Below are 57,671 nucleotides of genomic sequence, written 5' to 3' on the forward strand. Positions count from 1 at the left end.
GCGGACTGCGCGGCGGCCCGGAACGCGTCGCCGCGGCCCCGGGCGCCCCGGCGCTGCTGCTCGCCCTGCTCGCGGCGCACGGCGGCGACGTGCTCATGCCGCGCCCCTGCCCGGCCGCCTGGATCCCGCAGGCCCGGCTGCTGGGCAGGCCCGCCTACCACGTGCCGACCCCGGCGGAGTGCGGCGGCGTGCCCGACCCGTACGCACTGCTGGAGACCGTGCGCAGGGTGCGCGCCGAGGGCGGCAGGCCCCGGCTGCTGCTGATCTCCGTCGTCGACGACCCGACCGCCACCGTCGCCCCGCCGGAGCTGGTCCGCGAGGCGTGCGAGGCGGCGGTCGCCGAGGGCCTGCACGTCGTCAGCGACGAGACCTGGCGCGACACCCTGCACCGGCCGCGCGAGACGGTCCTGCTCAGCCCGGCCGAGATGTGCCCCGACGACGTCACGGTCGTCTGCGACCTGGCCGGTGCGCTGACCCCGTCCGGCTGGCCGGTCGCGGTCGCGCGGTTCCCGGACACCGGACGGGCCGCGGTGCGCCATGCCCGTACGCTCGACGTCCTCACCGCGCTCGGCGCGCTCGTCGCGGGGCCGGTCGCCGAGGCCGCCGCCCACGCGCTGCGCGAACCGGAGGCCGTCACGGACCGGATCCGCCGGGCCGCCGCCCTCCAGGCGCGGATCGCCGCGGCGGCCCACCGGGCGGTCCTCTCGTCGGGCGCGCTGGCCAGGCCCCCGCAGGCGGGCCGCCACCTCTACGCGGACCTCGGGCCGCTCAGGTCCCGGCTGGCCGACCGCGGCGTCACCGACTCGCTGGAGCTGGAGGAGTACCTGACGGAACGCCTCGGCACGCCGACGCCGGGCGGGCACCGGTTCGGCGACGAGCTGGGGGCGCTGCGCGTGCGGCTGGGGACCGGGACGCTGCTGGGCGCGACGCCGGAACAGCAGACGGAGTCCCTCACCGCTGTGGCGCCCCTGGAATTGCCGCACGTGGCCCGAGCCCTGAGCATTTTCGCAGCGGCCCTCGACGAACTGCGATGAACGCACTGCGAAGACGGGAGTCCCTCGATGGCGGAACAGACCGGGCACCCCCGCCCCGGAACCGGACGCCCGCAGCCGGTGCGCGGCGAGATCGTCGGACCGCGCCCGCTCGGTGAGATACGGGACTGGCCCAGAAGCTTCGCCGACCGGCTCACCGCACCCCTCCCCGGTGTCGTGGGCGTGTCCCGACTGGCACGCGAACGGGCCCTGCGGCCCAACGCGGAGGGACTGCGCGGCGTCCAGCGGCTCCCGTACGCCCCCGAGCCCCTGCCACCCGTCCCGCCGGGGACCACGTCCGTCACCTGGGCCGGGCACGCCAGCTGGGTCGTCCGCACCGGCGGCCTCACCGTGCTCACCGACCCCGTCTGGTCCCGGCGCATCCTCGGCACCCCGGCCAGGATCACCCCGGTCGGCATCCGCTGGGACGACCTGCCGCCCGTGGACGCCGTCGTCATCAGCCACAACCACTACGACCACCTCGACGCCCCCACCCTGCGCAGGCTTCCCAGGGACACCCCGCTGTTCGTCCCCGCCGGGCTCGGCCGCTGGTGCCGCCGTCGCCACTTCACCTGCGTCACCGAACTCGACTGGTGGGAATCGGCCGAGCTGGACGGCGTCCGCCTCTCCTTCGTCCCCGCCCACCACTGGTCCAAGCGCACCCTCACCGACACCTGCCGCTCCCTGTGGGGCGGCTGGATCATCGACGCCCCCGGGCCCGACGGGCGACGGATCCACTTCGCCGGGGACACCGGTTACGGGCACTGGTTCGGCGAGATCGGCAGCCGTTACCCCGGCATCGACCTGACCCTGCTGCCGATCGGGGCGTACGAACCGCGCTGGTGGCTCGGCGACGTGCACACCGACCCGGAGGAGGCCGTCCAGGCGTACGAGGACCTCGGTGCCCGCGCGATGGCGCCGATGCACTGGGCCACCTTCCTGCTCTCCGCGGAACCCGTGCTCGAACCGCTGACCCGGCTGCGCACCGCCTGGCAACGGGCCGGACACCCCCGGGACCGGCTCTGGGACCTGCCGGTCGGCGGCTCCCGGCTGCTGGAACCGGTGCCCCGCACCGTCAGTGGCTGAACCGGGCCCGCGTCCTGCGCCACACCACGGGCACCCCGCTGACCAGCAGCGTCAGCCCCACCGCCGCGGCCACCCCCTGCCACGGCTCGGGGAAGATCCAACCGCCCAGGACCCCGATCAGCTGGTACGTCGCCGCCCACGCCAGGCACGCCGGCACGTCGCCGCGCGCGAACCGGCGCAGCGGCATCCGCCCCAGCAGACAGGCCAGCATCACCGGAATCCGCCCCGCCGGCACCAGTCGGGACAGCACCAGCACCACCCCGCCGTGCTCGTCCAGCTTCTGCCGCGCCTGTGCCAGCCGCTCCGGGGCGGCCCGGTCGCTGAGCGTCCGGAGCCACTTCGAACCGTTCCGCGACCGCACCCCGCGCTGCCCGAGCCAGTACAGGCAGATGTCGCCGAGGAACGCCGCGGCCGACGCCACCGCGAAGACGATCAGCAACGAGAACGGCGACGAATGGTGCAGCGCCACCACCGCGGCCGAACTCACCAGCGCGCCCGTCGGCACCACCGGCACCAGCGAACCCACCGCCACCAGCAGGAACAGGGACGGATAGCCGACCGCCTGCTGCGTCGACTCCGGGGGCAGCTGCCCCACCACCTCGTGGATCACCCGGCGGCCTCCGGCCGCACCCGCTCGCCGTGGGACAGCCGGTGCACCGCCACCTCCGGCGCCAGCAGCGCCGCCTTGCGGACGAACTCGTCGCCCGGTGCGTGGAACTCGTGCGGCCGGACCCCGTCCATGCCGATCGGCCAGTACGTGCCGTAGTGCACCGGCACGGCCGAGCGCGGCGCCAGCCGGGTCAGCGCCTGTGCGGCCCGGCCCGCGTCCAGATGGCCGTGGCCCAGGTACGGGCCCCAGCCGCCCACCGGCAGCAGCGCGACGTCCACCGGACCGACCGCCTCCGCCATGTCCTCGAAGAGCCCCGTGTCACCCGCGAAGTACGTACGGGCCACGCCCTCGACCACATAGCCCAGCGCGGGGGAGCGGTGCGGCCCCATGGGCAGTCGCCTGCCGTCGTGCAGGGCCGGGACAGCCCGCACCCGCACCGCGCCGACACGGACCTCGTCGCCCGCCGCCACCTCGGTGATCAGCAGCCCGCGCTCCGAGCGCAGCCCCCGCAGCCCCGGCACGGAACGCGCCGCGCCCACCGGCACCACCAGCCGGGTGCCGGGGGCGAGCCGGGACAGGGACGGCAGGTGCAGGTGGTCGGAGTGCAGGTGCGAGACGAGCACGACATCGGCGACCGCGGCCTCGGGGCCGGGCAGCTCGCCGCGCCGACGGCGCAGATGCGCGAAGCGCCGTACGAAGAGGGGATCGGTCAGCACCCGGACCCCGGAGTCCTCGATCGTGCAGGTGGCATGACCCCACCAGGTGACTTCCACCGGCACGCGCCGCCTCCTCGTTCCCGGGCTTCTCGTTCCGGCCCCGCGTCGAGCCTAAGGGCTCCCCGCCCCCACCGGGACGGTCCAGCGGGGAGGGGCGCACATGTGTTCCGGGATTCCGCCCCGCTCACTCCCCCGTGCGCGGTGTGCGCCTTCTTGTACGCGGGCACGGAGGGTAAGGTCGCCGGTACGCCCAGGCAGCGCCCGGTCAACGAGCCCGGTGCGCGGGCGGTCGGCGGCAGGTGCCGGACACGGCCTACGGGGGATCGGTCATGGGGGACGTGAAGGACGTACGGGTGGCGGCCATCGCCAGTCTCACACCGCTCGAGGAGCTCGACGAGGACCCGTTCCTCGTGGACACCCGCAGCCAGCAGGACATGTGCGCCCGCTGGGCCGCGGACAAGGGATACGTCGTCACCCGGCAGCTGCGCCTCTACGGGCTGCGCCCCGACCACCACGCCCTGTGGACCGACGTCGACAACGGCGACGTCGAGGTGTTCGTCGCCGCCAACGACCGGGTGCTGGCCCGTGCCCTCACCTCCGTGCCCGAGTTCGCCGCCGAGTGCGAGCGGCGCGGCGTGCGCCTGGAGGTCGCGGACCTCGCCGAGCCGCTGTACACCCCCCGCACGAAGGCGGGCGTGCACCGAAGACTCTCCATGCCGACCGCCGGCTACGACGGCTGCTGACCGGCCGCCCGCGGTCCCGCTGTGAAAGGCTGGGGGACCGAGGCCCGGAACGGCGGGGGCCGGACGTGAGGTGGAACGGCGTGGGCGACGGGCGATGGCGAACGGTCGGCAGCGCCCTGTTGCGAGTGGTGCTGGTGTGGGCGGTGTCGACGTTCACGATGCTGGTGCTCGCCGGGATCCTGCCGGACTTCCAGCTCCAGTCGGACGACGGCGACAGCATCACCAAGATCGCGTTCACCGCGGCCTGGGGCGCCGGCGCGTTCGGTCTGCTCTCCGCCCTGGTCTGGCCGGTCCTGGTCCGGGCGCTGCTCATCGTGCCCGCGCTCGTCCTCGGACTGCTCGTCTTCTTCCTGAACGGTTCGCTGCTGCTGCTCGCCCTGCGGCTCATCCCGGACGGGCGCGGAGCGGTGGCACCTCAGACGGCGGTCGTCGTCGCGGCCGTGATGTCCGCCGTCGCCTCGGCGACCTCCACCGCGCTCGCCGTCCGCGACGACAACGCCTACCGGCGCCGGCTCTCCCGGCTCGCCGACCGCCGCCGACGGCGCAGCGGCGCGGACGCCGGGCGCAGCGGCCCCCCGGGCACCGTCTTCATCCAGCTCGACGGCGTCGGCCACGACGTGCTCGCCCGCGCCGCCGACCAGGGCCTGATGCCGACCGTCGCGGGCTGGCTGGCGGACGAGGAGGGGCACCGGCTCACCCCGTGGCGCACCGACTGGTCCAGCCAGACCGGGGCCAGCCAGCTCGGCATCCTGCACGGCAGCAACCACGACGTCCCCGCCTTCCGCTGGTACGAGAAGGAGACCGGCGACGTCATGGTCTCCAGCAGACCCGCGAGCGCCCTCGAACTCCAGCGCAGGGCCATCGCACGCACCCGCGACGGCGGACTGCTCACGGTGGACGGGGCCAGCCGCGGCAACCTCTTCAGCGGAGGCGCGGAACAACTGGCCCTGGTCCTGTCCATGGCGGCCCGGCTCGGCAAGGGCCGCCGCTCCAGGGCCGGGTACTTCGCCTACTTCTCCGATCCGGCCAACGCCGTGCGCACCGCGCTGTCCTTCGTCGCCGAGGTCTGCCGCGAGATCGGGCAGTCGATCGCGGCCCGGATCCGGAAGGACGCCCCCCGGATCAAGCGCGGCGGGCTCTACCCCTTCATCCGGGCCTTCGCGACCGTCGTCGAACGCGACGTGGTGGTCTCCGCCGTCATCGGCGACATGTTCGCCGGACGCACCGCCGTCTACGCCGACCTGGTCGCCTACGACGAGGTGGCGCACCACTCCGGACCCGACAGCCGTGACGCGGACAAGGTCCTCGCCCGCCTGGACCGCTCGCTCGCCCTGATCGCCAAGGTCGCCGAGCACACCCCGCGCACCTACCGGATCGTGCTCCTCTCCGACCACGGACAGAGCCCCGGGGAGACCTTCGCCGGGGCGTACGGGCTGACGCTCAAGGACCTGGTGCGGGCGGGCTGCGGACTGCCCGTCTCCCGCCGGGCGCAGCGCACCCGCAGCGGCTCGGAGGCCCGCGACGCGGTACGGATCGCCCTGCACCGGCGGCCCGCCGAGGAGAGCGAGGCCGAGCACCTCACGAAACCGTCCGACCCGGTCGTCCTCGCCTCCGGCAACCTCGGGCTCGTCTCCTTCCCCGACATCGAGGGGCGGGCCTCGCGCGAGCGGCTCGACCGGGAACGGCCCGCCCTGCTGGGCACCCTCGCCAACCACCCGGGCATCGGTTTCCTGCTGGTGCGCAGCGAGCGCCACGGATCGGTGGTGCTGGGCCGGGGCGGGGAGGAGGTCCCGGTGGCGGAACTGGAGGACGGGAAGGGGCCGCTGGCGCCGTTCGGCCCCGGCGCGGCGGACGCGGTGCGCCGCACCGACACCTTCCCGCACGTCGCCGACATCATGGTCAACTCGATGTACGACGACGCCACGGGGCGGGTGCACGCCTTCGAGGAACAGATCGGCTCGCACGGCGGACTGGGCGGCCGGCAGTCCCGGCCCTTCCTGCTGTGGCCCGCGGACCTGTCCGCCCCGGTCGCGACGGGCTCGGAACTGGTGGGGGCCGAGCAGGTGCACGAGGTGCTGCGGCGCTGGCTGCGGGAGTGCTCCGGGCCACAGGTCCCGATCGGGCGACCGGGCACGGAGGACGGGACGGACGGGGCCGACGGCACGGTCGAGGCGGCCGGCTGACGCCCGCGCAGGCCGCCCACCGCCCCGGCCCCCGGGCCGCGGGACGGCGTTGTCAGTGGTGGACGGCAGGATGGGGGCCATGACGAACTCAGCTGTTGTGCTCGCCGATGCCGCCGCCTATGCCGCCGCGGTCGAAGAGGCCTCGCAGGCCGCCGCCGCGTACTACGCCACGGGCGAGAGCACGCTCGACGACGACGCCTACGACCGGCTGGTGCGGGGGATCGACGCGTACGAGCAGGAGCACCCGCAGGAGGTGCTGGCGGACTCGCCGACCGGCAAGGTGGCGGGCGGCGCGGCGACCGGGGACGTGCCGCACACGGTGCCGATGCTGTCCCTGGACAACGTCTTCTCCGCCGAACAGTTCGTCACATGGACGGCGTCGCTGGAGCGCCGGATAGGCCGCCCCGTCGCCGCCTGGAGCGTGGAGCCGAAGCTCGACGGACTGGCCGTCGCGGCGCGCTACCGGGCGGGCCGCCTGGAGCAGCTGATCACCCGGGGCGACGGCACCGCGGGCGAGGACGTCTCGCACGCGATCGGCACCGTGGTCGGTCTCCCCGGGGAGCTCGCCGAGCCGGTGACGATCGAGATGCGCGGCGAGATCCTCATGACGAACGAGCAGTTCGAGCAGGCCAACGCCGTGCGCACCGAGCACGGCGGCGCCCCCTTCGCCAACCCCAGGAACGGCGCGGCGGGCACCCTGCGGGCCAAGGACCGCGCGTACACGGTGGAGATGACGTTCTTCGCCTACGGGGCCCTGCCGCTGCCCGACTCCGGCGAGCTGACCGACACCCTCGCCGAACTCCCGCACAGCGAGGTCCTGGCGTACGTCGCCGGGCTCGGCGTGCACACCGCCGCGGACACGGACGTGGCGCCGCGCACGGTGACCACCGTCGAGGAGGTGCAGAGCCGGGTCGAGGAAGTCGCCGCCCTGCGCGCCTCGTTGCCGTTCGGCATCGACGGCATCGTGATCAAGGCCGACCTCGCCGCCGACCAGCGCGAGGCCGGTTCCGGGACCAGGGCGCCGCGCTGGGCCATCGCCTACAAGCTGCCCGCCGTCGAGAAGGTCACCCGGCTGCTCGGCGTCGAGTGGAACGTGGGCCGGACCGGCATCATCGCCCCGCGCGCCGTGCTGGAGCCGGTCGAGATCGACGGCTCGACCGTCAGCTACGCCACGCTGCACAACCCCGCCGACATCACCCGCCGCGACCTGCGCCTGGGCGACCGGGTGATGGTCTACAAGGCGGGCGACATCATCCCCCGGATCGAGGCGCCGGTCGCCCATCTGCGGACCGGCGACGAGAAGCCCATCGAGTTCCCCGAGGCCTGCCCGCAGTGCGGCTCCGAGATCGACACCAGCGAGCAGCGCTGGCGCTGTGTGCGGGGCCGCAGCTGCCGCCTGGTCGCCTCCGTCTCGTATGCGGCGGGCCGCGACCAGCTCGACATCGAGGGCCTCGGCGCGACCCGGGTCGTCCAGCTCGTCGACGCCGGTCTGGTGGCCGACTTCGCCGACCTCTTCACCCTCGACCGCGAACAGCTGCTCGGTCTGGAGCGGATGGGCGAGACCAGCACCGACAACCTCCTGGCCGCCATCGAGACGGCCCGGACCCAGCCGCTCTCCCGGGTCTTCTGCGCGCTGGGCGTACGCGGCACCGGCCGCTCCATGTCCCGGCGGATCGCCCGGTACTTCGCGGACATGGACCGGATCAGGGCCGCGGACGAGGAGGAGCTCCAGCGGGTCGACGGGATCGGCAAGGAGAAGGCCGCCGGCGTCGTCGCCGAGCTGGTGGAGCTGGCCCCGCTGATCGAGAAGCTGGTGGCCGCCGGGGTCAACATGACGGAACCCGGTGCGACGCCCCCGCCCGCGCCGGGCGAGGAGGGCGAGCAGACGGCGGACGCCGCCGCGGACGGGGCGGGCGGCCTGCCGCTGGACGGGATGACCGTGGTGGTCACCGGGGCCATGACCGGCGCGCTGGAGAAGCTCTCCCGCAACGAGATGAACGAGCTGATCGAGCGGGCGGGCGGCAAGTCCTCCTCCAGCGTCTCCAAGCGCACCACGCTCCTGGTCGCCGGGGAGAAGGCCGGGTCCAAGCGCACCAAGGCCGAGGACCTCGGCATCCGGATCGCCGCACCGGACGAGTTCGCCGAACTGCTCGCCGGATTCCTGCCGTCGGAGGTGTGACGCACGGCCCGGACCCGGTGTGACACACGGCCCGGACCCGGTGTGCCGCACGGGGAGCCGCGGTGCGGCGCACGGCGGGGGCGTGGTGTGCCGCACGGCGGGGGTGTGGTGCGGCGCCCCGGAGCCGTGCTGCCCGAGCCCTTTGATTTTGCCCGGGAGTGGCTTTCTTTGCCTCCCTATTGCATAGTGAGGGCTCGGCCATGCCTCGCTATCAGCGGGTCCATGGGTGGGTGAACGGCTGTGGTGACGGGCCGGAGGAGGGACGATGCGTTCTCTGCACTACGGACGCCGGCCCGACCGGCCGGCCGGCCCCGGGTACCGGGGCATCACCCGCGGCCTCGCCATCGATCTCGGCAGTTCCCGCACCCGGGCCTGGATGCCCGGACACGGCGTCATCACCGACGCCCGCAGCGACTTCGGCACCGGCGCCGGGCACGGCCACCCGGTCCGGCGCGGACGCATCGTCGACTTCGAGTCCTGCGGCCGGATGCTCGGCCGCATCGCCGACATGGCCCTGGGCGAGGACCGCACGGGCACCGTGATCGTCCTCAGCCATCCCGTCCTCGCCGGGGCCGGGCACCGCGCCGCGGCGAAGGAACTGGTCGCGGCGCTCGGGCCGGTGGACGTCATCGCGCTGGACAGCGCGCGGGCCGCCGCCGCGTACGCCGGACCGGGGGACGGCGGCCCGCTGCTCGTCGTCGACATCGGCGCCGAACTCACCGAGGCGACCCTGCTCGTCGACGGCCGGGTCCGCGACGCCCGCCAGGCCGAATCGGGGCTGAGCGACCTCGCCCCGTCCCAGCCCGCGGCCCCCGTCGTCCGCACCGTCCTGGACATGGTCACGGAGATGTGGAAGCAGGACCGGCACGGCGCCGTCCTGGGCGCCCTGCGCAGGGGCCCGTTGCTCACCGGCGGCGGCGCGGCCCGACACGACGTCACCGACGCGATAGCGGCCCGCCTCGGGGTACCGGTGCGCCCCGCCGACGACCCGGCGACCACGGTCGTACGGGGCGCGGGAATGGTCCTCAGCTCCGTGCTCCGCCACGCGGGCGCGGTACCCGCCCTGCCCGGCCGACCGAGGTGACCCCCCTCCCGGGGCCGCCCCCGGGAAACGCGCACCCGGGGCCGCGTCCGGCGCACGCCGCAGCCCATCCGCAGGACGACACGCGCGACGCACGGCGCGCACGGCCGCACGACGGTGCGCCGTCCCCGTACCCGGCGCACCGGGACGGCACCGCCGGTTCGCGTGCCGGGCGCCGCACCCCGGACAGCACGCGCCGCGCACCGGACGACACGCGCCGGACCCGGCCGGGCGCCCCGGCCGGAGGCGCCGCACGGGCCGCCCGGCAGACGCTGGTCGCCCTGCTCCTCGCCGTCCTCGCGGTGGTCGGCGGCGCCCCCGCGTCCGCGTTCCCCGCCCGGCCGTCCGCCGGGGTGCCGCCCTCCGAGGCGCACTCGCCGGGCGGCCACCGCCCCACCCCGCACACCGACCGGACCACCCGCACGGGCATCGTCGGCGACACCCGCCGCACCCGCGCGGGCACCGCCCCCGAAACCCGCCGGGGCCGTACCGCCACGGCGACCGACCACCACCGGCCCGCACCGGTGACCGGGCCGGAGCCCCGGCCCCGGGCAGGCGCCGACCAGGCCCGCCTCCCGCACCATCTCCCGCCGCCGGGCTCCCACTTCACGCTGCCCGGCACCTTCGGCGTCCGCGCGCCCGACCGGGCCGGCCCGCGGGCCCCCGAAACCGCTTCCCCCACCGTCGACCGCTTCCGCGCCGCGCTTCCGGGCGTGCGCGGACCTCCGAGGACGGCCGTGCACCGGCCACCGGTCCTGCCACCGGTCCCGTTCCACGCAACCGCCGTACCGTCCTCGCCGAGGTGAGGACGCCCGGCGTCCCCTCGGAGGAAACCCATGACTCGCGCCACCACGGTGCGAGCGGTTCTGGCTGCGGCCGTGCTGCTCGTCTCCGTGTTCATCACGCTGACCATGTCACCCAGACTCGGCCTCGACCTTCAGGGCGGCACCAGAATGGTGCTCCAGGCCAAGGACTCGGACACCGCGAAGGCGGACCGGGAGAGCACCGAGCACACCCTCGAAGTACTGCGCCGGCGCATCGACTCGCTCGGCGTCACCGAACCCACCCTGACCCGTTCCGGCGAGGACCGGATCATCGTCGAACTCCCCGACGTCCAGGACCCGCGCAAGGCCGCCGAGGTCATCGGGAAGACCGCACAGCTCAGCTTCCACGCCGTCCAGGGACCGGGCACCCCGGACGAACCGAAGCCCGGCGACAAGGACGCGCAGGACGGGAAGAAGCCCGGCGACAAGGGCACGCAGGGAGAGAAGAAGCCCGGCGACAAGAGCACGCAGGACGGGAAGAAGTCCGACGGCGGGCTGACGCTTCCCGACGAGCAGGGCCGCCCCCTCGCCCTCGGCCCGTCCAGGCTCTCCGGCGCGGGCGTCAAGGACGCCACCGCCGCGTTCGACGGCCAGCAGGGCGCCGGGTGGACCGTGTCCCTCGACTTCCACAAGAAGGCGGGCAGGGACTGGACCGAGCTGACGGGCGAAGCAGCCTGCAACCCGGCCCAGGACGACCGCCGCCGGGTCGCCATCGTCCTCGACGACCGGATCATCTCCTCCCCGCAGGTCTCCCCGTCGGTCGGCTGCGGCGTCGGCCTGCCGTCCGGATCCACCCAGATCACCGGCTCCTTCAGCGCGGACGAGGCCAGGGAACTGGCCCTGCTCATCAAGGGCGGGGCCCTGCCGCTGCCCGTCGAGATCGTCGAGCAGCGGACCGTGGGACCGACGCTCGGCGCCGCCGCCATCGACGCCAGCGCCCGCGCCGCCCTCATCGGAGCCGCGGCCACCGCGCTCTTCATCACCATCGTCTACCGGCTCTTCGGCGCGCTCGCGGCCGCCGCGCTCGCCGCCTACGGGCTGATCTCCTACGCGGCCCTGGTCGGCCTCGGAGTCACCCTCACCCTGCCCGGCCTCGCCGGATTCGTCCTGGCCATCGGGATGGCGGTCGACGCCAACGTGCTGGTCTTCGAACGGGCCAGGGAGGAACACGCACAACATCCCGGCCGGTCCCTGCGTTCCTCGCTGACCGCCGGATTCCGCAACGCCTGGAGCGCCGTCGCGGACTCCAACGTGACGACGCTGATCGCGGCCGGACTGCTGTTCTTCCTCGGTTCGGGACCGGTGAAGGGCTTCGGGGTCACGCTCGCCATCGGGGTGATCGCCTCGATGTTCTCCGCGCTCGTCATCGCCCGCGCGCTCACCGAGATCGCCGCGCGCTCCCGCTTCGTCAGCAACTATCGGGGCGTCAACGGCATCGCCACCCCCGGCCGGGTGCGCACCTGGCTGAGCCGTCGCGACCCCCGGCCGATGCGGCACCCGCGCCGCTGGCTCCTGATCTCCACCGCACTGGTCGTCGTCGCCGTCCTCGGCATCGTCGTGCGCGGCGTCAACCTGGGCGTCGAGTTCACCGGTGGCCGGCTCGTCGAGTACTCGACCAGCCAACCCGTCGACGTGGAGCGGGCCCGTACCGTCCTGGCCGACGCGGGCTTCGGCGACGCCGAGGTCACCACGGCGGGCGCGGGCGACCTCTCCGTACGGACCGGAAAGATCGACAACGACCAGGAACACGCACTGCGTTCCGCGCTCGCGGCGGAGGGCGGCGAGACCACCAAGGTCCGCGACGAACTCATCGGACCCAGCCTCGGCGACGAACTGCGGCGCAACGCCCTGATCGCGCTCGGCATCGCCGTCCTGGTGCAACTGGCGTACCTGGCGGTCCGGTTCCGCTGGACGTTCGCGGTGGGCTCGGTGGTGGCGCTCGTCCACGACGTCATCATCCTGGTCGGCGCCTTCGCCTGGCTCGGCCGCACCGTCGACGGCATCTTCCTGGCCGCGCTCCTCACCGTCATCGGGTACTCCGTCAACGACTCGGTGGTGGTCTTCGACCGGGTCCGGGAACTGTGGGCGAAGGCCCGGCGGGTGCCCATCGCCACGATCGCCGACCGGGCCGTCCTCCAGACCGTCCCCAGAACGGTCAACACCGGAATGGGCGCGCTCTTCATCCTCGCCGCGCTCGCCGTCCTCGGCGGCGACTCCCTCGCGGACTTCGCGCTCGCCCTGCTGATCGGCATCTGCGTCGGTACGTACTCCTCGGTGCTGACCGCCGTACCGGCCGCGCTCGTCCTGGAGCGGAGCAGCAAGGCCCCGCCGCCCGCCCGGAAGCGGTCGCCCGGCCGCAAGTCCGGCACGGGCCGGGCCCGCCGGGACCCGCTGGACAACGGAGCACAGGTGTAGGGCCTCCGCCCGGACCGGGCCGGTCCGGGCGGAAGGTGCCGGTGACCGGCACCGATGGGCGTGTGCCCGGCCGTCGTCCCCCGGCCGGGCACACGTACACGTACCGGCTCGCCGCCGGGACCCGCGGAAAGGGCCCCGGCGGCGAGCCGCACGTTCATGTCCCGGCCGTTCCTGCGGCGGGCCCCTCGATTCCGCCCCGCTGCCGACCCGGGAACCCGAATGCGGTCCCCTACGCGACCCAGCAGTAGACGCCCCGGCCCCGGCTCCGGGCGTCGCCGACGAGGGCGGCCAGGTCGCCCAGGATCGCCTCGGCGACCTCCACGTCGACGGCCTCGCCGTCCTCCGCGCGCCGCGCGACCCACGCGGCGGCGACGGCCCGCAGCCCGGACGGTCCGGCCCCGGCGAGCGCGGCGGACAGCCGGGGCGAGAGCGCGAGGACGACGCACCCGTCGTCGTCCCGGCCGGCGACGAGACGGGGCTCGCCGGCCTCGACGAGCTCCTCGAAGCTCCCACCGGCGAGCAGGCACTCCCACTCGATCACGGCCTCCTCGGGATCGAAGTTGCCGAAGGAGAGCGACTCGAACGCGCGTCGCGGCCCGGTCGGGAGGACCAGGGCCGCCGACGCGTCGTCCGGGGCCGCGAAGAACTCGACGAGGATGCTCATCCGGGCATCATGCCCGACCGCCCACGAGCGTGATCGCCGAGGTGGGAGCCCGATCCCGTGGCGCCTTCCGCCGGCCGATCGGCGTCTTCCGCCGGCCGGCCGGTGAACGGGTGCCGCGGAGCCGTGGAGATCTGGTGCGCGGGTCCCTCCTCGACGAGGGCGCCCGCCTCCAGCACGGCGACGCGGGTGGCGGACGCCGCCACGGCCGGGTCGTGGGTGATCAGGACCAGGGACAGATCCCCCCGGTCGCGCACCAGCCCGGTGAGCGTGTCGAGGATGTCCCGCCGGGTGACCGTGTCGAGGCCGGAGGTGATCTCGTCGCAGATCAGCACCCGGGGCCGGGCCAGCAGGGCACGGGCCAGCGCGGCGCGCTGGAGTTCGCCGCCGGAGAGCCCGCCGGGGCGGCGGCGCACGAGGTCCTCGTCCAGGCCGAGGCCGCTGAGGGCGGTGAGCGCTTCGGCCAGGGCGTCCGGCCCGGCCGCCCCGCGCAGCCGTACCGCCGTCCGGGCGACCTGCTGGAGGACCGGGCGGTATTCGTCGAACGCGGCCCCGGCGTCCTGGAAGACGTACTGGACGGCGGCGAGTTGCCGACGCGTGCGGTCCCGCAGGCTGCGCGGGAGAGGGACGCCGTCGAGGAGGATGTCGGCGTCGTGGTTCCGGTGCAGTCCGGCCAGGCAGCGGGCCAGGGTGGTCTTCCCGCTGCCCGAGCGGCCGACGACGGCCAGGCATTCGCCGGCGCGGAGGGCGAGTCCGGGCACGCGGAGCACCGCCGTCCGGCCGTGCCGGGCGGTGAGGGGCCCCGTCCGGAGGACCACCTCGCCCCCGGACGCCGGCCCGACGCGGACGGTGCCGGCTCCGGACGACAGGAGTTCGGCCGTCCAGGGGTGTCGCGGCGCGCGCCACAGGCGCTCGGCCGGTGCGGACTCCACCACGCGCCCGTCACGCATGACCACGACCTCGTCGGCGAGCGCGCGCACGACGTCCAGGTCGTGGCTGAGCAGGACGACGCCGATCCCCTCCCGGGCCACGGCGGCGAGCCGGTCGACGACGCCCCGCTTCGTCAGCGGGTCCTGGCCCGTGGTCGGCTCGTCGGCCACCACCACCTCGGCCCCGAGCAGCAACGCCTGTGCGAGGACGACGCGTTGCTGCTGCCCGCCCGACAGCTGATGGGGGTGGCGCCGCAGCAGCGCCCCGGGTTCGGGAAGCCGGACCGACGACAGGGCCCGCAGCACACGCTCGTGGACGGCGGCCCGGCGGGCCCGGTACGGCAGGTGCCGCACCCGGGCACGGGCGATGTCCCGCAGCAGGGCCCCGACGCGGCGCGCGGGATTGAGCACGGCCCCCGGGTGCTGGGGGACGTACCCGATCGGCCCGTCGGGCACGCGGACGTCGCCGGACACGCGGGCACCGGCCGGGTACTCGCCGAGCAGCGCGCGGCCCGTGGTCGTCTTGCCGCTGCCGGACGCGCCCACGACGGCCGTGATCCTGCCGGGGAGCACCCGGAGCGCGACCCCGTCGACGATCACCCGGCCGCCGACCTCCACGCGCAGGTTCCTGATCTCCGCGACCGGGCTCACGGCGTCCACGGCGTTCACGTCCGTTTCCTCTTCTCCAGTCCGGCGTCCACGAGCAGATTGGTGCCCATGGTCAGGGCGACGACGAGCAGGGCGGGCACGACCACGGCCCAGGGCTGCACGAACAGTCCGGTGCGGTTGCGGTCCACCATCACCGCCCAGTCGGCGGCGTCCGGCTCGACACCCACGCCGAGGAACGCCGCGGTGGCGACGAGGTACAGCACCCCGGTCAGCCGCACGCCCGCGTCGGCGGCGAGCGTGCGCGCCACGGACCGGCCGACGTGGCCGACGGCCGTGCGCCACCAGGTCTCGCCCTGCATCCGCAGCGCCTCGACCGCCGGGCGCGCCGCGGCCCCGGCCGCCGCGGCCCGGACGATGCGGGCGGCGTCCGGGATGTTGACGAGGGCCACCAGCAGGGCGAGGCCGACAGGGCCCGGGGCGAGGACGGCGGCGACGAGCAGGACCATCAGCAGCGACGGCACGGCGAGCAGCACGTCCAACGGCCGCATCAACAGCTCTTCGAGCCAGGCACGGTGGGTGAGGGCGCAGGCGACCCCGACGGGGAACGCGACCAGACAGGTCACGGCGGTCGCGGCCAGTGCCACCAGCACCACCGAGCGGCCGCCCAGCAGGACCTGGTGCCAGACGTCCCGGCCGACGAAGTCGGTGCCGAGCCAGTGCCCGCCGCCGAGCGCGAACGAGGCGGCGCGGGGCCCGGGTTCGCCGACGAACAGCGGTCCCGCGAGGGCCAGGGCGAGGGGGACGCCCACGACGACGGCGCCGAGCACGGAACGGGACCTCACGCCGCCACCTCCGACCGCGGTGCGAAACGGCGCGCGACCAGGTCGGCGCCGAGGTTGAGCACGACGGCGGTGACGCCGAAGACGACGGCGAGGCCCTGGACCACGGGCACGTCCCGTTCGGCGACGGCGTTCATCAGGACGGTGCCGAGGCCCGGGATCACGTACAGCGCTTCCACGACGATGACGCCGCACAGCAGCCAGTCGACGGTGCGGGCCAGCTGCTGGGCGGCCGGCGCCACGGCGTTGGGGAGGGCGTGCCCGTACCGGACGCGGACGCCCGGGACGCCGCAACGGCGGGCGTGCGCCGCGTACGGGGCGGCCAGCGCGTCGATCATGCCGGCGCGCACCAGCCGGGCGAGGGAACACACCGGGCGGGAGAGCAGGACGAGGACGGGGAGCACCAGGGCGGCGGGATGGGCCAGGAGGTCGGTGCCGTGGCCGACGGCGGTCGGCGGGAACCAGCCCAGACGCAGTGCGAAGACGGTGACCAGCAGCACGCCGAGGGCGAACTCGGGCACGGCGTACGCGCCGAGCGTCACCGAGCTGACCAGCCGGTCCACGAACCGGCCCTCGTGGCGGGCGGCGAGGACACCGAGGCCGACACCGAACGGGACGAGGAGAACGACCGTCAGGGCGGCGAGCAGCAGCGTCGGTCCGTAGCCGTCGGCGAGATACGTGCCGACGGGCCGGCCGGAGACCAGGGACGTGCCGAGGTCCCCGTGCGCCAGCCCGGACACCCAGTCCGCCAGGCGTTCGTGCGCGGGCCGGTCCAGGCCCGTCGCCTCGCGGATGGCGGCGATGCGCTCCGGGTCGGGCCGGTCGCCGGCGAGCGCGACGGCGGCGTCGCCCGGCAGCGCCTCGGTGAGGGCGAAGACGAGCAGCACGACGGCCGCCGTCTGCACCGCACCGAGCAGCAGCCGCCGGGCGATCCAGGGACGCGATCCCGATCCGCTCACGCGAACCACACCTTGTCGAAGCGCGCCCAGTCGAGGGAGTTGGCCGGTGCCTCCGCCGCCACGCCGCGGACGTTGCGGGCGGTGCCGATGATCCAGTCGGCGAAGCCCCAGACCAGGAAACCGCCCTCGGCGTGCAGACGCCGCTGCATCCGGTGGTAGACGGCGGTCCGGGCGGCCCTGTCCTCGGTGGACTGCGCCTGCCGGTAGAGGGCGTCGAAGTCCTTGTGGTGCCACTTGGTGGCGTTGGTGGTGGAAGCGGTGAGCAGGCGCTGGGAGATGTGGGTTTCGATGGGCATGGCGCCGGAGCGGTAGGAGCAGAGGGTGCCGGAGTCGAGGATGTCCTTCCAGTAGCTGTCCTTGCTGCCGGTCCTGACGGTGACGGTGACGCCCGCCCTCGCGGCCTGGTCCCGGAAGATGATGGCGGCCTCGGTGAATCCGGCGGCCACGGGCGAGGTGTCGAGGGTGACCTCCAGCCCCTCGGCGCCCGCCCGCCGGAGGAGCGCCCCGGCCCGGTCGAGGTCCTGTTCCCGCTGGGGCAGGCCCGCGGCGTAGTACTCGTAGCCCCGGCCGAACAGGTCGTTGCCCACCTCGCCGGCACCGGACAGGGCGCCGTCCACCAGTTCCTCGCGGTCGGCGATCAGGAAGAACGCCTCCCGTACGCGCCTGTCGTCGAAGGGCGGCCGGTCGGTCTTCATCGCGAAGGACTGCATGGCGCTGTTGCGGAGCCGGACGATCTCGATCCGGTCCCCGCCCTCGTGGGCGCGGGCGGTGGTGGGGTCGAGCTCGTGGGCGTACTCGATCTGGCCGCCGAGCAGGGCGTTGACGCGGGCGGACTCCTCGTTGGCGACGATGAACTCCAGTTCGTCCAGGTACGGGGCGCCGTCCCAGTAGTCCTCGTTGCGCCGGAGGACGGCGGACTTCCCGGGGGCGAAGGAGACGAAGCGGAACGGGCCGCTGCCGACCGGCCCGTGGTCGAAGTCCTGCTCGCCCTCGGGCACGACGTACGCGCCGAAGGAGGCGAGCACGTTGGGGAACTCGGCGGTGGGGCGCTTGAGGACGAACTCGACGGTCCTTGCGTCCAGTGCGCGGCTGGCCCCGAGGTCGATGGGTTCCAGGGACGCCCCGGCGCGGAACGCCCGCTTCGGATCGGCGATGCGCCGGTAGCTGTACAGGACGTCGTCGGCGGTCACCGGTCTGCCGTCGTGGAAGACGGCCTCGCGCAGGGTGACCCGCCAGCGGTCCAGTCCGGCGGCGGACTCCCACCGTGCGGCGAGGCGCGGCCGGGCGGACAGATCGGGGCCGTGGTCGGCGAGCTTGTCGAAGAGGGCCTTGGCGCGGGCCACGTCCGCGAAGAGGTTGGCGAGGTGCGGGTCGAGCGTCTCGCTCGCCCCGCCGCCGGCGAACGCGGCGCGCAGGCGCCCGCCGCGCCGGGGCCTTCCACCGGCCTTCGCGGTACCGGCGGCCGGTCCGGGACCGGCACAGCCGGTGAGGCCGAGGGCGCCGAGGCCGACGGCGCCCGTGGCGACGGAGAGGAGGCCCCGGCGGTGGATACCGGGCGGGCGCGGGCCGGGCGCGGGGGCGTCGCCCACCGGGGCGCCGGGCAGGGGTATGTCGTTCATGACGGTGTTCCTTGCTGCTGTACGGGCGGACGGGGCGCGGGGTTCAGGGACGGGTCGCGGCGGCGAGGCGGGCCACCAGGTGCAGCCGGTCGCCGTCGGCGGTCGCGGCGGGCAGGTCGCCCTCCTGCCACGCAGGCTCGGTGCGCGGGCCCGGCCCGTCGTGCAGGGCGAGCACCTCGAAGCCGTGGAACGCGAGCAGATGGCGCAGTTCCTGGGGGAGGAGCAGGCGCCACGCGGAGCGCTGCTCGACCGGCGGTGAACCGTCGTCGGCGGTCCACACCCGGACCCGGCGCAGCAACTGGGCGGCCCTGTCCACGAACAGGGTGGTGGTGGAGCGGTAGCCGGTGCCCTGCCAGGTGAAACCGTTGACGGACGGGGAGCCGAGGAGTTCCGTGCGGCCGAGGAAGAACGCGCCGTTGCGCATCTCCGCGACGAGCAGACCGCCGGGCGCCAGCGCACGGCGGCAGGACGCCAGGAACCCGTCGAGCTGATCGTTGGTGTGGCAGTACAACAGGGCGCTGTCCAGGCACACGACGGCGTCGAAGGCCCGTGCCCCGAGATCGAAACCGTGCAGGTCGGCCCGGACGTACACGGGGCCGGGGTGCTGGTCGCCGGCGTACGTCAGCATCGCGGCGGACAGATCGGCGCCGGTGACCGTGCGACCGGCGCGGTGCAGGTGGGCGGCGTCGCGGCCGGTGCCGCAGCCGATGTCCAGGACGCGGGGGCCGGGCGCCCCGTACCGGCGCAGGCAGTCCTCGGCCCAGCGTCCGGCGATCCGTCCGGGGTCGGGGAAACGCGCCTCGTACAGCGCCGGGTTGTCGGTGAGCAGGTTCGCGGTGGTGGACATGGGGGTGTGCTCCTCACGCGGTCGCGGGGTGGGCGGGCAGGATCCGGTGGCGGTGCAGCAGGGCGACGGCGACGGCGGAGCCGAGTCCGAGGACCAGGCAGCACACCCACGGCAGCCATGGCGCGTCCGTGCGGTCACCGGTGTCCATGGCCCAGCCGACGAGCGTGTTGCCGAGGGCGGCGGCGAGGCCGGAGACCATGTGGAACAGGCCGAAACAGGTGCCGGTGAGTTCGGGCCGGCCGAAGCCGGAGACCAGCTCCATCACGAACGGCTGGGCCAGCATCAGTCCCAGATGGAGCAGCAGGGAGCCGGCCAGGACGGGCAGCGCGCGCAGCGCCGCGTCCGCGGGGCCGTCGGGGGCCGTGCCGTGTCCCGACACCGCCATCGGCGGCACGAAGGACAGCCCCATCAGCGCGAGCCCGGCGCCGACCCAGTGCGCCCTGCTCGCCCGCTCCTTCAGCGCGGCGGTGACGCGCATCTGGAGGCAGAGGTTGGCGAGGGCGCCGACCAGGAGGACGAGCCCTGCGGCGCCTTCCCAGCCGGTCGCCCGCCGGGCCCCGTCGGGCAGCAGCAGGTACAGCTGGTTCTGCAGGGTGAACATGCCGACCACGGCCAGGGCGAAGGCGAGGAAGCCGCGGTTGCCGATCACCTCGCGCCAGTCGTCGACGACCCGGCCACCGGTCGGCACGACCCGGCGGGCCGGGAGCACCAGGGCCTGGGCGAGGGTGAGCAGTGCGAAGATCCCGGCCGCGGTGAGCGCGGAGGCACGGAAGTCGACCAGCAGCAGGGCGCTGCCGAGCAGCGGTCCGAGCAGGGCGCCGGTGGTGGCGAAGACGTTGAACAGGGCGAACGCCTCGGTCTTGCGTTCCCCGGCCTCCAGGGCGAGGAAGGCCCGCACGGCCGGGTTGAACAGTGCCCCGGCCAGTCCGCTGAGCACGGAGGCGGCCAGGAGCACGGGCAGTCCGTCGCCGAGCGCGAACAGCCCGAAGCCGACGGTGCGCAGGGCGCATCCGGCGATGATGACGCCGCGCGCTCCGAGCCGGTCCGACGCCGTCCCGCCGATGAGGAACAGCCCCTGCTGGCTGAGGGTGCGCACACCGAGCACGGTGCCGACGACTGCCGCGGACATCCCCAGGTCCTCCCCCAGGTGCAGGGCGAGGTAGGGGACGAGCAGGTAGAAACCGGTGTTGACACCGAGCTGGTTCACCAGCAGGAGCCGGACCGCGGGCGGGAAGCCACGTATCTCGTGCCACGTCCTCATGCCCCGGTCCCCCCGGTGCCGCGCTCACGCTCGCGCACGCCCAGGCCCGGGGCCCCGCCCGCCCGGACGGTGCCGTCGGTGCCGCCGATGCCCGTCCACGGGTCGTCGGCGAGCAGCAGATGACCGTCGAGGTCGACCCAGCGGGCGCGGTCGGCGAGGTGGACGGCCGGGGCGATGCCGAGGGTGCTGGCGGTCAGGCAGCCGAGCATCAGCTCGGTTCCGCTGCCCGCGATCAGCTCGGCGATCCGGAGCGCGGCGCCGACACCGCCGCACTTGGCCAGCTTGACGTTGACGCCCTGGACCCGTCCGGCGAGCCGGCGGACGTCCTCGACGCCGACCGCGTCCTCGTCGGCGACGACGGGCAGCGGCGAGCGCTCCGCGAGCCTCGCCAGCGCCTCCGGATCGCCCGGGGCCAGGGGCTGTTCGACGGCCTCGACACCCAGCTCCGCGAAGAGCGGCAGCAGCCGTTCGGACTCCCGGACGGTCCACGCCCCGTTGGGGTCGAGCAGCAGCCGGGCGCGGGGCGCCGCGGCGCGGACGGCCCGGACCCGGGCCAGGTCCTCGTCCGGGTCCGGTGCGCCGGCCTTGACCTTGAGGACCCGGAAGCCGTCGCGTACGAGGCGGGCCGCCTGCGTCCGGGCCCGCTCCGGGGCGACGATGCCGATGGTGCGGGCGGTCGCGGCATGCGGCGGGGCTCCCCGGGAGCCCAGGAGCCGGTGGACCGGGACGCCCGCCCGCCTGCCGGCCAGGTCGAGCAGCGCGGACTCCACGGCGGCGGTCACGGCCGGCGGGGCGGCGGCCCGTGCCCCGGTGCGGAAGGTCTCCAGCGCGCTCTCGGGATCGGGGAAGCGGGCCAGCCACCGGGACTCCGCGTGCAGCAGCCGTTCCAGGGCGGCGGTGTCGAGCCCGTAGTACACGCTGGTGACGGCCTCGCCGTGGCCGTGCAGCCCTTCGTGCCCGACGGTCAGCCAGACCGCCTCGCGTGCCGTCATGGTGGAGCGGGAGATGCGCAGCGGTTCGGCGAGGTCGAGGCGCACGGTGCGCAGGCCGGCCCTCACGGCTGCGCCTTCGGGGCGGTGGTGAGCGGATCGGTGACGGTGCGGCAGCGGACCCAGCCGGTGGCCTCCACGGCCCGGGGGTGCGGGATCTCGACGGGGCGGACGGCGGCGGTGGCGGGGTCGATGCCGTGGGCGGTGGTGAAGTCGTCGTCGAAGACGCTGCCGAGGTAGCGGTGCGGGCCGTCGGGGAAGACGGTGGCGACGACCGCGCCGGGGTGGACGCGGGCGGCCCAGGCGGCTACGAGGGCGACGGCGCCGGTGCTCCAGCCGCCGCTGACGAAGGCGCCGCGGGCCAGTCGGCGGCAGGCGTCGACGGCCTCGGCGGGGCCGACCCAGTGGACCTCGTCGAAGGCGTCGTAGGCGACGTTGCGCGGGTGGATGCTGCTGCCGAGGCCGCGCATGAGACGGGGTCTGGCGGGCTGGCCGAAGATGGTGGATCCGGTGGCATCCACGCCGATGAGCCGCAGGCCGGGCCAGTGGCGCCGCAGCGGTCCGATGATCCCGGCGCTGTGGCCGCCGGTTCCGACGCTGCACACCAGCACGTCGAGGTGGTCGAGCTGGGCGACCAGTTCGACCGCCAGGGAGGCGTAACCCGCCGTGTTGTCCGGGTTGTTGTACTGGTCGGGCCAGTACGCGTCCGGGAGCAGCCCCAGCAGCTCGCGCAGCCGGGCGAGCCGGGCGGCCTGCCAGCCGCCCTCGGCCGCCGGACGGTCGACGAGTTCCAGACGGACCCCGTACGCGCCCAGCAGTTGCCGCATCGAGGGCTCCAGCTCGATGTCGCCGACCAGTACGACGGGGTGGCCGAGGGCCTGTCCGGCGAAGGCCAGTCCGATGCCGAGCGTTCCCGAGGTGGACTCCACCACGGGTGCGCCCGGCCGCAGTTCGCCGCGCTCCCGGGCGCCCAGCAGCATGGCGACGGCGGCGCGTGCCTTCATGCCGCCGGCGCCGAGCCCTTCGAGCTTGGCCCAGAAGCCCGGCTGCGGGCACGGCAGGTCCACGGTGACGCGGGCGAGCGGGGTGCGGCCGAGCAGTCCGAGGAGTTCCCGGTTGCCCGCGGCGCGCGCGGTGTCGAGGACGGCGGTGGTCACCGGGCACCTCCGTAGTGGTGGATGGTCCCCGGGCCGCCGTCCAGCCAGAAGAAGGGGTACGGCTCCGCGCAGACCGCGGTGACGCCCGAGCCGATCAGGCGGGGCAGGACCGCACTGCCGGTCTGCGCGAACATCACCAGGGGGATGCCGCGCCGCCGCGCCCCTCGGCGCAGCGGCTCGAAACTGCCGTTGCCGAGGGTCATGCCGGAGGCGAGGACGGCGTCGCAGCGCTCCAGCCCGGCCAGGGCGTCGGTGCGCACCGGCTCGCCCCATTCGGTCGTGCCGCCCTTGAGATCGCAGGGGACGTACGCGAGACCGCGCGCCCGCAGGGCCTCCAGCAGCGAGTTGACCACGCCCACGACGAGCACGGTCGCCCCGGGCCCGACGTCGACCAGCTCCACCACGGACCGGGCCCTGGCCCGGGACTTCTCCAGCGAGGTGCCGGCGGGCAGCGGGCAGGGCCGGGCTCCGTTGCCGGGGCCGTGCGGCAGTACGTGCATGAGGTACGCGTCGAGGGCGGCGACCCGGACGGGCGGCAGCTCGTGCTCCAGGAGGCGTGCGACGTCGGCGCCGACGCAGTCCTCGACGGCGCCGTCGGGCAGCTCTCCGGGCTCGACCGCGCAGGACCCCACGGCTTCGGCGAGACGCAGGCTCAGCACCTCGTTCCGGTAGCCGGAGCCGCGCCCTTCGTGGCGCACCGCCTGCCGGGTGGTGAAGGCCACCGCGATCCGCCGGGTGCGCGGGTCGGGGCCGAGGTCGCCGGCCAGTACGCGCCCGACGAGGTCGTCGTACGAACGGGCCGTGACGGGCGTGCCGGTGAGGGCGGTCATCCGGCCACCACCCGGGGGCGCAGCCGGGCGAGGAGGGCTTCGACGCGGGCCCGGGCGGCCGGGCCCCGCGCGTCGCCGGCCATGACGTGGCCGAGGTACTCGTTGTTGCTGCCCGCGGCCCGGACGGTCCGGCCGGGGTCGGCGAGCCGCAGCTCCAGCACGTCGTCCGCGGCGCGGACGACGTCGGCGCCGTCGACGGCCTCCAGCACCCCGTCCTCGTCCGGCACCAGGAAACCGATCGCGGCACTGGTCAGTCCGGTGGCGCGGCGGCGCAGGTCCGGCTCGCGGCCGAGGGCGACGTCCACGCAGGCACCGGCGAGGTCGATGCCGGTCACATGGCGCACGAGTTCGGTGATGCGGTTGCCGGCGGGCCGGGGGTTGACCTCGATCAGACGGGGGCCGTCGGCCGTCAGTTTGAGCTCGGTGTGGGCGACGACCCCGTCCAGGCCCAGCGCCCGGAGCGCCCGGCACGCGGTCTCCCCGGCGGCCGCGGTGTCCGCCGGGTCCAGGGCGGCGGGGAACATGTGCCCGGTCTCGATGAAGGCGGGGGCCCCGCCGATGCTCTTGTCCGTGACGCCGACGACCGTCACGGTCCCGCCGTGCGACACGGTCTCCACGCTCACCTCCGGCCCTTCGAGGAGCTCTTCGAGCAGCACCACGGGGGCGCGGCGCTGTCCGCGGGCGTTGACGGGGAAGTCGGCGAGCGCGCGGTGGGCGCGGGCCAGTCCGGCCTCGTCGTCGACGCGGCGCACGAACATCCCCGCACACAGGTCCACCGGCTTGAGCACCAGCGGGTAGCCGATGTCATGTGCCGCGGCGGCGGCCTGCGCCCAGTCCTCGCACACGGCGAACCGCGGCCCCGGGAGGCCCGCCCCGGCCAGGACCCGGCGGGTCGCGTCCTTGCGGCAGGCGTTCTCGACCGCCTCGGGCGTGGGACCGGGCAGTCCCAGCCGCCCCGCGATCCGTGCGGCCGTCGGGAGGTAGTAGTCGCAGGAGGTGATCACCCCGTCGAAGCGCAGGGCCGCGTGGGCCCGCTCGACGAAGGGCAGCAGCGCTCCGGTGTCGTTGGTCTCCGCGGTGAGCACGTGGCGGGCCGAGAGGAGGGGGTGCGCGGTGCCCTCCGGGGCGGAACGCAGGTAGTGGTGCAGGTCGCGGGTCAGCAGGGTGAACTCGTCCCCCGCCTCGCGGACGGCCCTTGGCAGCAGTCTGCTCATGGACCCGACCCAGCTCTCGACCATCAGCAGATGAGCCACGACTTCCCCTTCTCACGGCGCGGTTGAGGTGTGATCCGGTCACGGCGGCAGCGCCGGCCAGGGCGCGCTCGCTTGACCGAGAGGGACCTTATCGGCAATCGTTTTCATTGTCATCTGATGGGGGCACAGCTTCTCCGCCCACGAGACGCACGCCCGCCGTCGTACGCCCGCGCCCGGCGCGACGGGCCCAGCGCCCCTCGCGCACCCCAGGAGAATCTGATGAACCACCCCCCGAAGCCGCCCTACACCGTGCGCCCCGCAGGCCCGGCCGATGTGGAGGGCGCCCGCCGGGTCATGCTCGACACCTTCTACCGGGACTTCGGCTACGGCTACGTGCCCGAGTGGCACCGCGACGTCGTCGAGATCGGGAGCACCTACCTGGACGACCCGCGCCACCTGCTGCTGGTCGCCGTGCACGACGACCGGGTGGTGGCCACCACCGGAATCCGCTCGACGGGGCCGGCCCATCCGCCGCACCCGCGCTGGCTCGCCGAGCGCTACCCCCCGGGCACCACCGCACAGCTCGTGCGGGTCTACGTGAGTCCGGAGCACCGGCGGCACGGCCTGGCCCGCACCCTCGTGGAACGGGCCTGCGCCTTCGTCGCCGGGACGCCCGGGTACGACAGCATCTACCTGCACACCAATGTCGACGTCGAGGGCGCCGAGGCGTTCTGGCACGGCATGGCCAAGGAGATCTTCGACGCCCGTACGACGGGGGAGCACGGACCCGGCGTCGGCACCGTGCACTTCGAGATCCCGTTGCCGTGACGCGGCCGGCCCGGGCCCGGCGGGCGACCGGAGGGAGCGGAACGGGCGCATGACGCGTCGGGGCGCGGCCGTCGGCCGCGCCCGTCGATCGCGTCGGTACCGCCCCGTCCGCCCGGGTCCTCGTCCGCCCGCGCGTCGGGCCCGGCCGTCAGGCGGTGAGCGAGCGCAGCAGGTCCGCGGTGTCCCGGTCGGCGGGGAGGAACGTCTCGATCGCCAGCTCGGCCACCGTCACGTCCATCGGAGTGTTGAACGTCGCGATGGAGGAGACGAACGAGAGCACGTGCCCGCCGTGCTCGATCAGCATGGGCAGGGCGAAGGGCAGGGACGCGTCACCGCCCCCGTCGTCCGCGGCGTCCTCGGGGCTCCCGTAGCCCTCCGGCACCGGATAGGCGGCGACCTCCTCGTACAGTTCGCGCAGCTCCACCGACCGGGCCAGGGCGATCTGACGCCTCATCTGCGCCAGCAGATCGGCCCGCCACGCCCGCAGGTTCCGGATGCGCGGGGCCAGGCCCTCCGGGTGCAGGGTGATCCGCATGACGTTCAACGGCGGCACGAGCAGGTGCTCGGCCACGCCGTCCAGCAGCATCGCCACGGCCCGGTTGGCCGCCACCACGTCGTACCTGCCGTCGAGGACGAGCGCCGGATACGGTTCGTAGCCCTCCAGCAGCCGTTCCACCCCCTCGCGCAGCGCACCCATGGCCGGGTCGTCGAGCGGGGTGTGGGCGTAGCGCGGGGCGTAACCGGCCACCACCAGAAGGGCGTTGCGTTCCCTGACGGGGATCTCCAGATGCTCGGCGAGACGCAGGACCATCTCCTCGCTGGGGCGGGAGCGGCCCGTCTCGATGAAGGAGATGTGCCGGGCGGAGGAGTCCGCGCGCAGCGCCAGTTCCAGCTGGCTGATCCTGCGCTGTTCCCGCCAGCTGCGCAGCAGCGGCCCTACCCCCGTGTCGAGCGCGACAGTAGTCATACCCAGACCGTAACGTCACCGGCACCGCCGACCGGCACCGACCGTTGACGAGGGAGTCGCCGCATGCCCGCCGCACCGCTGTCGCAGGAGGAGATCGAGGACCGTCTGGGCGATCTGCCCGGCTGGTCGCTGGAGGGGGACCGGATCACCCGCACCTACCGGCTGCCCACCCACTTCGCGGCCGCCGGGCTGACCGTGCACGTCGCCGCGATCCAGGACGAGCTGAACCACCACTCCGACCTGACCCTCGGATACAACACCGTCACCCTCTCCGTGAACACGCACGACGCGGGCGGCGTGGTCACGGAGAAGGACCTGGCCCTGGCCGCCCGGGTGGTGGCGGTCGCCGCCGGGCACGGCGCGAGGTAGCCGCGGGGCGGTACGGGCCGACGGGTCACAGTGCCGCGCCGAACCGAGGATGCGCGGTGAGCCAGCGGGTGTAGCTCTCGCTGCGCCCCACCGCCTCCGCGTACGCCGCCCGGGTATGCCCGCTCACGGCCCCGGCGGCCGTCCCGGCCGCCGCCGACCGGGGATGCCAGCCCAGCAGGTGGCGCCAGCTCAGCGGCGAACCGGCGATCGGCCGGGTCACCACCCCCGGCGTCGGCGGGAAGGTGGCCCGGCACAGCCCGACCGCCCGCCCCACCTGGACCAGATGGACGACGGACGTCGTGTCCGTCTCGTACACCGAGACCGGACTGAAACCGGCCCGGGCGCAGGCCCCGACGAAGCAGTCGGCGAAGCAGCCGTCGCCCGGCACGTCCGCCCAGCACTCCCCGGCCAGCGCGGAGAGGTCGAGCTCCTGCTCGCCGGCGAGCGGATGGGAGTCCGGCAGCATCACGAAGACCGGATCGACGCCGATCACCTGCCACGTCAGCCGGTCGTTCGCCGGCGGCGGGCTCTCCCCGCAGGTGCCGATCAGGGCGAAGTCGAGCCGCCCGTCCACCAGCTGGGAGGCGATCTCGGCCACCGACCAGGAGGTGTACGTCGATACCGGCGCGGTCGGGTGCGCCGTGACCAGGCGGTCCACGAGACCACCCAGCAGTGGCCCGTGCGTACCGCCCAGCCGGAAGCGCTCCATCGTGCCCCAGGCGTTGGCGAACCGCACCGCCTCCTCCTGGAGCTCGCTCACCGCGGGCAGCACCACCCGGGCCCGTTCGAGCACCAGCTCGCCCAGGAGCGTGGGCCGGGCACCGGTGTGGTCCCGGTCGAAGAGCGGACCGCCGAGCGCTTTCTCGATCCGGCGCAGCTGTGCGCTCAGCGCGGGCTGGGCGAGCCCGAGGGTCGCGGCCGCCTTGGTCAGGCTTCCGGTGTCGGCAATGGCACGTACGGTTCGCAGATGGCGCAACTCCAGCTCCATAAACGCAAGTTATGGGCCCAGGGGCCCACCGGCAATATCCAGGTGACGATTCGGTGCGATGTGTCCCGGAGTCATCGGTCGAGGTGATTCGGGGCGATGCGGCGCCTTCCCGCCGCCCGGCGGGCCGGGCGGCGGGGGAGCCGCACGACGGGCGGCTTGCCGAACCGGCAACAAATCTGGCCAGGGGGCCGGGCCGCGGTGAGGCTGGTTGCATGAGTCAGCACGCCCACGGCCACCACGAGAGTGCCGCCCACGACCCCCGCCACCACCAGGACCCCTCCCACGGCCGCCATGGCCACTCCGCCCACTCCTCCCACGTCGGTCACGGGACTCCCGACGGCATCGGCTGGGACGCCATGGGGCCGCTGCTGGAGCAGAACGCCGAGATCAGCCGCCCGCAGTACGAGGAGGCGGCCCGCTGGATCGCCGGGCTCCCCACGGCCCCGCAGGTGCGCCGGGTGCTCGACATCGGCAGCGGCCCCGGAGTGGTCACCTGCCTGCTCGCCGGGATGTTCCCCGAGGCGGAGGTCGTCGCCGTCGACGGCACCCCGGCGCTCCTGGAGCGCACCGGGGAGCGCGCCGAACGGCTCGGCCTCGGCGACCGGGTCCGGGTGCGGCAGGCCGACCTCCCCGACGACCTCGGCGGACTGGGCGAGGCGGACCTGATCTGGGTGGGCAACACCCTGCACCACATGGGCGACCAGCGCGCCGCGCTCGCCGGGTTCGCCGGACTGCTGCGCCCCGGCGGGACCGTCGCCCTGGTCGAGGGCGGGCTGCAGCCCCGCCAGCTCCCGCGCGACATCGGCTTCGGGCGGCCCGGCCTGGAGACCAGGCTCGAAGCGATCAATACGGAGCGGTTCGAGGACATGCGGGCGGCACTGCCCGACGCCAAGCGGGAATCCGAGGACTGGAACGCCCTGTTCGCTGCGGTGGGACTGGAGCCGCAGGGCACCCGCAGTTTCCTGCTGGACATCCCGGCGCCGGTCCCCGAGCCGGTCCGCGACGATGCCGTCATCGAGTTCGGCCGGCGGCGCGAGGCCTTCGCGGAGTACCTCACGGCCGAGGACGCCGCCGCGCTCGACCGGCTGCTCGACCCCGACGACCCGGCCGGGCTGCGCCGCCGCCCCGACCTCTTCCTGCTCTCGGTGCGCACCGTGCACCTGGGCCGACGGGGCTGACAGGGGCTGACGGGGGCGACGAGGCAGGCGGGGCCGACGGGGCCCGGCGGGGACGAAAGGCCTGGTGGGAGCCCTGTTGCGGTACGCCCACAGGCCGCTCCTCGGCGGGTTCGCCGGGGAGCCGGGGCGAGGATCGGAAGGCGGGCGGCTCGCTGTCCGGACGGTGTCAAGGGAAGACACGCTTCCGCCGGGGTGAGCAGGCATCAGAAAGTCCCCTGAGCAGACTAATGGCGCATCAACTCCCTTTGTTTTTAGGTGAGTTGATGCGCCGTCTAATGATATGAAAATAGCATATGGCGTATTTTCGTACCTCGATCAGAGTGTGGGCGTCAATCTCCGTCGTGTCCGATATGACACGTATGAGGATCATTCAGTACGTTCATTCACAGATCGACTGCCCGGTCGATCTCTCTGAGACAGGAGAAGCAAAATGATCACCCGTTCCACCATCGTCACGGCCGCCGTCGCGGCTGCTGCTGCCCTGGCCGCCACCGGCATCACCTACGCCTCGGCTGCCGGCACCGCGCCGGTCGAGGTGGCCCGCCCCGTTCAGCAGGCCGTTCCCGGCTCGGCTCTCGGTGGCGGCGACGTCGGCAAGGGCAACGAGGGCAAGGGCAACGAGCGAGGCGGCCACGACGAGGGCCGTGACCACTACGAGGGTCGCATCCACATCAACGAGCGGACGTACAGCGACGACCCGGGCGGCTGTGTGACCGTGGTCAGCGGCCTCGGCTCCAAGACCCTCAACATCCGCAACGACAGCCGCCGGACCGTCGAGGTCTTCCGCGGCGCCACCTGCGACAACGGCGCCCCCATCGCCACCGTCGGACCGCACAGCGACAGCAACGGGGTGCACCCGGGGCACGTCGAGGGCGGCGTGTGGGTCAAGAACGGCGTCGTGGGCAGCTTCCGGGTGCTCGAGCGTCACCACGACAACGGTGGCAAGGACTGGTAGTCCAGTCGCTCGGGCAGCATGGAACCCCGGCCCGCCGTAATCGGGCCGGGGCTCCATTCAGGCTATCCGACCGGGGTGACCCGGTCGGATACCCGCACCCGAAGGACGACTGACACGTCCGAAAACCTGTCAGGCCATACTAAAACCGGACGGCTGGGTACTGCCAGTCGACCGGAACGGTCGTGCGGTGCACGGCCGCCGGGCTCCGGTTCCTTCCCGGTTCCGGGGCCCGGTCCTCGGGCTCGTTCCCGGCCCGCGCCCTCGGCGGGGCCCGGTGACCGGCCGGCGGAACGTGGTGACGGCGTGGCAGACGCCGCCCATGTCCCGGCCGCCGGGGGACCGGCGGGCCGTCCCGGTCCAGTCGGGTGACGGCCCGGTCGGCACGGTCCCGAAGGGCCGCCAGGACCCCGGACCGCGGGCATCCGCGCGCACATCCCCGGGCCGGCCCGCATCCGGCTATGTCCCGGAGGCGTCGTCCCGTACAGCCTCCAGCCGCCACCACTGGCCGGGGGAGTCGGTGTCCTCCCACTGCTGGATCCGGGCACCGTCCGCGGTGCTGCCGTCGGCCACTTCGAGGACGAGTCCGCTGACGAAGCTGACCAGCGTCACCACCCCCGGCGCCTCCAGGTGCCGCTCGATCAGCCACTCCTGGGCGCCGTAGTTGTTGGCCCGCCACTGCTGGACCACGGCACCGTTCTCGGTGGAGGCGTCGGCCACGTCCAGGCGCTTCCCGCTGTGGACGTTGACCAGGTGGTGGAGCGCCGCGCCCTCGTGCACCGGCGAGAGCTGCCAGAGCTGGTCCGGCGAGCCGCTCTCCTCGGCCTGCCGGACCGGGGCGCCGCCGCCCTTGGCGGCGCCGTGCACCCCCAGCAGCAGCCCGCTGCCCACATTGCGCAGCCGGTAGCGGCCCGCTGCGACCACGGGCGCGCCGTCCCCGTTCATGTTGTTCCGGTCCTTCCCGCGTGGCGGACCGCCGCCCGGCTCCGAGACCGGGCGGCGGTCCGTTCCGTGTTCCGCCGGGTGTGCCCGAAGGGGCGTGCCCGGCGCTGCCGTGCCGTGTTGTGCCGCGTCGTGCGGTGTGCCTCGCCGCCGGGGCCGTACCGTGCGCCCCGGCGGTGCGCGGAAGGGGCGTCAGGCCCCGACGTTGAACTCGGCGGGGTCCGGGCCGAGGCGCTTGCCCTCGTCGAGCGCGGCGAGCGCGGCCAGGTCGTCCGCGTCCAGCTCGAAGCCGAACACGTCGATGTTCTCCACGATCCGGGACGGTGTCACGGACTTCGGGATCACCACGTTGCCGATCTGGAGGTGCCAGCGGAGCACCACCTGGGCGGGGGTGCGGTCGTGCTTCCGGGCGATCGCGACGATCGTCGGGACCTCCAGGAGGCCCTTGCCCTGACCCAGCGGCGACCACGCCTCGGTCCGGATGCCGTGCTCGGCGTGGAAGGCGCGCGACCGGGCCTGCTGGAGCTGCGGGTGGAGCTCGATCTGGTTGAGCACCGGGACCACGGAGGTCTCGCCGAGCAGGCGCTCCAGGTGCTCGGGCAGGAAGTTCGAGACGCCGATGGCCTTCGCGCGGCCCTCGGCGTGAATCTTCTCGAAGGCCCTGTAGGTGTCGACGTACGCGTCCTTGGCGGGCACCGGCCAGTGGATCAGGTACAGGTCGACGTAGTCGAGCCCCAGCCGGTCGAGCGAGGCGTCGAAGGCGCGCAGGGTCGCGTCGTGACCCTGGTCGCCGTTCCACAGCTTGGTGGTGACGAAGAGCTCCTCGCGGGGGACGCCGGAGGCGGCCACGGCCTTGCCCGTGCCCCGCTCGTTCTCGTAGATCGCGGCGGTGTCGATGCTCCGGTACCCGGACTCGATGGCCGTCGCGACCGCCTTCTCGGCCTCGTCGTCCGGCACCTGCCAGACGCCGTAACCGAGCTGCGGCATCTCGACGCCGTTGTTGAGGGTGATGGAGGGGACCTGGCTCACGAGCGGTCGATCCTTACGTCGTCGGGTGGTACGTCCAAAGGGGAACGACCGGGGTGCGCCATGCATTCCCCGTCGCCCGATGTTCCTCGGCCGGTCCGCCCCGCCCGGCGCCGCGCATCGCTCGAACCTGCTTGATCCGTAAGGGATTTGGGCCCGCGGGAGGTATTGACGGATCGCTCCGCGGGGAATCCCATGCAGTATCGGTTAGGAACCTTTCCTAACACCGAGAACCGGAAGGGAACACCCGTGCACCCTGCCGCACCCCCACGCCGCTCGGTGGCAGTCCTCACAGGCATCGGCTGTCTGATCCTGCCCCTGCTCGCCGTGCCGTCCGCCGAGGCGATGACCACTCCGCCGTCCGCCGCACCGCCGTCCACCACCGCGGCGGCAGCCCGGTACGAGGCCGAGGACGCCCGGCTGACCCGGGCGGCCGTGGCGACGAACCACACCGGCTACTCCGGCACCGGCTTCGTCGACTACACCAACGCGACCGGATCGTCCGTGGAGTTCACGGTCGACACCGCCACCGGCGGCGACTCGCTCGCCGTCCGCTACGCCAACGGGACCACCACCGACCGCCCGATGGACATCAGCGTCAACGGCACCGTCGTCGCGTCCGGCGTACCGTTCAGCTCCACCGGCTCCTGGGACACCTGGGCCACGAAGACCGTCGCCGTCCGCCTCGCCGCCGGGACCAGCACCGTCCGGGCCACCGCGACCACGGCGAACGGCGGCCCCAACCTGGACCGCCTCGACATCGGGGCCCCCGCCGCCGACGGACCCGCGGTGCCCTTCGGCAGCCACCTGTTCCCCTATGCGGCGGGGACGCTGAAGCCGTCCGGCGCGCAGTCCGACCTCGACCGTGCCGTGATCGAGGCGTACGAGGCGTGGAAGGCCGCGTTCGTCCGGCAGAACTGCGGCAACGGCTGGTACCAGGTCATCTCGCCGGACGCCGACCACCCCTACGTCGCCGAGGCCCAGGGCTACGGCATGGTCGTCACCGCCACGATGGCGGGCGCCGATCCACAGGCGAGGACCGTCTTCGACGGCATGGTCGAGTACATGCTGGCCCACCCCTCGGTGAACGACCCCGACCTCCTGGCCGCCGAACAGGACTCCTCCTGCCGGAGCGTCGACGGCTCCGACTCCGCGACCGACGGGGACCTCGACGTCGCCTACGGTCTGCTCCTCGCCGACAAGCAGTGGGGCTCCACCGGCGCGTACGACTACAAGGACCTCGCGATCAAGCACATCGAAGCCATCAAGGAGAGCGAGGTCAACCCGACCACGCACCTGATGCTGCTCGGCGACTGGTCGGACTCCGAGGAGTCCCACTACTGGACGACCCGCTCCTCGGACTGGATGATCGACCACTTCCGCGCCTTCGAGACCGCCACCGGCGACCGCACCTGGGGCACCGTGCGCACGGCCCACCAGAAGCTGATCGCCTCCCAGCAGTCCGAGTACGCCCCCGGCACGGGACTGCTGGCGGACTTCGTCGTCGACACCGACGGCACGCCCGCGCCCGCACCGGGCGAGGTGCTCGAATCGCCCAACGACGGCGACTACTCCTGGAACGCCTGCCGCGACCCGTGGCGCATCGGCACCGACGCCGTCACCAGCGGCGACACCGCCTCGCTCGCCGCGGCCCGCAGGCTCAACTCCTGGATCAAGGCCGAGACCGGCGGCGACCCGGACCGGATCGGCAGCGGCTACCGCCTGGACGGCTCGGTGCTCGACGACGGCAACGACATGGCGTTCACCGCCCCGTTCGTCGTGACCGCGCTGACCGACCCCGGCTCCCGGGCCTGGCTCGACGCGCTGTGGAACAAGCTCGCCACCACACCGATCGACCCCGACCTCTACTACGGCGCGAGCGTCCAGTTGCAGACCATGATCGTCGCGTCCGGCAACTACTGGGTTCCCTGACGGAGGTTGTGGAAGATGCGTACCAGAACACTCACCGCGGCACGGGGCGGAGCGGCGGCCCTCACGGCGATGCTGCTCTGCGCCGGCCCGACGCAGGCGGCCCCGCGATCGGCGGCCGCGGCCGCCGACCGGTACGAGGCGGAGTCCGCGACGATCGTCGAGGGCGCGGCCGAGTCCAACCACTCCGGCTACTCGGGGACGGGCTTCGTCAACGGCGACAACGTCGTGGGCAGTTACGTGGAGTTCACCGTCACCGCGGCCACCACGGGAACCGGGAAGATCGCCATCCGCTACTCCAACGGCACGACGGCCGACCGGCCCGCGGACGTCGCCGTCGGCGGCACGGTCGTCTCGGCGGCCCGCTCCTTCGCCGCCACCACCGACTGGGACACCTGGGCCACCTCCACCCTCACCACCCCGCTGAAGGCGGGCACCAACAAGGTCCGGCTGACGTCCACGACGGCCGGCGGACTGCCCAACCTCGACTACCTCGACGTCACGGTCGCCCCCTCGGACACCGAGGCGCCCACCGCCCCCGGACAGCCCACCTGCACCGGAGTCACCGAGAACAGCATCACGCTGAACTGGACCGCGTCCACGGACGACGTGGGCGTCGCCGCGTACGACATCTACGAACACGGCAACAAGTTCGGCGAGGCGCCCGGCACCGCCACGACGAAGAAACTGACCGGGCTCACCCCCGGCACCACGTACAACCTCACGCTGTTCGCCCGGGACGTGGCCGGCAACGTGTCCTCGGTCAGCCCGATCGTGGACTGCACCACCCTGCGCAGCGACGACACCACCGCCCCCTCGGCCCCCGGCACCCTGTCGGCCTCGGACCTCACCGCGAACGGCGTGGTCCTGAAATGGGGTGCGGCCACGGACGACAAGGGCGTCACCGCCTACGAGGTGCGCAGCGGCAGCACCGTCTACAAGACCGTGACCGGCACCCCGCCGGCCACCACGACCACCCTCACCGGGCTCGCCTGCGCCAGCCCGTACACCCTGGAGATCGTCGCCGAGGACGCGGCGGGCAACGCCTCCCCACCGAGCAACGCGGTCACCTTCACCACCCCGGCCTGCGCCACCGACGGCGGCGTCCCGTCCGGCATCACCACCGTCTCCACCGGCTGGTCCATCCCCTGGGGCACCTACTGGATGCCCGACGGGAAGACCGCCCTGGTCACCGAGCGGGACGGCTTCGAGGTCTTCAGGGCCACGGCCGACGGGGCCCGCACCCGGGTCGGATCGGTGCCCGAGGCCGTCACGACGAACGGCGAGGGCGGCCTGCTCGGCGTCGCCGTCGACCCGAAGTGGTCCACCAACCACCGCGTGTACTTCATGCACACCGCGGCGGAGGGCAACCGGATCGCCCGGATGACCTACGACGGCAGCTCGCTCAGCGGGTACGAGGTCCTGCTCCAGGGCATCAAGAAGAGCCGCTACCACAACGGCGGACGGCTCGCCTTCGGCCCCGACGGCTACCTGTACGCGTCGACCGGCGAGGCCCAGACCCCCGACCTCGCCCAGGACAAGGACTCGCTGAACGGCAAGATCCTGCGGATGACCACGGACGGCGAACCCGCCCCCGGCAACCCGTTCGGCAACCACGTCTACAGCTACGGCCACCGCAACCCGCAGGGGCTCGCCTTCGACCGCAACGGCCGCCTGTGGGAAGCGGAGTTCGGCGACAGCAAGAAGGACGAACTCAACCTCATCAAACCGGGGAAGAACTACGGCTGGCCCATCTGCGAGGGCAGCTGCACCACGTCCGGCATGACCAACCCGAAGAAGACCTGGAACGTCTCCGAGGCGTCGCCCAGCGGAATCGCCGTCGTCCGCAACGTCATCTACATGGCCGCCCTGAAGGGCGAACGGCTGTGGCGGGTGCCGATCACCGGTGACACCGAGAACCTCGGCACGCCGAGCGCCTACTACGTCGGCACGTACGGCCGGCTGCGCACCGTCACCGAGGTGCCCGGCCGGGACCAGCTGTGGCTGTCCACCACCAACTGCGACAACAAGGGGAACGAACCGGACGGCTCGGACAAGCTGTTCCGCGTCTCGATCACATAGCCCGGTGCCGCGCGGCACGTCGTACGCGCCGTACCGCCGGGGCACCCCGGTGCCTCAGTGGTACAGCGCGTCGACCTCCGTCGCGTACGCCGTCTCGATCGCCCTGCGCTTCAGCTTCAGCGACGGGGTGAGCAGACCGTGCTCCTCGCTGAACGGATGCGCCAGGATCCGGAACGTGCGGATCGACTCGGCCTGCGAGACCGCCGTGTTGGCGGCCACCACCGCCCGCCGGATCTCCGTCTCCAGGTCCGGGTCGCGCACCAGCTCCCGCGGTTCCAGCGGCGACCGGCCCTGCATCGACAGCCAGTGGTCCACCGCCTCCTGGTCGACGGTGACCAGCGCCGCGATGTAGGGCCGGTCGTTGCCCACCACGATGCACTGCGCGACCAGCGGATGCGCCCGCACCCGCTCCTCCAGGCCGGTAGGCGACACGCTCTTGCCGCCCGAGGTCACCAGGATCTCCTTCTTCCGCCCGGTGATCGTCAGATAGCCGTCCTCGTCGAGCGAACCCAGGTCGCCGGTGGCCAGCCAGCCGTCGCGCAGCACCGCCTCGGTGGAGTCGGGGTCGCCGAGGTAACCGGAGAACACGTGGTCGCCGTGCACCCACACCTCGCCGTCCTCGGCGATGTGCACGGTCGTGCCGGGAATCGGCTGACCGACCGTCCCGTACCGGGGGCGCTCCGGCGGGTTGGCGGTGGCCGCGGCGGATGTCTCGGTCAGCCCGTACCCCTCGAAGATCCGGACGCCCGCGCCCTCGAAGAACAGCCCGAGCCGCCGGTCCATGCCCGAGCCGCCGGACATGGCGTGCCGGATCCGGCCGCCCATCGCCTCGCGCACCCTGCGGTACACGACCTTGTCGAAGAACTGGTGCTGCACCCGCAGCCCGGCGGACGGCCCCGGACCGGTCCCGAACGCCCGCTCCTCCATCGCCTCGGCGTACTTCACGGCGACGTCCACCGCCTTGTCGAACGGCCCCGCCCGGCCCTCCGCCTCGGCCCTGCGCCGGGCCACGCCGAAGACCTTCTCGAACACGTACGGCACCGCCAGGACGAACGTCGGCCGGAACGACACCAGGTCCGGCAGCAGCGCCCTGGCCGACATCTCCGGCTGGTGGCCCAGCCGCACCCGGCCGCGGAGCGCCGCGATCTCGACCATCCGGCCGAAGACGTGGGACAGCGGCAGGAAGAGCAGGGTGGACGCCTCGTCGCCGGGCGCGGAGCGGAACACCTCCTGCCAGCGGGAGACCATGGTGTCCGTCTCGAACATGAAGTTGGCGTGCGTGATCACACAGCCCTTGGGGCGGCCCGTCGTCCCCGACGTGTAGATGACGGTCGCCACCGACTCGGGCGTCACCGCGCGCCGGTGACGGTGCACCACCTCGTCCTCGATCCGCGTGCCCGCGGCGACCAGGTCGGCCACCGCGTCGGCGTCCAGCTGCCACAGCCGTTCGAGCCGGGGCAGCCGGTCGATCACCGAAGCGACGGTCATCGCGTGGTCCTCGTGCTCGACCACGACGGCGGACACGTCGGCGTCGTGCAGCATCCACCGGACCTGCTCGGCCGAGGACGTCGGATAGACCGGCACGGACTGCGCGCCGACCGACCACAGGGCGAAGTCGAAGAGCGTCCACTCGTAGCGGGTGCGCGACATCAGGGCCACCCGGTCGCCGAATCTGACGCCCTGGGCGATCAGCCCCTTGGCCAGCGCCAGCACCTCGTCGCGGAACGCGGCGGCGGTGACATCCCGCCAGTTTCCGCTCGCGTCCTTGCGGCCGAGCGCGACCCGGTGCGGGTCCTCATCGGCCCGGTCGAACACCACGTCGGCCAGCCCGCCCACGAGGGGCGCGGCCGTCATGGGCGGGACAGTGAACTCGCGCAATGACCTGCTCCTCATGGGCTCAGCACAGCGCCGTGACGCTACCCCACCGAGCGGCGGGACGGGAGGGCTCCGTATCGGCCGACAACATGGCATATGCACAGCTCGGCCACCGAAATCCGGCCAGATGGGCAAGGCTCGGGCGCGGTCGGGGCCGCCGAGCGGCCGACGGGCACCGGAATCTCCACCGAATCTGTACGCCGCTGCCACTCCCGACAGCGGACGGTACTGGGTGGTTCGTCCTCACTTGTCCGGCTGGGGTCGGGGCGAGTGCCCACGGGTACCCGGACCCGTACGGGCCGGTGGCCGCCCGGCACCGTACGGACCGGGGATCAGGCGCCGTCCCGTACGGCGACCGCCCCGGCCTCCCGGACCAGCCGGTCGCCGCCCGCGAGGATCGCCGCCGCCAGGGCGTCGGCGGCCTCGCGCGACCCCTCGCGCCGGTGGCCGTGCGACAGGACGAAATCCACCCCGCCCAGCTCCGGCAGCCCCGCCCTGGCCGGAACCGGCACCAGCCCCGGCGGGATCAGCCCCCGGCTGTGGGCCATCACGCCCAGCCCCGCGCGGGCCGCCGCGACCAGCCCGCTCAGGCTGGTGCTGGTGCAGGCGATCCGCCAGGACCGGCCGTGCTCCTCCAGGACCTCCAGGGCGCGGGCCCGGGTGATGCCCGGCGGCGGGAACAGCACCAGCGGGACCGGCCGGTCCGGATCGATCCGCAGTCGCGGCGCGCCGATCCAGGCCAGGGTGTCCTGCCGGACCAGCTCGCCGTGCGTGTCCCCGGTGCGCCGCTTGGCCAGGACGAGATCGAGCCGGCCGGCCGCGAGGCGCTGGTGCAGCGTCCCGGAGAGCTCCACCGTCAGTTCCAGCTCGACCTCTGGGTGGTCGTGGCGGAACGACTCCAGGATCTCCGGGAGCCGGGTCAGCACGAAGTCCTCGGAGGCCCCGAACCGCAGCCGCCCGCGCAGCCGGGTACCGGTGAAGAAGGCCGCGGCCCGCTCGTGGGCGTCGAGTATCGTCCGGGCGAAACCGAGCATCGCCTCACCGTCCACGGTGAGGTCCACCCGGTGCGTGTCCCGGGCGAACAGCTGCCGCCCCGCCGCCTCCTCCAGCCGCCGCACGTGCTGGCTCACCGTGGACTGCCGCACCCCCAGCCGCCGGGCCGCCCGGGTGAAACTCAGCGTCTGGGCGACGGCGAGGAAGGTGCGCAGCTGTGCCGGGTCGTACATGCCTCCAGGCTATCGCCGAACGTGATGACAGTCAGAGCGGTGTACGGGATTCCCGATCACGTGGATCGGGAGCAGCATGGTGCGGGCACGACCCGAACCAAGAGGACACGTGGAGCACATGAGCCGCCGCACCCCGAAGCTGCCGTCCTGGCTGCCGATCGACCCGTACGTCCTGGCCCTGATCGGCACGGTGGCGCTCGCGGCGATACTGCCCGCATCGGGAACCGCGGCGCAGGTGGCGAAGGGCGCCTCCACCGGAGCCGTCGCCCTGCTCTTCTTCCTGTACGGGGCCCGGCTCTCCACCGCCGAGACCCTGGAGGGGCTCAGGCACTGGCGGCTCCACCTCACCGTGCTGGCCTGCACCTTCGTCGCGTTCCCGCTGTTCGGACTGGCGGCCGGGGGACTGGTCCCGTACGTACTGACGCCGCAACTGCACAGCGGTCTGCTCTTCCTCTGCCTCGTCCCGTCGACCATCCAGTCGTCCATCGCCTTCACCTCGATCGCCCGCGGCAACGTGTCCGCCGCGATCTGCGCGGGCTCCTTCTCCTCGATCGCCGGGATCTTCCTCACCCCGCTGCTCGCGTCCGTCCTGCTCGGCGAGGAGGGCGGCGGGTTCTCGGCGGACGCGCTGCTGAGGATCGCGGTCCAGCTGCTGCTGCCGTTCATTGCCGGGCAGTTGCTGCGCCGCTGGATCGGCGGCTTCCTCACCCGCCGCAAGAAGATCCTCGGCCGGGTCGACCGGGGCTCGATCCTGCTCGTCGTCTACACGGCATTCAGCGCGGGCATGGTCACCGGCGTCTGGCACCAGGTCACCCCGGCCAGGCTCGGCGCGCTGCTCGGCGTGGAGGCGCTGCTGCTCGCGCTGATGCTGACGATCGGCTGGTACGGGGCGAAGCGGCTCGGCTTCGGCCGGGAGGACCGCGTCGCCATCCAGTTCGCCGGCGCGAACAAGAGCCTGGCCGCCGGGCTGCCGATGGCCAGCGTCCTGTTCGGGGCGCAGGCGTCCCTCGCCGTGCTGCCGCTCATGCTCTTCCACCAGATGCAGCTGATGGTGTGCGCGGTGATCGCCAAGCGCCGCTCGCGCGACCCGCAGGAGGAGCACACGACGGGCGCGGCGGCGACCCGGGAACCCGCCGTCGCGGGCTGACCGCTTGGCTTGGCGGACCGTGCGGCTCGGCGGACCGCACGGGCCGGATGCCTGTGCGGCCGGGGGCCCGCCGTACGGTCCGGCGGTCCGTACGGCGGGCGGGGCCTCAGCCCCCGGCGACCTCCGCCGGCAGGGCGATGCGGTGCCCGCCCGCGTACACGTTCATGGAGGGGCCCCGCAGGAAGCCCACCAGGGTCAGCCCGGTCTCGTCCGCCAGGTCGACGGCGAGCGACGACGGCGCCGAGACCGCGGCGAGCACCGGGATCCCGGCCATCACCGCCTTCTGGGCCAGTTCGAACGAGGCCCGCCCCGACACCAGCAGGATCGCCCGGGACAGCGGCAGCCGGTGGTCGGTCAGCGCCCGGCCGACCAGCTTGTCCACCGCGTTGTGCCGGCCGACGTCCTCCCGGACGTCGAGCAGCTCGCCCGTCTCGGAGAACAGCGCCGCCGCGTGCAGCCCGCCGGTCCGGTCGAAGACCCGCTGCGCGGCGCGCAACCGGTCGGGGAGGGCGGAGAGCAGGGCGGGTTCGATCCGGACCGGGGGAGCGTCGGCGATCGGGTGCCGGGTCGAGGTGCGCACCGCGTCCAGGCTCGCCTTGCCGCACAGCCCGCAGGACGAGGTGGTGTACACATTGCGTTCGAGTGTGATGTCGGGGACCGGCACACCGGGGGCGAGCTGCACGTCCACCACGTTGTACGTGTTGCCGCCGTCCGCCGTCGCCCCGGCGCAGTAGACGATCGACCGCACCTCGGAACCGTCCCCGACGACGCCCTCGCTCACCAGGAAGCCCGCGGCGAGCGCGAAGTCGTCCCCCGGCGTGCGCATCGTGATGGCGAGCGGCCTGCCGTTCAGCCTGATCTCCAGCGGCTCCTCGGCGACGAGCGTGTCGGGACGGACGGAGACCGCCCCGTCCCGGATGCGGATGGTGCGGCGGCGCTCGGTGACCCGTCCCATAGCGGTTGACCCGACTCCTTGCGTGGTGGAGGCCGGAACGCCGCGGAAGCCGGACCGGCCCTCGATACGGAGGTCGCCGCAGGTCACCGGAGTGTCGTGCGGAGCGGTGACCCCGGCGGTCCCATTGTCCTGCACCGGGGGTGCGACAGCGTCCCATGTGTCGCAAGAGGCGTACGGGACTGTTGTCAAGCCTCCAACGGCCGGGCGTGATTCCTGTGGGAACACGTGACCGCGTACCGGTCGGTAGCGACCAAGACTGGATGGTTCCTGCCATACGTAGCGAGGGGATCCCGTACATGACCGGCTCACGTGTCGTGGCGCTCGGCCACTACCAGCCCGCCAAGGTGCTCACCAACGACGACCTGGCGGCCATGGTCGACACCAGCGACGAGTGGATCACCAGCCGCGTGGGCATCAGGACCCGGCACATCGGCGGACCCGACGAGCCGGTGGACGAGCTGGCCGCGCACGCGGGGGCCAAGGCGCTCGCCGGGGCCGGGCTCCTGCCCGCCGAGGTCGACCTGGTCCTCGTCGCCACCTCCACCGCGATCGACCGTTCCCCGAGCATGTCCGCGCGGGTCGCCGCCCGGCTCGGGATGGAATCGCCCGCGGTGATGGACATCAACGTGGTCTGCTCCGGCTTCACCCACGCCCTCGCCACCGCCGACCACGCGATCCGGGCCGGTGCGGCCGAACGCGTCCTGGTCATCGGGGCCGACAAGATGGGGGACATCGCCGACTGGACCGACCGCAGCACCTGCGTCCTGCTCGGCGACGGGGCCGGCGCGGCGGTCGTCGTCGCGGAACCGGACGGCGTCGAACGGCCCGGGATCGGCCCCGTCCTGTGGGGATCGGTGCCCGGGATGGGCAACGCGGTACGGATCGAGGGGACGCCGCCCCGTTTCGCGCAGGAGGGGCAGTCCGTCTACCGCTGGGCCACCACCCAGCTGCCACCCATCGCCCGCAAGGTGTGCGAGAAGGCCGGCGTCGCCACGGAGGAACTGGGCGCCGTGGTGCTGCACCAGGCCAACCTGCGGATCATCGAACCGATCGCCAGGAAGATCGGCGCGGTCAACGCGGTCGTCGCCCGGGACGTCGTGGACTCCGGCAACACGTCCGCGGCCTCGATCCCGATGGCCCTGTCCAAGCTGGTGGAGCGCGGCGAGGTGCACAGCGGCGCACCCGTCCTGCTCTTCGGCTTCGGCGGCAACCTCTCGTACGCGGGCCAGGTGATCCGCTGCCCCTGAGCCCGGCGCCCCGGCGGACCCCGCCGGGGCCGTCCGCGCCCATGTGCCGGACGGCGGGCACACTGGCCGGTGTGACGATACTGAGCAAGGGTGCCAACATGCCGGTCGAGGCCGCCGCGGTCAGGGCGGTGCTCGGCTGGTCGACGGGGTCCGGCGTGCCGGACGTGGACGCCTCGGCGCTGCTGCTGACCCGCGGCGGACGGGTGCGGTCCGACGACGACTTCGTCTTCTACAACCAGCCTCGGCACGCCTCGGGCGCCGTGACGCACCTCGGCAAACAGCCCGGTGCCGACACGCTGGAGGTCCGCCCGGGGGCGCTGGGGCCCGACATCGAACGCGTCGCGCTCTGCGCGTCCGCCGACGGCGGCACGTTCGGCCAGGTCCCGGGGCTGCACCTGCGTCTGCTCGACGCGGTGTCCGGCGCGGAGCTGGCCCGGTTCGAGATGTCCGCGGGACCGGAGACGGCGCTGATCGGCGGCGAGCTCTACCGGCGCGACGGCGGCTGGAAGTTCCGGGCGGTCGGGCAGGGGTACGCGAGCGGGCTGGCGGGCCTGGCGACCGACTTCGGCATCACCGTCGACGACGAGCAGCCCGCGCCCGCGCCGACTCCCGGACCTGCTGCCGCACCCGCACCCGGACCCGCTCCCGCGCCCTCGTCCGGGCCGATGCCTTCGTACGCGCCCGCGCCGATGCCTCCGGGCCCGGCCGGTGCCCCGGCGCCTCCGCCCCCGGCGGGACACCCGGGCCCCGGCCCCCGGCTCACCAAGGGCGAGGAACACCTCCCCGTGGACATGCGCAAGCGGCTGTCGCTGCGCAAGCAGCAGGTCCTGGTCAGCCTGAGCAAGCACGGCGTCACGGACCTGCGTGCCCGGGTCGTCGTCGTCCTGGACGCCTCGGGCTCGATGGGCGGGCTCTACCGACGGGGCACGGTGGCCGGTGTCGTCGAGCGGATGGTGGCCGTCGCGGCGCAGCTCGACGACGACGGCGAGATGCAGGCGTGGACGTTCGCCACGAACCCGGCCCGACTGCCCGACCTGGCCGTCGGCGACCTGCCGGAGTGGCTCCGACTGCATGTACGCGTGGGACAGAGCGGCGCCTTCATCCGCAGGAAGCCGCCGAAGGGACTGGTCCCCGGTCAGATCGACATGCGCACCGTCGGCATCCAGAACGAGGAGCAGAAGGTCATCGCCGAGGTGCGGGCCCATGTGCGTGCGCATCCGGTGCCCGACCCGACCCTGGTCCTGTTCTTCTCGGACGGCGGGGTCTACCGCAACAAGGAGATCGAGCAGGAGCTGCGGGCCGCCGCCGACGAGCCGGTGTTCTGGCAGTTCGTCGGCCTCGGCAGCTCGCAGTACGGCGTGCTGGAACGCTTCGACACCATGCCGGGCCGCCGGGTGGACAACGTCGGCTTCTTCGCCGTCGACGACATCGAGCAGGTCTGTGACCAGGAGCTTTACGACAGGGTCCTGTCGGAGTTCCCGTCCTGGCTGAGGGCCGCCCGGCAGGCCGGAATCCTGGGATGACGGGCCGCCCCTCGGGCGGGCCGGCCCCGGCGGGTTGTCCAACCGTTGCAGCAGGACGCAAGGGTTGGTGGCGGGCCGGGCGGCGCGGCCATCATCACTGTGTGCACCGGCCCGACGGCGATTCTCAGGGGGAGCGTCGACGGCAGTCGTCCCGTGAGCTCCGCGTCCGGCGGACGCCCGCGGCCGGCCGGAACAGGGGGCGGGCCGGGGCACACCCACGTCGACTGCGGAAAGAGGAGTGGGAGACCGGGCACTAGGCCCTCTCCCGGCCCGGCCGCGGTGCCCGCTCCGGTGGTGGCGGCCCCGCCACCACCCGGGCCCAGGCCCCCGCCACCACCCGGGCCCGGGTCTTCGTCACCACCCGGGCCCGGGCCGTCGGTACCGCGGACACGGGGGAGTCCGCGGTACCGACAGCCCGGGCGCCCGCCGGTCCTCCCGCCGAGGACACCGGCGGGCGCTCCGGCGTTCCGCCACCCCCACGTCTTTGTCCTCGATGTGGAGAAAGTTGTTGTGGATTCCCGCGCAACTTCTTCCCAGCCCCGGCAACCACTGCTACGTTCCCCTCGAAAGCCCGACGGACAGGCCGATGCGGCGGGAGGGGCGCGTGAGACGCATGACGGCACGACCCGCGAACGCGCATCAGGCGCGACTGCTCCGGCTGTTGCGCGACGGCGGGCCCAACTCACGGGCACAGCTGGGGGATCAGGTCGATCTCTCCCGCTCCAAGCTCGCCGTCGAGGTCGACCGGCTGCTGGAGACCGGACTGGTCGTGGCCGACGGACTCGCCGCCTCGCGCGGCGGACGCCGCTCGCACAACATCCGGCTCGCCCCGCAACTGCGCTTCCTCGGCGTCGACATCGGTGCCACATCCGTCGATGTGGCGGTCACCAACGCCGAGTTGGAGGTACTGGGTCACCTCAACCACCCCATGGACGTACGCGAGGGGCCCGTCGCCATCTTCGAGCAGGCGCTGTCCATGGCGGCCAAGCTCCGGGCGTCGGGGCTCGCCGAGGGCTTCGACGGCGCGGGCATCGGCGTACCCGGACCGGTCCGCTTCCCCGAGGGCGTGCCGGTGGCACCACCGATCATGCCCGGCTGGGACGGCTTCCCGGTCCGCGAGGCGCTCAGCCAGGAACTGGGCTGCCCGGTCATGGTCGACAACGACGTGAACCTGATGGCGATGGGGGAGCAGCACGCGGGCGTCGCCCGTTCCGTGGGCGACTTCCTCTGCGTCAAGATCGGTACCGGCATCGGCTGCGGCATCGTCGTCGGCGGAGAGGTCCACCGGGGCACGACGGGCAGTGCCGGGGACATCGGCCACATCCAGGTCGAACCCGAGGGACGCGCCTGTGCCTGCGGCAATCGGGGATGCCTGGAGGCCCACTTCAGCGGCGCCGCGCTCGCCCGCGACGCCGAGGACGCGGCACGCACCGGACGGTCGGCGGAACTGGCCGCCCGGCTGGAGGCGGCCGGCGGTCTCACCGCCGTCGACGTCGCCGCGGCGGCCGCCGCCGGTGACGCCACCTCGCTCGACCTGATCCGGGAGGGCGGCAACCGGGTCGGCCAGGTCATCGCGGGACTCGTCAGTTTCTTCAACCCCGGCCTGGTGGTGATCGGCGGCGGTGTGACCGGGCTCGGCCACACCCTCCTCGCCAGCGTCCGGACCCAGGTCTACCGGCAGTCCCTGCCGCTGGCCACCAACAACCTCCCCATCGTGCTGGGGGAGTTGGGACCGGCCGCCGGAGTGATCGGCGCCGCCCGGCTCATCAGCGACCACCTCTTCTCGCCGGCCTGACCCAGGGGCCCGGCAGCACGACCGCCACATCGTACCCGGTACAGCCCTGCCCGCTCACCGGCCCCTCCTCCGCTCCCGGCCACGTGCGAGCAGGGGAGACCCCACTTGCCGAGGGGATTCGTCATGGCACCAGAACCACCCCTGCTCACCATGTCCGGCATCACCAAGTCGTTCCCCGGAGTGCGCGCCCTGGACGGTGTGGACCTGGAGGTCCGGGCCGGTGAGGTCCACTGTCTCCTCGGGCAGAACGGCGCCGGGAAGTCCACCCTCATCAAGGTGCTCGCCGGGGCCCACCAGCCCGACGGCGGCGAGATCACCTGGCACGGCGCGCCGGTGACGCTCAAGTCGCCCGTCGCCGCGATGCGCCTGGGCATCGCCACCATCTATCAGGAACTCGACCTGGTGGAGGGCCTGTCGGTCGCCGAGAACGTCTTCCTCGGCCGGGAACCCGTCACCGCCCGCTTCGTGGTGCGCGCCCGCGCGGCCCGCACGGCCGCCGCCGTACTGCTGGAACGGCTCGGCCACCCGGAGATCGATCCGGCCCGCCCGGTCGGTGAACTGTCCGCGGCCCAGCAGCAGATCGTCTCCATGGCGCGGGCGCTCTCCCACGATGTGCGGCTCATCGTGATGGACGAGCCGTCCGCCGCGCTCGACCCCGACGAGGTCGACAACCTCTTCCGCGTCGTGGCCTCCCTCACCGCCGACGGCGTCGCCGTCGTGTACATCTCCCACCGGCTGGAGGAGATCCGCCGCATCGGCGACCGGGTGACCGTGCTCAAGGACGGCCGTGCCGTCGCCGGGGGGCTGCCCGCCAGGTCCACACCGACGCACGACATCGTTGCCATGATGACCGGCCGCAACGTCGAGTACGTCTTCCCGCCGCGCCCGGCGGATCGCGCCGGAACCGCGGCGGAGCCCGTGCTGCGGATCGAGGGGCTGACACGGAAGGGCGAATTCGCCTCGTTGGACCTGGAGTTGAGGCCGGGGGAGATCGTCGGTCTGGCCGGACTCGTCGGGTCGGGGCGTTCGGAGATCCTGGAGACCGTCTACGGGGCCCGCCGGCCGAGCGCAGGCCGGGTCCTCGTGGCCGGTGAGCCGTTGAGGCCCGGCAGCGTCCGCGCGGCCGTCGCCGCCGGGATCGGTCTCGCCCCCGAGGAACGCAAGGCGCAGGCCCTGCTGATGCTCGAATCCGTCACCCGCAACGTCTCCGTCTCCTCGATGTCCCGCTTCTCCAGGGCCGGTTGGCTCGACCGGCGGGCCGAGCGCCGCGCGGCCCGCGCCGCCACCCGCGAACTGTCCCTGCGCCCCGACAACCCGGACACCCCCGTCCGCACGCTCTCCGGCGGCAACCAGCAGAAGGCGGTCCTGGCCCGCTGGCTGCTGCGCGGCTGCCGGGTGCTGCTGCTGGACGAACCGACGCGCGGCGTCGACGTGGGGGCCCGCGCCGAGCTCTACGCCGTGATCCGCCGGCTGGCCGACGAGGGCCTGGCCGTTCTGCTCGTCTCCAGCGAGGTGCCCGAGGTGCTGGGCCTCGCCGACCGGGTGCTGGTGCTCCGCGAGGGCCGCGTCGTGCACACGGCGGACGCCCGGGAGCTCGACGAGCACCGCGTACTCGACCTGGTGATGGAAGGGAGCCCCACGTCATGACGCAGCCCGTTTCCCCGGCGCAGCAGGGCGGGCCGGATCGGGGGAGCGCCCCCGCCCCGGTCCCCGTCGCCGGGAAGGAGAACGGACCCGCGCGTGCCTTCCGGCCGCGTGTCGACGTCCGCAACCTCTCGCTCCTCGGCGTCCTCGCCGTACTGATCGCCGTCGGCGGCATCACCGAGCCCGACGCCTTCCTGGACACCGGGAACCTCCAACTGGTCCTGACCCAGGCGTCCGTCATCGGCGTCGTCACCGTCGGGATGACGTTCGTCATCACCAGCGGCGGCATCGACCTGTCGGTCGGCGCGATGGTCGCGCTGGCCTCCGTCTGGGCGACCACGGTCGCCACCCAGGAGTACGGTTTCGCGGGGATCGCCTTCACGGCCGTGGTCGTCGGGCTCTGCGCGGGGCTGGTGAACGGCCTGCTCGTCGCGTACGGGCGGATGGTGCCGTTCATCGCGACGCTGGCCATGCTCGCCTCGGCCCGCGGACTCGCCCTCCAGATCACCGACGGCAGGACCCAGATGGTCACCGTCCAGTCGGTCCTCGACCTGGGCCTGCCCGACTCGTACGTCCTCGGCGTCCCGCCGCTGGTCATGATGTTCGCCGCGGTCACCGTCATCGGCTGGCTGCTCCTGAACCGCACCACCTTCGGCCGTCGCACCGTCGCGGTCGGCGGCAACGCGGAGGCGGCCCGGCTGGCCGGCATCGATGTGCGCAGACAGCGGCTCCTGCTCTATCTGCTCTCCGGGCTGTGCTGCGGCATCGCCGCCTTCATGCTGATCGTCCTGGCCGGCTCGGGGCAGAACACCAACGGCAACCTGTACGAGCTCGACGCCATCGCCGCCGCGATCATCGGCGGCACCCTGCTCAGCGGCGGACGCGGCACCATCGTCGGCTCCGTGCTCGGCGTCCTGGTCTTCACCACCATCACCAACATCTTCGCGCTCAACAACCTCCAGAGCGACGTCCAGCAGATCGCCAAGGGCGCGATCATCGTCGCCGCCGTCCTGGTCCAGCGCCGCACGGCGACGCACGGCGGGACCTGACCCGGCGCCCCGCACCACCGGCGCCCCGTACCACCCGTACCTCCACCCCGTCTGTCCCATCAGTCCCACCCGCTCCCCCTGTGACAGCCACGACAGCCACGCACCGGACGAAGGGTTCGACAGCCATGCCAGAAACCAGCCGCAGACGACTGCTCCTCGGCACCGCCGCCGTCTCCGCGGGCGCCCTCCTCACCGCCTGCACCAGCAACGACCCCAAGAGCGAGGGCACCGCGAAGAGCAACGCACCCGCCGCCGACGACAAGCCCGGCAAACCTGTCACCATCGGCTTCGCAGGCCCGCAGGCCGACCACGGCTGGCTCAACGCCATCAACGAGAACGCCAGGTCGCGGGCGGCCGAGTACTCCGAGGTGACGCTGGAGACCACCGAGGGCTCCAACGACACCGCCGCCCAGATCGGCCAGGTCAAGACCCTCATCAACAAGAAGGTCGACGTCCTCGTCATCCTCCCGGCCGACGGCAAGGCGCTCACCCAGGTCGGGCTGGAGGCCATGCGGGCGGGCATCCCCGTCATCAACCTGGACCGGATCTTCGCCTCCCCGCAGGCATACCGCTGCTGGGTCGGCGGCGACAACTACGGCATGGGCCTCAACGCCGGCACGTACATCGGTGAACAGCTCAAGGACAAGAAGGGCGCCAAGGTCGTCGAACTGGCCGGCATCGACAACCTGGAGCTCACCAAGCAGCGCAGCCAGGGCTTTGCCGACGCGCTGAAGAACTACCCCGACATCGACCTGGTGGCCCGTCAGGCGGCAGAGTTCACCGTCGAGTCGGGCCAGGCGAAGATGGCCCAGCTCCTCCAGGCGCAGAAGCGGATCGACGCGTTGTGGAACCACGACGACGACCAGGGCGTGGGCGCGCTGCGCGCCATCCAGCAGGCGGGCCGGGACGAGTTCCTGATGGTCGGCGGTGCCGGTGCCAAGTCCGCGATGGACGCCATCAAGGCCGACGACAGCGTCCTGAAGGCCACCGTCCTCTACCCGCCGACGATGGCGGCGTCCGCCATCGACCTGGCCCGTGCCCTCGCCCAGGGCAAGGGCGTCGGCGGACTGGCCGAGCAGGAGATCCCGACCAGTCTCACCCTCTACTCGGCCGTGGTCACCAAGGACAACGTCGACCAGTACCTGCCGACGGGCTTCAGCTGATCCGGCCCGGGGGAGGACCGCGACCCTCCCGCCGCACCCACCGAACGACCGACGAGGAGGAAGCCCGGATGGCCCGCAGGGAAGAGACGGATCAGGAGGCCGCAGCGCCGCCGGAGCCGGCCGTGCCGACGGCGAGCGCGCCGGTGCTCGGCGTCGGCATGGTCGGATACGCGTTCATGGGCGCCGCCCACTCGCAGGGGTGGCGCACCGCGGGACACGTCTTCGAGCTGCCGATGAGGCCGGTGCTCGCCGCGATCTGCGGACGCGACCGGGCCGCGGTCGACGCGGCGGCCGCCCGGCACGGCTGGGCGGCGGCGGAGACCGACTGGCGGGCCCTGATCGCCCGGGACGACGTGCAGCTCGTCGACATCTGCACCCCCGGCGACAGCCACGCCGAGATCGCCGTCGCCGCGCTGGAGGCCGGCAAGCACGTGCTGTGCGAGAAGCCGCTCGCCAACACGGTCGCCGAGGCCGAGGCGATGACGGAGGCGGCACGGCGCGCGGCGGAGCGCGGCCAGGTCGCGATGGTGGGCTTCAACTACCGCAGGGTGCCCGCGATCGCCCACGCCCGGCAGCTGATCGCCGGGGGACGGCTCGGCGCCCTGCGACACGTCCGCGCCGCCTACCTCCAGGACTGGCTCGTCGACCCGGAGACCCCGCTCACCTGGCGGCTCGAACGGGAACGCGCCGGCTCGGGGGCCCTCGGCGACCTGGGCGCGCACATCGTGGACCTGGCCCAGTACCTGGCGGGGGAGTTGCTGGTCGGGGTGTCGGCGGTCAGCGAGACGTTCGTGCGCGAACGGCCGCTGCCCTCGGCCCCGTCGGGCGGGCCCCCCGGCGCCGCCGGCCCGGCCGCACATGGAGCGGTGACCGTCGACGACGCGGCCCTGTTCACCGGCCGGCTCGCCTCCGGGGCGCTGGCCTCGTTCGAGACGACCCGGATGGCGGCCGGGCGGAAGAACGCGCTGCGGCTGGAGATCAACGGGGAGCGCGGCTCGCTCGCCTTCGACCTGGAACGGCTCAACGAACTGGCCTTCCACGACCACACCGAACCCGCCACCACGGCGGGGTTCCGGCGCATCCTCGTCACCGAACCCCAACACCCCTACCTGGAGGCGTGGTGGCCGCCCGGCCACGCCCTCGGCTACGAGCACACCTTCGTCCACCAGGCCCGCGACCTGGTGCGGACGATCGCCGAAGGCACCGCTCCCGCGCCGTCGTTCGCCGACGGACTCCAGGTGCAGCGGGTACTCGCGGCGGTGGAGGAGAGCGCCGCGAAGAACTCCGTACACACCCCCGTGGCTCTCTAGGAGGCCCGCTCATGCCCCGTCCCTTCACACTCTTCACCGGCCAGTGGGCGGACCTGCCGCTGGAGGAGGTCTGCCGGCTCGCCCGGGACTTCGGCTACGACGGACTCGAACTCGCCTGCTGGGGCGACCACTTCGAGGTCGACAAGGCGCTCGCCGACCCCGGCTACCTGGACGGCCGGCGGCAACTGCTCGACAAGTACGGGCTGAAGTGCTGGGCGATCTCCAACCACCTCGTCGGCCAGGCCGTCTGCGACAACCCCATCGACGAACGGCACCGGGGAATCCTGCCCGCGCGGATCTGGGGGGACGGCGAGCCCGAGGGGGTGCGCCGCCGGGCGGCCGAGGAGATCAAGGACACCGCGCGGGCGGCCGCCGCCTTCGGGGTCCGCACCGTGGTCGGTTTCACCGGGTCGTCGATCTGGCACCTGGTCGCGATGTTCCCGCCGGTCCCGCCGCACATGATCGAGCGGGGCTACGAGGACTTCGCCGAGCGCTGGAACCCGATCCTGGACGTCTTCGACGCGGAGGGCGTGCGGTTCGCCCACGAGGTGCACCCCGGTGAGATCGCGTACGACTACTGGACCACGCACCGCGCGCTGGAGGCCGTCGGCCACCGGGCGGCGTTCGGGCTGAACTTCGACCCGAGCCACTTCGTCTGGCAGGACCTGGACCCGGTCGGCTTCCTGTACGACTTCCGGGACCGGATCCACCACGTGGACTGCAAGGAGGCGCGCAGACGGCTGGACGGCCGCAACGGGCGGCTCGGCTCGCACCTGCCGTGGGGCGACCCGCGGCGTGGCTGGGACTTCGTCTCCGCCGGGCACGGCGACGTGCCGTGGGAGGACGTCTTCCGGATGCTGCGGTCCATCGGCTACGAGGGGCCGGTCTCGGTGGAGTGGGAGGACGCCGGGATGGACCGGCTGGTGGGGGCGCCGGAGGCGCTGGCCACGCTGAAGCGGTACGACTTCGAGCCGCCCGCCGCCTCGTTCGACGCGGCGTTCGGGGGCGGCGACTGACGGTCCGTCCCCGGCCCGTACGGCACGGGAAGAAACGGCGAGGAGCGATACGGCGCGAGGCGGTACGGAACGGCACGGGCGGCATGAGCGCCCCGCGGCCGTTCCGCGCCGCCCCCTGCCCTCGCACCGCTTTGTCCTGACCTCGGTAAAAGTTCGACGGACTGCCGCACAAGGGCTTTCCGTCCCGGACGAACGGGTCTACCGTCCAAAACGTGTACATGACATGACCTGGTCGTCGGTGCCCCACCGGCCCCCGACCCCCGCGCGGCAGTCCCCGCGCAGAACGGCACGGCAGCACCCGCCCGTACAACCGGCACCCCCCGGAGGACACTCGTGCACGGAACCACCACCCCGAACAGGAGCAGGACAAGACTCCGCGTCCGCAAATCCCTCGCACTGCTCACCGGTGGGCTGCTCGCCGCGGCCACCCTCGCGCTCGGCCCGCCGCCCACAGCCTCCGCGCAGGAACCGGCACCGGCCGCCGCCGACGCGGCGGCCGAGGAATTCCAGCAGGTCACCCTCGCCAAGGGCGTCGCCGAGACCGGCGAACCCATGACACTGGCGGTGCTCCCCGACCGCAGCGTCCTGCACACCGCGCGCGGCGGCGAACTGTGGCTCACCGACAGCGGCGGCGACACCACACTCGCCGGCGTCCTCCCCGTCTACTCGCACGACGAGGAAGGGCTCCAGGGCGTCGGCGTCGACCCGGACTTCGAACGGAACCGGGCGATCTACCTCTACTACGCGCCCCCGCTGGACACCCCGGCCGGGGACGCCCCGGAGAACGGCACCGCCGCCGACTTCGCCGAGTTCGAAGGGGTGAACCGGCTCTCGCGCTTCGTCCTCGAGGAGGACGGCACGCTCGACACGGCCAGCGAGAAGAAGGTCCTCGACATCCCGGCCTCGCGCGGCATCTGCTGCCACGTCGGCGGCGACATCGACTTCGACGCGCAGGGCAACCTCTACCTGTCGACCGGCGACGACTCCAACCCGTTCGCCTCCGACGGCTACACCCCCATCGACGACCGGCCGGACCGCAACCCCGTGTTCGACGCCCGCCGCACCTCGGGGAACACCAACGACCTGCGCGGCAAGATCCTCCGCATCAAGGTCGCCGACGACGGCACGTACACCGTCCCCGAGGGCAACCTCTTCGCCCCGGGCACGGACAGGACACGCCCCGAGATCTACGCGATGGGCTTCCGCAACCCCTTCCGCTTCACCGTCGACAAGCCCACCGGCATCGTGTACGTCGGCGACTACGGGCCCGACGCCGGTGCGGCCGACCCCGCACGAGGACCGGGCGGCCAGGTCGAATTCGCCCGCGTCACCGAGGCCGGAAACTTCGGCTGGCCGTTCTGCACCGGCAACAACAACCCGTTCGTCGACTACGACTTCGCGACCAGGACCTCCGGCGAGCCCTTCGACTGCGCCGCACCCAAAAACACCTCCCGGTACAACACCGGCCTGGTCGACCTGCCGCCGGCCCAGCCCGCCTGGATCCCGTACGACGGCGGCTCGGTGCCCGAGTTCGGCACCGGCTCCGAGTCCCCGATGGGCGGACCCGTCTACCACTACGACGCCGGCCTCGACTCGGCCGTGAAGTTCCCCGAGGCGTACGACGGGAACTTCTTCGCCGGTGAGTTCGGCCGCCGCTGGATCAAGCGCATCGACCAGGGCACCGACGGCACGGTCAGATCCATCAACGCCTTCCCCTGGTCGGGAACCCAGGTGATGGACATGACGTTCGGCCCGGACGGCGCGCTGTACGTCCTGGACTACGGCACCGGCTACTTCGGCGGCGACCAGAACTCGGCGCTCTACCGCATCGAGAACGCCACCGGCGGCCGGTCACCGATCGCCGAGGCCACCGCGAACAGGACCTCCGGCACCGCACCCCTCAAGGTCGCCTTCTCCTCGGCCGGAACCACCGACGGCGACGGCGACCCGCTCACCTACAGCTGGGACTTCGGCGACGGCGGAACATCGACCGCGGCCGACCCCACGCACACGTACCGGAAGAACGGCACCTACACCGCCACCGTCACCGCCAAGGACCCCACCGGCCGCACCGGCACGGCCAACGTCCACGTGACGGTCGGCAACACGGCCCCCGTGGTGAAGCTGGAACTCCCCGGTGACGGGCAGATGTTCGCCTTCGGGGACGAGATCCCGTTCAAGGTGACCGTCACCGACCCCGAGGACGGCGCCATCGACTGCGCCAAGATCGAGGTCCGCTTCATCCTCGGCCACGACAGCCACGGCCACCCCATCACGACGGCCCACGGCTGTACCGGCACCATCAAGACGGAGATGGACGGCGGACACGACCCCAACGCCAACATCTTCGGAGTCATCGACGCCTCCTACACGGACGGCGGGGGCGGCGGCCAGGCCGCACTGTCCGGCCACGACCAGTCCCAACTCCAGCCGCGCCACCGGCAGGCCGAGCACTACAACGACTCCCACGGCGTAGCCCCGCAGAACAAGGCGACCGCCCACGGCGGCAAGACGGTCGGCGACATCCACAACGACGACTGGATCTCCTTCAAGCCCTACCTCCTCAGCGGCTCCACCGAGCTGACCGCGCGGATCTCCTCCAACGGCGCGGGCGGCTTCCTCGAAGTGCGGGCCGGATCCGTCACCGGCAAGCTCCTCGGCTCCGCGGCCGTGCCCGTGACCGGTGCCTGGGACAGGTTCCAGGACATCGACGTACCGCTGCGCGGAGTCCCGAGGAAGACCACCGAACTCTTCCTGGTCTTCAAGGGAGGCGCCGGGGCGCTCTACGACATCGACGACTTCGAGCTCTCCGACGACGCACCCGACAAGGCCGCCAGACGCGTCCTGGTCTTCTCGAAGACGGCCGGCTACCGCCACGACGCCATCCCCGACGGCATCGCGGCACTGAAGGAACTCGGCGAGGGCGGCGACATCACCGTCGACGCGACCGAGGAGCCCCGCCAGTTCACCACCGGCAACCTGGCCCGCTACGACGCCGTGGTCTTCCTCTCGACCACCGGCGACGTGCTGGGCGCCGACCAGCAGAAGGCGTTCGAGAACTACGTGGCCACCGGAGGCGGCTACATGGGCGTCCACGCGGCGGCCGACACCGAGTACGACTGGGAGTTCTACGGCGGACTCGTCGGGGCGTACTTCTCCTCGCACCCCGCGATCCAGCCCGCCACCGTCCGCGTCGAGGACCACGAACACCCGGCCACCGCCCACCTCGGCGACGAGTGGAACCGCACCGACGAGTGGTACAACTACCGCACCGATCCACGCGACCGGGCCAAGGTCCTCGCCACCCTCGACGAGACCAGCTACACCGGCGGCACCATGAAGGGCGACCACCCGATCACCTGGTGCCAGACCTACCAGGGCGGTCGCTCCTTCTACACCGGTCTCGGCCACACCAAGGAGTCCTACGCCGAACCGGAGTTCCGCAAGCTGCTCCTCGGCGGCATGCGGTACGCGGCCGGCCAGGTGAAGGCCGACTGCCGGCCCGACACCGGCTACCGGTCGATCTTCAACGGCAGGACGCTCGAGGGGTGGAAGCAGGCGGGCCCCGGAAAGTTCGACGTCGTGGACGGCGAACTCCGCTCCGAGGGCGGCATGGGCCTGCTCACCTACCAGGCCAGGGAACTCGGCTCGTACTCGCTCGAACTCGACTGGAAGATGCAGGGCGACGACAACTCCGGCGTCTTCGTCGGCTTCCCGGAGTCCGACGACCCCTGGTCCGCGGTGAACAACGGCTACGAGGTCCAGATCGACGCCACCGACGCGGCCGACCGCACCACGGGCTCGATCTACACCTTCAAGGCGGCGGACGCCAAGGCCCGTGACCGGGTCCTGCGACCACCCGGCCAGTGGAACAGCTACGAGATCAGGGTCCGGGGCGAACGCCTCCAGGTCTTCCTCAACGGAGTCAGGATCAACGACTTCACCAACACCGATCCGGTACGGAGCCTGAAGAGCGGCTACATCGGCATCCAGAACCACGGAGCCGACGACCACGTGTCGTTCCGCAACATCCGGCTGAAGGAACTGCCGCAGGAATAGGGGACCGTCCTGTGGCGCGGCGGGTGGGGAGGAACCCCCTCCCCACCCGCCCGGCACCACTCCGCCGTCCCGTTCCCCCGACCGCCCGTTCCTCGGCGGGCAGCGCTCCGACCGCCCCGTTCCCGACGCCCAGCGCCCTGTTCCCCGATGCGCACCGCCGCCGCACCGCCGTCACGAGCCGTCGCGGCGGCACCCGCTACGCCCAGCCGGCACCACCAGTCAGGGAGGCAGCCCGTGTCAGCACCCGCCCCACGCACCGGAGTCTGGTTCATCGGAGCACGCGGCTCCGTCGCCACCACCGCCATCGCGGGATGTGCGGCGCTCGCGGCAGGACTCCGGCCGGCGACGGGCATGGTCACCGAGACACCGCCCTTCGCCGACAGCGGGCTGCCCGCCCTGGCCTCGCTCGTCTTCGGCGGACACGACACGGCCGACTGCCCACTCCCCAAACGGGCCGAGGCCCTGGTCGCCGGGGGAGTGCTGCCGCACGGCCTGCCCTCGGCGATCGGCCGCGAACTCACCACCGCCGACGCGGAGATACGGCCCGGCGGACCGCTCCCCGGCGACACCCGCGACGACGAGGAACTCATCGCCGCGTTCGCCGCCGACCTCACCGACTTCGGCCACCGCAACGGGCTGACCAGGACCGTCGTGATCAACGTCGCCTCCACGGAGCCCGTCCCCGACCCCCGGGGGAAGCGTTTGCCCGCCAGCTCGCTCTACGCCGCCGCCGCGCTCCGGGCCGGCTGCCCCCACGTCAACTTCACCCCCTCCACCGGACTGCGCGCCCCCGCCCTCCGGGACGCCGTCGCGGCCTGCGGACTTCCTCACGCGGGCCGCGACGGCAAGACCGGTCAGACACTGCTCCGCTCCGTGCTCGCCCCGATGTTCACGCAGCGGGCCCTGTCCGTCCGGGCCTGGTCGGGCACCAACCTGCTGGGCGGCGGGGACGGGGCGGCGCTGGCCGACCCCGGCGCGGCGGCGGCCAAGAACGCGGGCAAGGAACGCGTGCTCGCCGACACCCTGGGCACCGCGCCCGAAGGCCGGGTCCACATCGACGACGTACCGGCCCTCGGCGACTGGAAGACCGCCTGGGACCACATCGCGTTCGACGGGTTCCTCGGCGCGCGCATGGTGCTCCAGACGACCTGGCAGGGCTGCGACTCCGCACTGGCCGCACCCCTCGTCCTGGACCTGGCCCGGCTGGTGGCCCGCGCCCACGAACGGGGCCTGACCGGGCCACTGCCCCAGCTCGGCTTCTACTTCAAGGACCCGGACGGCGGCCCGGCCGCCCTCTTCGAGCAGTACGAGGCGCTGCTCGCCCTCGCCGGGACACTGCGGGGCGACCGGTGACGGCACGTGCCTGGGCGGAACTCCTGCGGGTGTCCGCGCTGTTCACCGTCCCCGGCGACGCGCTCGCCGGAGCCGCCACGACCGGCGGACGCCCCGACCGCGGCACCGCGTTCGCCGTCGGTGCCTCCCTCTGTTTGTACGAGGCGGGCATGGCGCTCAACGACTGGGCCGACCGGGACGAGGACGCCGTGGACCGCCCGCACCGGCCGATCCCGTCGGGCCGGATCGCACCCGGCGCGGCCCTCGTGGCGGCGGGAGCGCTGACGGCCGCCGGACTGGGCCTCGCC

46 protein-coding genes (1 of these 46 running past the window's edge) are annotated in these 57,671 nt (G+C 73.3%); 26 read left to right on the plus strand and 20 right to left on the minus strand.

All coding sequences use genetic code 11. The annotated features are described in order from the left end of the window. Positions 1–1,034: aminotransferase class I/II-fold pyridoxal phosphate-dependent enzyme (locus tag ABZZ04_RS30270; RefSeq protein ID WP_356935408.1), on the plus strand; the 1,034-nt coding region annotated here is incomplete at its 5' end. A 27-nt stretch (positions 1,035–1,061) separates the two neighbouring features. Continuing rightward, a complete protein-coding gene (locus ABZZ04_RS30275) occupies positions 1,062–2,117 on the plus strand; it encodes an MBL fold metallo-hydrolase (RefSeq protein WP_356935409.1) in 1,056 nt (351 codons plus the stop codon). Here the strand turns inward: ABZZ04_RS30275 and ABZZ04_RS30280 are convergent. Both ABZZ04_RS30280 and ABZZ04_RS30285 read right to left on the minus strand, forming a co-directional pair. Continuing rightward, positions 2,107–2,727, minus strand: a complete 621-nt coding sequence (locus ABZZ04_RS30280) for a VTT domain-containing protein (protein ID WP_356935410.1) — start codon at positions 2,725–2,727, stop codon at positions 2,107–2,109. The genes ABZZ04_RS30275 and ABZZ04_RS30280 overlap by 11 nt on opposite strands. Then, the gene (locus tag ABZZ04_RS30285) at positions 2,724–3,506 is read right to left on the minus strand and encodes an MBL fold metallo-hydrolase (protein WP_356935411.1); all 783 of its coding nucleotides are present in this window, start codon (positions 3,504–3,506) and stop codon (positions 2,724–2,726) included. Before ABZZ04_RS30285 ends, ABZZ04_RS30280 begins: the two co-directional genes overlap by 4 nt. A 266-nt stretch (positions 3,507–3,772) precedes the next feature. On the opposite strand from ABZZ04_RS30285, the gene ABZZ04_RS30290 reads away from it, so the two are divergent. The 6 genes from ABZZ04_RS30290 to secD all read left to right on the plus strand — a co-directional run bounded on the left by ABZZ04_RS30290 (position 3,773) and on the right by secD (position 12,868). Next, on the plus strand, positions 3,773–4,186 hold the full coding sequence (locus ABZZ04_RS30290; protein WP_356935412.1) for a hypothetical protein: 414 nt from the start codon (positions 3,773–3,775) through the stop codon (positions 4,184–4,186). 80 nt (positions 4,187–4,266) lie between these two features. Beyond that, entirely contained in the window at positions 4,267–6,369 is a 2,103-nt protein-coding gene (locus tag ABZZ04_RS30295; protein WP_356935413.1) for an alkaline phosphatase family protein, read from the plus strand. Positions 6,370–6,439: 70 nt separating this feature from the next. Continuing rightward, on the plus strand, positions 6,440–8,548 hold the full coding sequence (ligA, locus tag ABZZ04_RS30300; RefSeq protein ID WP_356935414.1) for an NAD-dependent DNA ligase LigA: 2,109 nt from the start codon (positions 6,440–6,442) through the stop codon (positions 8,546–8,548). Between the two features lie 265 nt (positions 8,549–8,813). Then, positions 8,814–9,632, plus strand: a complete 819-nt coding sequence (locus tag ABZZ04_RS30305; protein ID WP_356935415.1) for a rod shape-determining protein — start codon at positions 8,814–8,816, stop codon at positions 9,630–9,632. Beyond that, on the plus strand, positions 9,629–10,435 hold the full coding sequence (locus tag ABZZ04_RS30310; protein WP_356935416.1) for a hypothetical protein: 807 nt from the start codon (positions 9,629–9,631) through the stop codon (positions 10,433–10,435). Before ABZZ04_RS30305 ends, ABZZ04_RS30310 begins: the two co-directional genes overlap by 4 nt. A 30-nt stretch (positions 10,436–10,465) precedes the next feature. Next, positions 10,466–12,868: a protein translocase subunit SecD gene (gene secD, locus ABZZ04_RS30315; RefSeq protein WP_356935417.1), complete on the plus strand. Its 2,403-nt coding sequence runs from the start codon at positions 10,466–10,468 to the stop codon at positions 12,866–12,868. A 229-nt stretch (positions 12,869–13,097) separates the two neighbouring features. Here the strand turns inward: secD and ABZZ04_RS30320 are convergent, their stop codons facing one another. Genes ABZZ04_RS30320 through ABZZ04_RS30370 form a run of 11 tightly spaced genes read right to left on the minus strand, consistent with a single transcriptional unit; the run spans position 13,098 to position 24,821 of the window. After that, a complete protein-coding gene (locus tag ABZZ04_RS30320; RefSeq protein WP_356935418.1) occupies positions 13,098–13,532 on the minus strand; it encodes a hypothetical protein in 435 nt (144 codons plus the stop codon). Beyond that, positions 13,529–15,127, minus strand: coding sequence for an ATP-binding cassette domain-containing protein (locus tag ABZZ04_RS30325; RefSeq protein ID WP_356935419.1), 1,599 nt, complete (start codon positions 15,125–15,127; stop codon positions 13,529–13,531). Before ABZZ04_RS30325 ends, ABZZ04_RS30320 begins: the two co-directional genes overlap by 4 nt. Next, complete coding sequence (locus ABZZ04_RS30330; RefSeq protein ID WP_356935420.1) at positions 15,124–15,909, minus strand: ABC transporter permease subunit; 786 nt, start codon at positions 15,907–15,909, stop codon at positions 15,124–15,126. Before ABZZ04_RS30330 ends, ABZZ04_RS30325 begins: the two co-directional genes overlap by 4 nt. Then, on the minus strand, positions 15,906–16,865 hold the full coding sequence (locus tag ABZZ04_RS30335; protein WP_356935421.1) for an ABC transporter permease: 960 nt from the start codon (positions 16,863–16,865) through the stop codon (positions 15,906–15,908). The genes ABZZ04_RS30330 and ABZZ04_RS30335 overlap by 4 nt, the downstream gene beginning before the upstream one ends. After that, positions 16,862–18,484: an ABC transporter substrate-binding protein gene (locus ABZZ04_RS30340; RefSeq protein WP_356935422.1), complete on the minus strand. Its 1,623-nt coding sequence runs from the start codon at positions 18,482–18,484 to the stop codon at positions 16,862–16,864. Before ABZZ04_RS30340 ends, ABZZ04_RS30335 begins: the two co-directional genes overlap by 4 nt. Positions 18,485–18,527: 43 nt before the next feature. Then, the gene (locus tag ABZZ04_RS30345) at positions 18,528–19,331 is read right to left on the minus strand and encodes a methyltransferase domain-containing protein (protein ID WP_356935423.1); all 804 of its coding nucleotides are present in this window, start codon (positions 19,329–19,331) and stop codon (positions 18,528–18,530) included. Between the two features lie 13 nt (positions 19,332–19,344). After that, positions 19,345–20,592 carry an MFS transporter gene (locus ABZZ04_RS30350; RefSeq protein WP_356935424.1) on the minus strand — a complete coding sequence of 416 codons (1,248 nt, stop codon included), beginning with the start codon at positions 20,590–20,592 and terminating at the stop codon, positions 19,345–19,347. Continuing rightward, complete coding sequence (locus tag ABZZ04_RS30355) at positions 20,589–21,650, minus strand: enolase C-terminal domain-like protein (protein WP_356935425.1); 1,062 nt, start codon at positions 21,648–21,650, stop codon at positions 20,589–20,591. The genes ABZZ04_RS30350 and ABZZ04_RS30355 overlap by 4 nt, the downstream gene beginning before the upstream one ends. After that, positions 21,647–22,738 (minus strand): cysteine synthase family protein, encoded by a 1,092-nt coding sequence (locus ABZZ04_RS30360; protein WP_356935426.1) that lies wholly within the window; start codon positions 22,736–22,738, stop codon positions 21,647–21,649. Before ABZZ04_RS30360 ends, ABZZ04_RS30355 begins: the two co-directional genes overlap by 4 nt. Further along, entirely contained in the window at positions 22,735–23,568 is an 834-nt protein-coding gene (locus ABZZ04_RS30365; protein WP_356935427.1) for a DUF364 domain-containing protein, read from the minus strand. Before ABZZ04_RS30365 ends, ABZZ04_RS30360 begins: the two co-directional genes overlap by 4 nt. Then, positions 23,565–24,821 (minus strand): ATP-grasp domain-containing protein, encoded by a 1,257-nt coding sequence (locus tag ABZZ04_RS30370; protein WP_356935428.1) that lies wholly within the window; start codon positions 24,819–24,821, stop codon positions 23,565–23,567. The genes ABZZ04_RS30365 and ABZZ04_RS30370 overlap by 4 nt, the downstream gene beginning before the upstream one ends. Positions 24,822–25,040: 219 nt before the next feature. Here ABZZ04_RS30370 and ABZZ04_RS30375 point away from each other — a divergent pair, with 219 nt between their 5' ends. Next, positions 25,041–25,589, plus strand: a complete 549-nt coding sequence (locus ABZZ04_RS30375; RefSeq protein WP_356935429.1) for a GNAT family N-acetyltransferase — start codon at positions 25,041–25,043, stop codon at positions 25,587–25,589. A gap of 148 nt (positions 25,590–25,737) precedes the next feature. Here the strand turns inward: ABZZ04_RS30375 and ABZZ04_RS30380 are convergent, their stop codons facing one another. After that, on the minus strand, positions 25,738–26,556 hold the full coding sequence (locus ABZZ04_RS30380; RefSeq protein WP_356935430.1) for a helix-turn-helix transcriptional regulator: 819 nt from the start codon (positions 26,554–26,556) through the stop codon (positions 25,738–25,740). A gap of 63 nt (positions 26,557–26,619) precedes the next feature. On the opposite strand from ABZZ04_RS30380, the gene ABZZ04_RS30385 reads away from it, so the two are divergent. After that, on the plus strand, positions 26,620–26,925 hold the full coding sequence (locus tag ABZZ04_RS30385) for a 4a-hydroxytetrahydrobiopterin dehydratase (protein ID WP_356935431.1): 306 nt from the start codon (positions 26,620–26,622) through the stop codon (positions 26,923–26,925). 25 nt (positions 26,926–26,950) lie between these two features. On the opposite strand, the gene ABZZ04_RS30390 is transcribed toward ABZZ04_RS30385, so the two are convergent. Further along, positions 26,951–27,913 (minus strand): LysR family transcriptional regulator, encoded by a 963-nt coding sequence (locus ABZZ04_RS30390; protein WP_356935432.1) that lies wholly within the window; start codon positions 27,911–27,913, stop codon positions 26,951–26,953. 212 nt (positions 27,914–28,125) lie between these two features. On the opposite strand from ABZZ04_RS30390, the gene ABZZ04_RS30395 reads away from it, so the two are divergent. Together ABZZ04_RS30395 and ABZZ04_RS30400 are read left to right on the plus strand one after the other, a co-directional pair. Then, positions 28,126–29,091, plus strand: a complete 966-nt coding sequence (locus ABZZ04_RS30395) for a class I SAM-dependent methyltransferase (RefSeq protein WP_356935433.1) — start codon at positions 28,126–28,128, stop codon at positions 29,089–29,091. Between the two features lie 430 nt (positions 29,092–29,521). Then, positions 29,522–30,046, plus strand: coding sequence for a hypothetical protein (locus ABZZ04_RS30400; RefSeq protein WP_356935434.1), 525 nt, complete (start codon positions 29,522–29,524; stop codon positions 30,044–30,046). A gap of 456 nt (positions 30,047–30,502) precedes the next feature. Here the strand turns inward: ABZZ04_RS30400 and ABZZ04_RS30405 are convergent, their stop codons facing one another. After that, positions 30,503–30,988 carry an RICIN domain-containing protein gene (locus ABZZ04_RS30405; protein ID WP_356935435.1) on the minus strand — a complete coding sequence of 162 codons (486 nt, stop codon included), beginning with the start codon at positions 30,986–30,988 and terminating at the stop codon, positions 30,503–30,505. 189 nt (positions 30,989–31,177) lie between these two features. Next, positions 31,178–32,014 (minus strand): aldo/keto reductase, encoded by an 837-nt coding sequence (locus tag ABZZ04_RS30410; protein WP_356935436.1) that lies wholly within the window; start codon positions 32,012–32,014, stop codon positions 31,178–31,180. Positions 32,015–32,356: 342 nt separating this feature from the next. Between ABZZ04_RS30410 and ABZZ04_RS30415 the strand changes: the two genes are divergently transcribed. Next, complete coding sequence (locus ABZZ04_RS30415; RefSeq protein ID WP_356935469.1) at positions 32,357–33,943, plus strand: glycosyl hydrolase family 8; 1,587 nt, start codon at positions 32,357–32,359, stop codon at positions 33,941–33,943. A 15-nt stretch (positions 33,944–33,958) separates the two neighbouring features. Beyond that, positions 33,959–36,022 (plus strand): PQQ-dependent sugar dehydrogenase, encoded by a 2,064-nt coding sequence (locus ABZZ04_RS30420; protein ID WP_356935437.1) that lies wholly within the window; start codon positions 33,959–33,961, stop codon positions 36,020–36,022. Positions 36,023–36,076: 54 nt separating this feature from the next. Here the strand turns inward: ABZZ04_RS30420 and ABZZ04_RS30425 are convergent, their stop codons facing one another. Next, positions 36,077–37,876: an AMP-dependent synthetase/ligase gene (locus tag ABZZ04_RS30425; RefSeq protein WP_356935438.1), complete on the minus strand. Its 1,800-nt coding sequence runs from the start codon at positions 37,874–37,876 to the stop codon at positions 36,077–36,079. A gap of 353 nt (positions 37,877–38,229) precedes the next feature. Then, the gene (locus ABZZ04_RS30430; protein WP_356935439.1) at positions 38,230–39,123 is read right to left on the minus strand and encodes a LysR substrate-binding domain-containing protein; all 894 of its coding nucleotides are present in this window, start codon (positions 39,121–39,123) and stop codon (positions 38,230–38,232) included. A gap of 118 nt (positions 39,124–39,241) precedes the next feature. Here ABZZ04_RS30430 and ABZZ04_RS30435 point away from each other — a divergent pair, with 118 nt between their 5' ends. After that, positions 39,242–40,270 (plus strand): bile acid:sodium symporter family protein, encoded by a 1,029-nt coding sequence (locus ABZZ04_RS30435; protein WP_356935440.1) that lies wholly within the window; start codon positions 39,242–39,244, stop codon positions 40,268–40,270. 106 nt (positions 40,271–40,376) lie between these two features. Here the strand turns inward: ABZZ04_RS30435 and fdhD are convergent, their stop codons facing one another. Continuing rightward, positions 40,377–41,225: a formate dehydrogenase accessory sulfurtransferase FdhD gene (gene fdhD, locus ABZZ04_RS30440; protein WP_356935441.1), complete on the minus strand. Its 849-nt coding sequence runs from the start codon at positions 41,223–41,225 to the stop codon at positions 40,377–40,379. A 296-nt stretch (positions 41,226–41,521) separates the two neighbouring features. On the opposite strand from fdhD, the gene ABZZ04_RS30445 reads away from it, so the two are divergent. The 11 genes from ABZZ04_RS30445 to ABZZ04_RS30495 form a co-directional block, all read left to right on the plus strand. After that, positions 41,522–42,472, plus strand: coding sequence for a beta-ketoacyl-ACP synthase III (locus tag ABZZ04_RS30445; RefSeq protein ID WP_356935442.1), 951 nt, complete (start codon positions 41,522–41,524; stop codon positions 42,470–42,472). Between the two features lie 71 nt (positions 42,473–42,543). Continuing rightward, positions 42,544–43,995, plus strand: coding sequence for a VWA domain-containing protein (locus tag ABZZ04_RS30450; RefSeq protein WP_356935443.1), 1,452 nt, complete (start codon positions 42,544–42,546; stop codon positions 43,993–43,995). Between the two features lie 613 nt (positions 43,996–44,608). Continuing rightward, the gene (locus tag ABZZ04_RS30455; protein ID WP_356935444.1) at positions 44,609–45,790 is read left to right on the plus strand and encodes an ROK family transcriptional regulator; all 1,182 of its coding nucleotides are present in this window, start codon (positions 44,609–44,611) and stop codon (positions 45,788–45,790) included. 123 nt (positions 45,791–45,913) lie between these two features. Further along, entirely contained in the window at positions 45,914–47,437 is a 1,524-nt protein-coding gene (locus ABZZ04_RS30460; protein WP_356935445.1) for a sugar ABC transporter ATP-binding protein, read from the plus strand. Beyond that, the gene (locus ABZZ04_RS30465; protein WP_356935446.1) at positions 47,434–48,483 is read left to right on the plus strand and encodes an ABC transporter permease; all 1,050 of its coding nucleotides are present in this window, start codon (positions 47,434–47,436) and stop codon (positions 48,481–48,483) included. The genes ABZZ04_RS30460 and ABZZ04_RS30465 overlap by 4 nt, the downstream gene beginning before the upstream one ends. Before the next feature lie 125 nt (positions 48,484–48,608). After that, a complete protein-coding gene (locus tag ABZZ04_RS30470; protein WP_356935447.1) occupies positions 48,609–49,646 on the plus strand; it encodes a substrate-binding domain-containing protein in 1,038 nt (345 codons plus the stop codon). A gap of 68 nt (positions 49,647–49,714) precedes the next feature. Continuing rightward, entirely contained in the window at positions 49,715–50,956 is a 1,242-nt protein-coding gene (locus tag ABZZ04_RS30475; RefSeq protein ID WP_356935448.1) for a Gfo/Idh/MocA family oxidoreductase, read from the plus strand. A gap of 11 nt (positions 50,957–50,967) precedes the next feature. Continuing rightward, a complete protein-coding gene (locus tag ABZZ04_RS30480) occupies positions 50,968–51,972 on the plus strand; it encodes a sugar phosphate isomerase/epimerase family protein (RefSeq protein WP_356935449.1) in 1,005 nt (334 codons plus the stop codon). A 333-nt stretch (positions 51,973–52,305) separates the two neighbouring features. After that, positions 52,306–56,031: a ThuA domain-containing protein gene (locus tag ABZZ04_RS30485; protein WP_356935450.1), complete on the plus strand. Its 3,726-nt coding sequence runs from the start codon at positions 52,306–52,308 to the stop codon at positions 56,029–56,031. 234 nt (positions 56,032–56,265) lie between these two features. Then, complete coding sequence (locus ABZZ04_RS30490; protein ID WP_356935451.1) at positions 56,266–57,384, plus strand: inositol-3-phosphate synthase; 1,119 nt, start codon at positions 56,266–56,268, stop codon at positions 57,382–57,384. Further along, positions 57,381–57,671, plus strand: partial view of an SCO3242 family prenyltransferase gene (locus tag ABZZ04_RS30495; protein WP_356935452.1) — the start only. The gene runs 789 nt beyond the window's last position; 291 of the gene's 1,080 nt are visible here — the first part of the coding sequence; the start codon lies at positions 57,381–57,383; its stop codon lies off the right edge, out of view. Before ABZZ04_RS30490 ends, ABZZ04_RS30495 begins: the two co-directional genes overlap by 4 nt.

The organism is Streptomyces sp. NPDC006435 (assembly GCF_040612315.1).
Classification (GTDB): Bacteria; Actinomycetota; Actinomycetes; order Streptomycetales; family Streptomycetaceae; genus Streptomyces.

Bases quoted from the DNA above. Each gene is read 5' to 3' on its own strand.
- ABZZ04_RS30275 (WP_356935409.1), top strand. From the start codon at position 1,062: ATGGCGGAACAGACCGGGCACCCCCGCCCCGGAACCGGACGCCCGCAG.
- ABZZ04_RS30290 (WP_356935412.1), top strand. From the start codon at position 3,773: ATGGGGGACGTGAAGGACGTACGGGTGGCGGCCATCGCCAGTCTCACA.
- ligA (WP_356935414.1), top strand. From the start codon at position 6,440: ATGGGGGCCATGACGAACTCAGCTGTTGTGCTCGCCGATGCCGCCGCC.
- ABZZ04_RS30305 (WP_356935415.1), top strand. From the start codon at position 8,814: ATGCGTTCTCTGCACTACGGACGCCGGCCCGACCGGCCGGCCGGCCCC.
- secD (WP_356935417.1), top strand. From the start codon at position 10,466: ATGACTCGCGCCACCACGGTGCGAGCGGTTCTGGCTGCGGCCGTGCTG.
- ABZZ04_RS30320 (WP_356935418.1), bottom strand. From the start codon at position 13,532: ATGAGCATCCTCGTCGAGTTCTTCGCGGCCCCGGACGACGCGTCGGCG.
- ABZZ04_RS30340 (WP_356935422.1), bottom strand. From the start codon at position 18,484: ATGAACGACATACCCCTGCCCGGCGCCCCGGTGGGCGACGCCCCCGCG.
- ABZZ04_RS30345 (WP_356935423.1), bottom strand. From the start codon at position 19,331: ATGTCCACCACCGCGAACCTGCTCACCGACAACCCGGCGCTGTACGAG.
- ABZZ04_RS30350 (WP_356935424.1), bottom strand. From the start codon at position 20,592: ATGAGGACGTGGCACGAGATACGTGGCTTCCCGCCCGCGGTCCGGCTC.
- ABZZ04_RS30365 (WP_356935427.1), bottom strand. From the start codon at position 23,568: ATGACCGCCCTCACCGGCACGCCCGTCACGGCCCGTTCGTACGACGAC.
- ABZZ04_RS30375 (WP_356935429.1), top strand. From the start codon at position 25,041: ATGAACCACCCCCCGAAGCCGCCCTACACCGTGCGCCCCGCAGGCCCG.
- ABZZ04_RS30380 (WP_356935430.1), bottom strand. From the start codon at position 26,556: ATGACTACTGTCGCGCTCGACACGGGGGTAGGGCCGCTGCTGCGCAGC.
- ABZZ04_RS30385 (WP_356935431.1), top strand. From the start codon at position 26,620: ATGCCCGCCGCACCGCTGTCGCAGGAGGAGATCGAGGACCGTCTGGGC.
- ABZZ04_RS30390 (WP_356935432.1), bottom strand. From the start codon at position 27,913: ATGGAGCTGGAGTTGCGCCATCTGCGAACCGTACGTGCCATTGCCGAC.
- ABZZ04_RS30395 (WP_356935433.1), top strand. From the start codon at position 28,126: ATGAGTCAGCACGCCCACGGCCACCACGAGAGTGCCGCCCACGACCCC.
- ABZZ04_RS30400 (WP_356935434.1), top strand. From the start codon at position 29,522: ATGATCACCCGTTCCACCATCGTCACGGCCGCCGTCGCGGCTGCTGCT.
- ABZZ04_RS30405 (WP_356935435.1), bottom strand. From the start codon at position 30,988: ATGAACGGGGACGGCGCGCCCGTGGTCGCAGCGGGCCGCTACCGGCTG.
- ABZZ04_RS30415 (WP_356935469.1), top strand. From the start codon at position 32,357: ATGACCACTCCGCCGTCCGCCGCACCGCCGTCCACCACCGCGGCGGCA.
- ABZZ04_RS30420 (WP_356935437.1), top strand. From the start codon at position 33,959: ATGCGTACCAGAACACTCACCGCGGCACGGGGCGGAGCGGCGGCCCTC.
- ABZZ04_RS30425 (WP_356935438.1), bottom strand. From the start codon at position 37,876: ATGACGGCCGCGCCCCTCGTGGGCGGGCTGGCCGACGTGGTGTTCGAC.
- ABZZ04_RS30430 (WP_356935439.1), bottom strand. From the start codon at position 39,123: ATGTACGACCCGGCACAGCTGCGCACCTTCCTCGCCGTCGCCCAGACG.
- ABZZ04_RS30435 (WP_356935440.1), top strand. From the start codon at position 39,242: ATGAGCCGCCGCACCCCGAAGCTGCCGTCCTGGCTGCCGATCGACCCG.
- fdhD (WP_356935441.1), bottom strand. From the start codon at position 41,225: ATGGGACGGGTCACCGAGCGCCGCCGCACCATCCGCATCCGGGACGGG.
- ABZZ04_RS30445 (WP_356935442.1), top strand. From the start codon at position 41,522: ATGACCGGCTCACGTGTCGTGGCGCTCGGCCACTACCAGCCCGCCAAG.
- ABZZ04_RS30455 (WP_356935444.1), top strand. From the start codon at position 44,609: ATGACGGCACGACCCGCGAACGCGCATCAGGCGCGACTGCTCCGGCTG.
- ABZZ04_RS30460 (WP_356935445.1), top strand. From the start codon at position 45,914: ATGGCACCAGAACCACCCCTGCTCACCATGTCCGGCATCACCAAGTCG.
- ABZZ04_RS30465 (WP_356935446.1), top strand. From the start codon at position 47,434: ATGACGCAGCCCGTTTCCCCGGCGCAGCAGGGCGGGCCGGATCGGGGG.
- ABZZ04_RS30470 (WP_356935447.1), top strand. From the start codon at position 48,609: ATGCCAGAAACCAGCCGCAGACGACTGCTCCTCGGCACCGCCGCCGTC.
- ABZZ04_RS30475 (WP_356935448.1), top strand. From the start codon at position 49,715: ATGGCCCGCAGGGAAGAGACGGATCAGGAGGCCGCAGCGCCGCCGGAG.
- ABZZ04_RS30480 (WP_356935449.1), top strand. From the start codon at position 50,968: ATGCCCCGTCCCTTCACACTCTTCACCGGCCAGTGGGCGGACCTGCCG.